The sequence below is a fragment of the Streptomyces sp. NPDC085931 genome, from assembly GCF_044540565.1.
Classification (GTDB): domain Bacteria; phylum Actinomycetota; class Actinomycetes; order Streptomycetales; family Streptomycetaceae; genus Streptomyces.
In genome coordinates, this window is sequence record NZ_JBITSK010000006.1 from 56,714 (window position 1) to 112,218 (window position 55,505).

At 73.0% G+C, this 55,505-nt stretch carries 54 protein-coding genes, 2 tRNA genes and 1 riboswitch (2 of these 57 running past the window's edge); of the genes, 34 read left to right on the plus strand and 22 right to left on the minus strand.

Going from position 1 to position 55,505, the window contains the following annotated elements; all coding sequences use genetic code 11:
* From ACIGAN_RS13795 to ACIGAN_RS13835, 9 genes are all read left to right on the plus strand, one after another.
* Positions 1-1,039, plus strand: partial view of a polyprenyl synthetase family protein gene (locus ACIGAN_RS13795; protein ID WP_365095429.1) — the 3' portion only. 29 nt of this gene lie to the left of the window's left edge; the window shows 1,039 of its 1,068 coding nt (coding positions 30-1,068); the start codon falls outside the window, past its left edge; the stop codon is at positions 1,037-1,039.
* A 122-nt stretch (positions 1,040-1,161) separates the two neighbouring features.
* Positions 1,162-3,153: a squalene--hopene cyclase gene (shc, locus tag ACIGAN_RS13800; RefSeq protein ID WP_399857307.1), complete on the plus strand. Its 1,992-nt coding sequence runs from the start codon at positions 1,162-1,164 to the stop codon at positions 3,151-3,153.
* On the plus strand, positions 3,153-3,794 hold the full coding sequence (locus ACIGAN_RS13805; RefSeq protein ID WP_399857309.1) for a phosphorylase family protein: 642 nt from the start codon (positions 3,153-3,155) through the stop codon (positions 3,792-3,794). The genes shc and ACIGAN_RS13805 overlap by 1 nt, the downstream gene beginning before the upstream one ends.
* Before the next feature lie 5 nt (positions 3,795-3,799).
* Positions 3,800-4,822 (plus strand): adenosyl-hopene transferase HpnH, encoded by a 1,023-nt coding sequence (gene hpnH, locus ACIGAN_RS13810; RefSeq protein WP_399857311.1) that lies wholly within the window; start codon positions 3,800-3,802, stop codon positions 4,820-4,822.
* Between the two features lie 4 nt (positions 4,823-4,826).
* Positions 4,827-5,984 (plus strand): flavodoxin-dependent (E)-4-hydroxy-3-methylbut-2-enyl-diphosphate synthase, encoded by a 1,158-nt coding sequence (gene ispG / locus ACIGAN_RS13815; protein WP_365740420.1) that lies wholly within the window; start codon positions 4,827-4,829, stop codon positions 5,982-5,984.
* Positions 5,985-6,013: 29 nt separating this feature from the next.
* The gene (dxs, locus tag ACIGAN_RS13820; RefSeq protein ID WP_399857313.1) at positions 6,014-7,909 is read left to right on the plus strand and encodes a 1-deoxy-D-xylulose-5-phosphate synthase; all 1,896 of its coding nucleotides are present in this window, start codon (positions 6,014-6,016) and stop codon (positions 7,907-7,909) included.
* Positions 7,906-9,321, plus strand: coding sequence for an aspartate aminotransferase family protein (locus tag ACIGAN_RS13825; protein ID WP_365095443.1), 1,416 nt, complete (start codon positions 7,906-7,908; stop codon positions 9,319-9,321). Before dxs ends, ACIGAN_RS13825 begins: the two co-directional genes overlap by 4 nt.
* A gap of 73 nt (positions 9,322-9,394) precedes the next feature.
* Complete coding sequence (locus tag ACIGAN_RS13830; protein ID WP_365740417.1) at positions 9,395-10,036, plus strand: helix-turn-helix domain-containing protein; 642 nt, start codon at positions 9,395-9,397, stop codon at positions 10,034-10,036.
* Positions 10,033-10,152, plus strand: a complete 120-nt coding sequence (locus tag ACIGAN_RS13835; protein ID WP_365095448.1) for a DUF6126 family protein — start codon at positions 10,033-10,035, stop codon at positions 10,150-10,152. The genes ACIGAN_RS13830 and ACIGAN_RS13835 overlap by 4 nt, the downstream gene beginning before the upstream one ends.
* Before the next feature lie 15 nt (positions 10,153-10,167).
* Here the strand turns inward: ACIGAN_RS13835 and ACIGAN_RS13840 are convergent, their stop codons facing one another.
* A complete protein-coding gene (locus ACIGAN_RS13840) occupies positions 10,168-10,965 on the minus strand; it encodes a tyrosine-protein phosphatase (protein WP_399857316.1) in 798 nt (265 codons plus the stop codon).
* 180 nt (positions 10,966-11,145) lie between these two features.
* On the opposite strand from ACIGAN_RS13840, the gene ACIGAN_RS13845 reads away from it, so the two are divergent.
* The 3 genes from ACIGAN_RS13845 to ACIGAN_RS13855 all read left to right on the plus strand — a co-directional run bounded on the left by ACIGAN_RS13845 (position 11,146) and on the right by ACIGAN_RS13855 (position 15,778).
* Positions 11,146-13,221, plus strand: a complete 2,076-nt coding sequence (locus ACIGAN_RS13845) for an alpha-galactosidase (protein WP_399857318.1) — start codon at positions 11,146-11,148, stop codon at positions 13,219-13,221.
* Between the two features lie 311 nt (positions 13,222-13,532).
* A riboswitch (cyclic di-AMP (ydaO/yuaA leader) is annotated at positions 13,533-13,694 on the plus strand.
* A 4-nt stretch (positions 13,695-13,698) separates the two neighbouring features.
* Positions 13,699-14,634, plus strand: coding sequence for a M23 family metallopeptidase (locus tag ACIGAN_RS13850; protein WP_399857320.1), 936 nt, complete (start codon positions 13,699-13,701; stop codon positions 14,632-14,634).
* Positions 14,635-14,992: 358 nt separating this feature from the next.
* A complete protein-coding gene (locus tag ACIGAN_RS13855) occupies positions 14,993-15,778 on the plus strand; it encodes an SGNH/GDSL hydrolase family protein (RefSeq protein ID WP_365095591.1) in 786 nt (261 codons plus the stop codon).
* A 215-nt stretch (positions 15,779-15,993) separates the two neighbouring features.
* On the opposite strand, the gene ACIGAN_RS13860 is transcribed toward ACIGAN_RS13855, so the two are convergent.
* Positions 15,994-16,611 carry a TetR/AcrR family transcriptional regulator gene (locus tag ACIGAN_RS13860; protein WP_399857322.1) on the minus strand — a complete coding sequence of 206 codons (618 nt, stop codon included), beginning with the start codon at positions 16,609-16,611 and terminating at the stop codon, positions 15,994-15,996.
* Positions 16,612-16,664: 53 nt separating this feature from the next.
* Complete coding sequence (locus ACIGAN_RS13865) at positions 16,665-17,846, minus strand: Glu/Leu/Phe/Val dehydrogenase dimerization domain-containing protein (RefSeq protein WP_399857324.1); 1,182 nt, start codon at positions 17,844-17,846, stop codon at positions 16,665-16,667.
* A gap of 126 nt (positions 17,847-17,972) precedes the next feature.
* Between ACIGAN_RS13865 and ACIGAN_RS13870 the strand changes: the two genes are divergently transcribed.
* The 12 genes from ACIGAN_RS13870 (at position 17,973) to ACIGAN_RS13925 (ending at position 29,298) form a co-directional block, all read left to right on the plus strand.
* Complete coding sequence (locus ACIGAN_RS13870) at positions 17,973-19,241, plus strand: MBL fold metallo-hydrolase (protein ID WP_399857326.1); 1,269 nt, start codon at positions 17,973-17,975, stop codon at positions 19,239-19,241.
* A gap of 736 nt (positions 19,242-19,977) precedes the next feature.
* A complete protein-coding gene (locus tag ACIGAN_RS13875; RefSeq protein WP_399857328.1) occupies positions 19,978-22,260 on the plus strand; it encodes a sensor histidine kinase in 2,283 nt (760 codons plus the stop codon).
* A 68-nt stretch (positions 22,261-22,328) separates the two neighbouring features.
* Positions 22,329-22,763 (plus strand): roadblock/LC7 domain-containing protein, encoded by a 435-nt coding sequence (locus ACIGAN_RS13880; protein ID WP_094055233.1) that lies wholly within the window; start codon positions 22,329-22,331, stop codon positions 22,761-22,763.
* 2 nt (positions 22,764-22,765) lie between these two features.
* Entirely contained in the window at positions 22,766-23,137 is a 372-nt protein-coding gene (locus ACIGAN_RS13885) for a DUF742 domain-containing protein (protein WP_399857898.1), read from the plus strand.
* Positions 23,115-23,744, plus strand: a complete 630-nt coding sequence (locus ACIGAN_RS13890) for a GTP-binding protein (protein ID WP_365740409.1) — start codon at positions 23,115-23,117, stop codon at positions 23,742-23,744. The genes ACIGAN_RS13885 and ACIGAN_RS13890 overlap by 23 nt, the downstream gene beginning before the upstream one ends.
* Positions 23,745-23,805: 61 nt before the next feature.
* Entirely contained in the window at positions 23,806-24,378 is a 573-nt protein-coding gene (locus ACIGAN_RS13895; RefSeq protein ID WP_399857330.1) for a GAF domain-containing protein, read from the plus strand.
* Between the two features lie 198 nt (positions 24,379-24,576).
* A complete protein-coding gene (gene tdh, locus ACIGAN_RS13900) occupies positions 24,577-25,605 on the plus strand; it encodes an L-threonine 3-dehydrogenase (protein WP_365740407.1) in 1,029 nt (342 codons plus the stop codon).
* A gap of 35 nt (positions 25,606-25,640) precedes the next feature.
* Complete coding sequence (locus tag ACIGAN_RS13905) at positions 25,641-26,834, plus strand: glycine C-acetyltransferase (RefSeq protein WP_399857332.1); 1,194 nt, start codon at positions 25,641-25,643, stop codon at positions 26,832-26,834.
* A gap of 31 nt (positions 26,835-26,865) precedes the next feature.
* A complete protein-coding gene (locus tag ACIGAN_RS13910) occupies positions 26,866-27,768 on the plus strand; it encodes a LysR family transcriptional regulator (protein ID WP_399857334.1) in 903 nt (300 codons plus the stop codon).
* Between the two features lie 61 nt (positions 27,769-27,829).
* Positions 27,830-28,387, plus strand: a complete 558-nt coding sequence (locus ACIGAN_RS13915; RefSeq protein WP_399857901.1) for a helix-turn-helix domain-containing protein — start codon at positions 27,830-27,832, stop codon at positions 28,385-28,387.
* Positions 28,384-28,911: a GNAT family N-acetyltransferase gene (locus ACIGAN_RS13920; RefSeq protein WP_399857336.1), complete on the plus strand. Its 528-nt coding sequence runs from the start codon at positions 28,384-28,386 to the stop codon at positions 28,909-28,911. The genes ACIGAN_RS13915 and ACIGAN_RS13920 overlap by 4 nt, the downstream gene beginning before the upstream one ends.
* A 30-nt stretch (positions 28,912-28,941) precedes the next feature.
* Positions 28,942-29,298, plus strand: a complete 357-nt coding sequence (locus ACIGAN_RS13925; protein ID WP_365095490.1) for an MmcQ/YjbR family DNA-binding protein — start codon at positions 28,942-28,944, stop codon at positions 29,296-29,298.
* A gap of 15 nt (positions 29,299-29,313) precedes the next feature.
* On the opposite strand, the gene ACIGAN_RS13930 is transcribed toward ACIGAN_RS13925, so the two are convergent.
* Together ACIGAN_RS13930 and ACIGAN_RS13935 are read right to left on the minus strand one after the other, a co-directional pair.
* Complete coding sequence (locus tag ACIGAN_RS13930) at positions 29,314-30,225, minus strand: transketolase family protein (RefSeq protein ID WP_365095493.1); 912 nt, start codon at positions 30,223-30,225, stop codon at positions 29,314-29,316.
* Between the two features lie 32 nt (positions 30,226-30,257).
* The gene (locus ACIGAN_RS13935; RefSeq protein ID WP_365095496.1) at positions 30,258-30,956 is read right to left on the minus strand and encodes a transketolase; all 699 of its coding nucleotides are present in this window, start codon (positions 30,954-30,956) and stop codon (positions 30,258-30,260) included.
* 136 nt (positions 30,957-31,092) lie between these two features.
* Here ACIGAN_RS13935 and ACIGAN_RS13940 point away from each other — a divergent pair.
* Positions 31,093-31,166, plus strand: a tRNA-Pro gene (locus ACIGAN_RS13940).
* Positions 31,167-31,272: 106 nt separating this feature from the next.
* Here the strand turns inward: ACIGAN_RS13940 and ACIGAN_RS13945 are convergent.
* The 7 genes from ACIGAN_RS13945 to ACIGAN_RS13975 form a co-directional block, all read right to left on the minus strand.
* A complete protein-coding gene (locus ACIGAN_RS13945) occupies positions 31,273-31,809 on the minus strand; it encodes an NUDIX hydrolase family protein (RefSeq protein WP_365095499.1) in 537 nt (178 codons plus the stop codon).
* A 104-nt stretch (positions 31,810-31,913) separates the two neighbouring features.
* Positions 31,914-32,726, minus strand: coding sequence for an SAM-dependent methyltransferase (locus ACIGAN_RS13950; RefSeq protein ID WP_365740403.1), 813 nt, complete (start codon positions 32,724-32,726; stop codon positions 31,914-31,916).
* A gap of 144 nt (positions 32,727-32,870) precedes the next feature.
* Complete coding sequence (locus ACIGAN_RS13955; RefSeq protein WP_365740402.1) at positions 32,871-33,695, minus strand: hypothetical protein; 825 nt, start codon at positions 33,693-33,695, stop codon at positions 32,871-32,873.
* A 235-nt stretch (positions 33,696-33,930) separates the two neighbouring features.
* On the minus strand, positions 33,931-34,578 hold the full coding sequence (locus tag ACIGAN_RS13960; protein ID WP_399857340.1) for an endonuclease: 648 nt from the start codon (positions 34,576-34,578) through the stop codon (positions 33,931-33,933).
* A 2-nt stretch (positions 34,579-34,580) separates the two neighbouring features.
* Positions 34,581-34,925, minus strand: coding sequence for a DUF3140 domain-containing protein (locus tag ACIGAN_RS13965; RefSeq protein ID WP_399857342.1), 345 nt, complete (start codon positions 34,923-34,925; stop codon positions 34,581-34,583).
* 53 nt (positions 34,926-34,978) lie between these two features.
* Entirely contained in the window at positions 34,979-35,461 is a 483-nt protein-coding gene (locus ACIGAN_RS13970) for a Dps family protein (protein ID WP_365095508.1), read from the minus strand.
* Positions 35,458-35,715, minus strand: a complete 258-nt coding sequence (locus tag ACIGAN_RS13975) for a WhiB family transcriptional regulator (RefSeq protein ID WP_365740400.1) — start codon at positions 35,713-35,715, stop codon at positions 35,458-35,460. Before ACIGAN_RS13975 ends, ACIGAN_RS13970 begins: the two co-directional genes overlap by 4 nt.
* 186 nt (positions 35,716-35,901) lie before the next feature.
* Between ACIGAN_RS13975 and ACIGAN_RS13980 the strand changes: the two genes are divergently transcribed.
* Both ACIGAN_RS13980 and ACIGAN_RS13985 read left to right on the plus strand, forming a co-directional pair.
* Entirely contained in the window at positions 35,902-37,089 is a 1,188-nt protein-coding gene (locus tag ACIGAN_RS13980; RefSeq protein WP_365740399.1) for a thiolase family protein, read from the plus strand.
* Between the two features lie 78 nt (positions 37,090-37,167).
* Entirely contained in the window at positions 37,168-37,941 is a 774-nt protein-coding gene (locus ACIGAN_RS13985) for a sulfite exporter TauE/SafE family protein (protein ID WP_365095516.1), read from the plus strand.
* Here ACIGAN_RS13985 and ACIGAN_RS13990 read toward each other — a convergent pair.
* On the minus strand, positions 37,927-38,727 hold the full coding sequence (locus tag ACIGAN_RS13990) for an HAD-IIA family hydrolase (RefSeq protein WP_399857346.1): 801 nt from the start codon (positions 38,725-38,727) through the stop codon (positions 37,927-37,929). The genes ACIGAN_RS13985 and ACIGAN_RS13990 overlap by 15 nt on opposite strands.
* 634 nt (positions 38,728-39,361) lie before the next feature.
* Here ACIGAN_RS13990 and ACIGAN_RS13995 point away from each other — a divergent pair.
* The gene (locus ACIGAN_RS13995) at positions 39,362-40,111 is read left to right on the plus strand and encodes a cobalt-precorrin-6A reductase (RefSeq protein WP_399857348.1); all 750 of its coding nucleotides are present in this window, start codon (positions 39,362-39,364) and stop codon (positions 40,109-40,111) included.
* Positions 40,112-40,154: 43 nt separating this feature from the next.
* Here the strand turns inward: ACIGAN_RS13995 and ACIGAN_RS14000 are convergent, their stop codons facing one another.
* The 3 genes from ACIGAN_RS14000 to ACIGAN_RS14010 form a co-directional block, all read right to left on the minus strand.
* Entirely contained in the window at positions 40,155-42,230 is a 2,076-nt protein-coding gene (locus tag ACIGAN_RS14000) for an MDR family MFS transporter (RefSeq protein WP_399857350.1), read from the minus strand.
* An 81-nt stretch (positions 42,231-42,311) separates the two neighbouring features.
* On the minus strand, positions 42,312-43,082 hold the full coding sequence (gene cobF, locus ACIGAN_RS14005; RefSeq protein ID WP_399857352.1) for a precorrin-6A synthase (deacetylating): 771 nt from the start codon (positions 43,080-43,082) through the stop codon (positions 42,312-42,314).
* Positions 43,083-43,207: 125 nt separating this feature from the next.
* Complete coding sequence (locus ACIGAN_RS14010) at positions 43,208-43,741, minus strand: DUF309 domain-containing protein (RefSeq protein ID WP_365740393.1); 534 nt, start codon at positions 43,739-43,741, stop codon at positions 43,208-43,210.
* Positions 43,742-43,839: 98 nt separating this feature from the next.
* Here ACIGAN_RS14010 and ACIGAN_RS14015 point away from each other — a divergent pair.
* From ACIGAN_RS14015 to ACIGAN_RS14025, 3 genes are all read left to right on the plus strand, one after another.
* A tRNA-Pro gene (locus tag ACIGAN_RS14015) sits at positions 43,840-43,913 on the plus strand.
* Between the two features lie 272 nt (positions 43,914-44,185).
* Positions 44,186-44,872: an NUDIX domain-containing protein gene (locus tag ACIGAN_RS14020; protein WP_399857354.1), complete on the plus strand. Its 687-nt coding sequence runs from the start codon at positions 44,186-44,188 to the stop codon at positions 44,870-44,872.
* Between the two features lie 103 nt (positions 44,873-44,975).
* Positions 44,976-45,959 (plus strand): aldo/keto reductase, encoded by a 984-nt coding sequence (locus tag ACIGAN_RS14025; protein WP_399857356.1) that lies wholly within the window; start codon positions 44,976-44,978, stop codon positions 45,957-45,959.
* A 54-nt stretch (positions 45,960-46,013) separates the two neighbouring features.
* Here the strand turns inward: ACIGAN_RS14025 and ACIGAN_RS14030 are convergent, their stop codons facing one another.
* From ACIGAN_RS14030 to iolC, 6 genes are read right to left on the minus strand one after another with little or no spacing between them, the layout of a single operon-like run.
* Positions 46,014-46,799 (minus strand): GntR family transcriptional regulator, encoded by a 786-nt coding sequence (locus ACIGAN_RS14030; protein ID WP_365095536.1) that lies wholly within the window; start codon positions 46,797-46,799, stop codon positions 46,014-46,016.
* 20 nt (positions 46,800-46,819) lie between these two features.
* The gene (locus ACIGAN_RS14035) at positions 46,820-48,313 is read right to left on the minus strand and encodes a CoA-acylating methylmalonate-semialdehyde dehydrogenase (RefSeq protein WP_399857359.1); all 1,494 of its coding nucleotides are present in this window, start codon (positions 48,311-48,313) and stop codon (positions 46,820-46,822) included.
* Between the two features lie 47 nt (positions 48,314-48,360).
* On the minus strand, positions 48,361-50,232 hold the full coding sequence (gene iolD / locus ACIGAN_RS14040; protein WP_399857361.1) for a 3D-(3,5/4)-trihydroxycyclohexane-1,2-dione acylhydrolase (decyclizing): 1,872 nt from the start codon (positions 50,230-50,232) through the stop codon (positions 48,361-48,363).
* Entirely contained in the window at positions 50,229-51,122 is an 894-nt protein-coding gene (iolB, locus tag ACIGAN_RS14045; RefSeq protein WP_399857362.1) for a 5-deoxy-glucuronate isomerase, read from the minus strand. Before iolB ends, iolD begins: the two co-directional genes overlap by 4 nt.
* A 14-nt stretch (positions 51,123-51,136) precedes the next feature.
* Positions 51,137-52,015, minus strand: a complete 879-nt coding sequence (locus tag ACIGAN_RS14050; RefSeq protein ID WP_365740388.1) for a Cgl0159 family (beta/alpha)8-fold protein — start codon at positions 52,013-52,015, stop codon at positions 51,137-51,139.
* Between the two features lie 13 nt (positions 52,016-52,028).
* On the minus strand, positions 52,029-53,006 hold the full coding sequence (gene iolC, locus ACIGAN_RS14055) for a 5-dehydro-2-deoxygluconokinase (RefSeq protein WP_399857364.1): 978 nt from the start codon (positions 53,004-53,006) through the stop codon (positions 52,029-52,031).
* Between the two features lie 322 nt (positions 53,007-53,328).
* Between iolC and ACIGAN_RS14060 the strand changes: the two genes are divergently transcribed.
* The 3 genes in view from ACIGAN_RS14060 to ACIGAN_RS14070 are tightly spaced (at most 5 nt apart) and all read left to right on the plus strand, a layout consistent with a single transcriptional unit that may run on beyond the window.
* Complete coding sequence (locus tag ACIGAN_RS14060; RefSeq protein ID WP_365095553.1) at positions 53,329-54,348, plus strand: sugar ABC transporter substrate-binding protein; 1,020 nt, start codon at positions 53,329-53,331, stop codon at positions 54,346-54,348.
* On the plus strand, positions 54,348-55,424 hold the full coding sequence (locus ACIGAN_RS14065) for an ABC transporter permease (RefSeq protein WP_365095556.1): 1,077 nt from the start codon (positions 54,348-54,350) through the stop codon (positions 55,422-55,424). The genes ACIGAN_RS14060 and ACIGAN_RS14065 overlap by 1 nt, the downstream gene beginning before the upstream one ends.
* Before the next feature lie 5 nt (positions 55,425-55,429).
* Positions 55,430-55,505, plus strand: the 5' end (the start) of a protein-coding gene (locus ACIGAN_RS14070; protein WP_365740386.1) for an ATP-binding cassette domain-containing protein. Its footprint extends 836 nt past the window's final position; the window shows 76 of its 912 coding nt (coding positions 1-76); its start codon is at positions 55,430-55,432; its stop codon lies off the right edge, out of view.

Genomic DNA, 55,505 nt, shown 5'->3' on the forward strand with positions numbered 1-55,505 from the left:
TGCCGAGGCGGTGGACGTGACCGCGCTGCTGGAGCGCGGCCGGACCCTGGCCACTCCGGTGCTGCGGGCGGCCGTCGACCGTCTGGCGCCTCCCATGGACACGGTCGCCGCCTACCACTTCGGCTGGATCGACGCCCAGGGCAGGCCCGCCGAGGGCGACGGCGGCAAGGCCGTGCGCCCCGCCCTCGCGGTGCTGTCCGCCGAGGTCGTGTCCGCCGCGCCCGAGACCGGCGTCCCGGGCGCCGTCGCCGTGGAGCTCGTCCACAACTTCTCCCTCCTCCACGACGACCTCATGGACGGCGACGAGCAGCGCCGCCACCGCGACACGGTGTGGAAGGTGCACGGCCCCGCCCAGGCCATCCTGGTCGGTGACGCCCTGTTCGCCCTCGCCAACGAGGTGCTCCTCGAACTCGGCACCGTCGAGGCCGGCCGCGCCACCCGCCGCCTGACCACCGCCACCCGCGCCCTGATCGACGGCCAGGCGCAGGACATCTCCTACGAGCACCGCGACCGCGTCAGCGTCGAGGAATGCCTGGAGATGGAGGGCAACAAGACCGGCGCCCTGCTCGCCTGCGCCAGCTCCATCGGGGCCGTCCTCGGCGGCGCCGACGACCGCACCGCCGACACGCTGGAGAAGTACGGCTACCACCTGGGCCTCGCCTTCCAGGCCGTCGACGACCTGCTCGGCATCTGGGGCGATCCGGTCTCCACCGGCAAGCAGACCTGGAGCGACCTGCGCCAGCGCAAGAAGTCCCTGCCGGTCGTCGCCGCGCTCGCGGCCGGCGGCCCCGCCTCGGAGCGGCTCGGCGAGATCCTCGCCGCCGACGCCAAGGCCAGCGACGTCGAGAACTTCTCCGAGGAGGAGTTCGCGGCCCGCGCCGCCCTCATCGAGGAGGCCGGCGGCCGCGAATGGACCGCCGACGAGGCACGCCGTCAGCACACCATCGCCATCGAGGCCCTCGACACCGTGGACATGCCCGACCGGGTGCGGGCACAGTTCACGGCACTCGCGGACTTCGTCGTCGTACGGAAGAGATGATCACTATCGGCCGAATAACCCTCGCGTAGTCGCCGGCCGGTGCCCCGAGCCAGCACGGAGCACCGGCCGACGGCGGACCCACAGCAGCTGCACACCTTGCACCACTGCACGAAGGGGAAGCCATGACAGCGACGACCGACGGAAGCACCGGGGCCACTTCGCCGCCCCGCGCCGCCGCGGCCAGCGACACCGAGACCCCCGGGGCGGCCGGGGTATCCGAAACCGCCGCCCGCGCCGTCCGGCGCGCCACCGACTTCCTGCTCTCCCTCCAGGACACCGAGGGCTGGTGGAAGGGCGACCTCGAGACCAACGTCACGATGGACGCCGAGGACCTGCTGCTCCGTCAGTTCCTCGGCATCCGCGACGACGGCACCACGCAGGCCGCCGCGCTCTTCATCCGCGGCGAGCAGCGCGAGGACGGCACCTGGGCCACGTTCCACGGCGGCCCCGGCGAACTCTCCACCACCATCGAGGCCTACGTCGCCCTCCGGCTGGCCGGGGACGACCCCGGCGCCCCGCACATGGCGAAGGCCGCCGAGTGGATCCGCGCACAGGGCGGCATCGCCGCCGCCCGGGTCTTCACCCGCATCTGGCTGGCCCTGTTCGGCTGGTGGAAGTGGGAGGACCTGCCCGAACTCCCGCCGGAGCTGATCTTCTTCCCGAAGTGGGTGCCGCTCAACATCTACGACTTCGGCTGCTGGGCCCGCCAGACCATCGTCCCGCTGACGGTCGTCTCCGCCAAGCGCCCCGTCCGCCCCGCGCCCTTCCCGCTGGACGAGCTGCACACCGACCCGGACCACCCGAACCCGGCCAGGCCCCTGGCCCCGCCGCTCAGTTGGGACGGCGCCTTCCAGCGCATGGACAAGGCCCTGCACGCCCTGCGGAAGATCGCCCCGCGCGGGCTCCGCAGGGCCGCCATGAACAGCGCCGCCCGCTGGATCATCGAACGGCAGGAGAACGACGGCTGCTGGGGCGGCATCCAGCCCCCGGCCGTCTACTCGATCATCGCCCTGCACCTGCTCGGCTACGACCTCCAGCACCCGGTGATGCGCGAAGGGCTCGCGTCGCTCGACCGGTTCGCCGTGTGGCGCGAGGACGGGGCCCGCATGATCGAGGCCTGCCAGTCGCCGGTATGGGACACCTGCCTCGCCGCGATCGCGCTGGCCGACGCCGGACTGCCCGCCGACCACCCGCAGTTGGTGAAGGCGGCGGACTGGATGCTGGGCGAGGAGATCGTCCGGCCCGGCGACTGGTCGGTCCGGCGGCCCGGACTCCCGCCCGGCGGCTGGGCGTTCGAGTTCCACAACGACAACTACCCGGACATCGACGACACCGCCGAAGTGATCCTCGCGCTGCGCCGGATCGCCCACCACGACCCGGAGCGGGTCGACCGGGCCATCGGGCGCGGCGTGCGCTGGACGCTCGGCATGCAGTCGAGGAACGGCGCGTGGGCCGCCTTCGACGTCGACAACACCAGCCCCTTCCCCAACCGGCTGCCGTTCTGCGACTTCGGCGAGGTCATCGACCCGCCCTCCGCCGACGTCACCGCGCACGTCGTGGAGATGCTCGCCGTCGAGGGCCTCGCGCACGACCCGCGCACCCGGCGCGGCATCGAGTGGCTGCTGGCCGAACAGGAGCCCGACGGCTCGTGGTTCGGACGCTGGGGCGTCAACTACGTCTACGGCACCGGCTCGGTCGTCCCCGCCCTGGTCGCCGCCGGCATCCCCGCCGCGCACCCGGCGATCCGGCGGGCGGTGGCCTGGCTGGAGTGCGTCCAGAACGACGACGGCGGCTGGGGCGAGGACCTGCGTTCCTACAAGCACGCCGCCGAGTGGAGCGGCCGGGGCGCCTCGACCGCCTCCCAGACGGCCTGGGCGCTGATGGCGCTGCTCGCGGCGGGCGAGCGGCACTCCAAGACCGTCGAACGCGGCGTCGAGTGGCTCGCCGCCACCCAGCGCGAGGACGGCTCCTGGGACGAGCCCTTCTTCACCGGCACCGGCTTCCCCTGGGACTTCTCGATCAACTACCACCTCTACCGCCAGGTGTTCCCGCTCACGGCGCTCGGCCGGTACCTCCACGGGGAGCCCTTCGCCGACCGCGTCAAGGGGGGCTGATGGGCACGCGGCCCGCCCCTCACCCGCTGCTGATCGCCTGCGCGCTCGGCATCGAGCAGTTCGCCCTGCGCGCGGGCGGGCGGAGCGGCGCCGGCGGACCGGTCACCGTCCTGCGCACGGGCATGGGCCCGGCGGCGGCCGAGCGGGCCGTGACCCGGGTGCTGGCCGACCCGGCCCTGCGCGACGCCCCCGTGCTGGCCACCGGCTTCTGCGCCGGGCTCGCGCCCGGCATGCACCCCGGGGACCTGGTCGTCGCCGAGGAGACCCGCGACCCCCGCTCCACGACCCCCTGCACCGGGACGGAGCTGCTGGTCGAGGAGCTGGGCCGGGCGGTGCCCGGGCGGACCGTGCACACCGGGCCGCTGACCGGCTCCGATCACGTCGTGCGCGGCCCCGAGCGGTCCGCCCTCCTCGCGACCGGCGCGATCGCCGTCGACATGGAGTCGGCGGCCACGCTCCTGAGCGCCGTGCGCGCGGGCGAGCGCCCGGTTGCGGCCGTCCGGGTGGTCGTGGACGCTCCTGAACATGAACTCGTCCGGATCGGCACGGTGCGCGGTGGAATATCAGCTTTCCGTGTTCTTCGCTCGGTCCTTCCCGCTTTCTTCGAATGGCACCGTTCCTTGCTGCTCCCCAGGAGGTGAGCCAGATGGCCATGCCGCTCCGACAGTCCATCAAGGTCGCTACGTACTTGGCCGAACAGAAGCTCCGGCGGCGGGACAAGTTCCCCCTGATCGTCGAGTTGGAGCCGCTGTTCGCCTGCAACCTCAAGTGCGAGGGGTGCGGCAAGATCCAGCATCCGGCCGGGGTCCTCAAGCAGCGGATGCCGGTCGCCCAGGCCGTGGGGGCGGTCATGGAGTCCGGTGCCCCGATGGTGTCCATCGCCGGCGGCGAGCCGCTGATGCACCCGCAGATCGACGAGATCGTGCGCCAGCTCGTGGCCAGGCGCAAATACGTCTTCCTCTGCACCAACGCCATGCTGCTGCGCAAGAAGATGGACAAGTTCACGCCGTCGCCCTACTTCGCCTTCGCCGTGCACATCGACGGGCTGCGCGAGCGGCACGACGAGTCGGTCGCCAAGGAGGGCGTGTTCGACGAGGCGGTGGAGGCGATCAAGGAGGCCAAGCGGCGCGGCTTCCGGGTCACCACCAACTCGACCTTCTTCAACACCGACACCCCGCAGACCATCATCGAGGTGCTGAACTTCCTCAACGACGACCTCGAGGTCGACGAGATGATGATCTCGCCCGCCTACGCCTACGAGAAGGCCCCCGACCAGGAGCACTTCCTCGGCGTGGAGCAGACCCGCGAGCTGTTCAAGAAGGCCTTCGCGGGCGGCAACCGGCGGCGCTGGCGGCTCAACCACTCCCCGCTCTTCCTGGACTTCCTGGAGGGCAAGGTCGACTTCCCGTGCACGGCGTGGGCGATCCCGAACTACTCGCTCTTCGGCTGGCAGCGCCCCTGCTACCTGATGAGCGACGGGTACGTGCCGACGTACCGGGAGCTGGTGGAGGAGACCGACTGGGACAAGTACGGCCGCGGCAAGGACCCGCGCTGCGCCAACTGCATGGCGCACTGCGGCTACGAGCCGACCGCCGTGCTCGCCACGATGGGGTCGCTGAAGGAGTCCCTGCGCGCGATGCGCGAGACGGTCTCCGGGAACCGGGAGTGATGTCGTGACCGCCATCGAGCTGGGCGTCCCCGAGGTGCCCCTCCGGCCGGTCGCCCAGCGGCGCCTCTCGCGGCGGATCCAGGTGGGTCCGGTGCCGGTCGGGGGCGGGGCCCCGGTGTCGGTGCAGTCCATGACGACGACACGCACCTCGGACGTCGGCGCCACGCTGCAGCAGATCGCCGAACTCACCGCGTCCGGCTGCCAGATCGTCCGCGTCGCCTGCCCCACGCAGGACGACGCGGACGCGCTGGCGACCATCGCCCGCAAGTCGCAGATCCCGGTGATCGCCGACATCCACTTCCAGCCCAAGTACGTCTTCGCGGCCATCGAGGCGGGCTGCGCGGCCGTGCGCGTCAACCCCGGCAACATCAAGCAGTTCGACGACCGGGTCAAGGAGATCGCCCGGGCGGCCAAGGACCACGGCACCCCGATCAGGATCGGCGTCAACGCCGGATCGCTGGACCGCCGCCTGCTGCGGAAGCACGGCAGGGCCACCCCGGAGGCGCTCGTGGAGAGCGCGCTGTGGGAGGCGTCCCTGTTCGAGGAGCACGACTTCCGCGACCTCAAGATCTCCGTCAAGCACAACGACCCGGTCGTGATGATCGAGGCCTACCGGCAGCTCGCCGAGCAGTGCGACTACCCGCTGCACCTCGGCGTGACCGAGGCCGGACCGGCGTTCCAGGGCACGGTCAAGTCGGCGGTGGCGTTCGGGGCGCTGCTGTCGCGGGGCATCGGCGACACCATCCGGGTGTCGCTGTCGGCCCCGCCGGTCGAGGAGGTCAAGGTCGGCATCCAGATCCTGCAGTCGCTGGGACTGAGGGAACGCCGGCTGGAGATCGTCTCCTGCCCCTCCTGCGGCCGGGCCCAGGTCGACGTGTACAAGCTGGCCGAGCAGGTGACGGCCGGCCTGGAGGGCATGGAGGTGCCCCTGCGCGTCGCCGTCATGGGCTGCGTGGTCAACGGGCCCGGCGAGGCGCGGGAAGCCGATCTGGGGGTGGCCTCCGGCAACGGCAAGGGGCAGATCTTCGTCAAGGGCGAGGTCGTCACGACCGTCCCCGAGTCGAGGATCGTCGAGACGCTGATCGACGAGGCGACGAAACTCGCCGCGCGCATGGAGCAGGACGGCGTGGGGCCGGGGGAGCCGGCCGTCACCGTGAGCTGAGCAGCACGGAATCCGAAGGGGGCCCGAGCGTGACGATTCTGGAGAGCATCCGGGGACCACGCGACCTGAAGGCGCTGTCCGAGGCCGAACTGGGGGAACTGTCCGGCGAGATCAGGGAGTTCCTGGTCCACGCGGTCGCCAGAACCGGCGGCCATCTGGGGCCCAACCTGGGCGTGGTCGAACTGACCGTCGCCCTGCACCGGGTCTTCGAGTCACCGGCCGACCGCATCCTGTGGGACACCGGCCACCAGAGCTACGTCCACAAACTGCTGACCGGGCGCCAGGACTTCTCCAAACTGCGCGGCAAGGGCGGCCTGTCCGGCTACCCCTCGCGCGAGGAGTCCGAGCACGACGTCATCGAGAACAGCCACGCCTCCACGGCGCTCGGCTGGGCCGACGGGCTCGCCAAGGCCCGCCAGGTGCTCGGGGAGAAGGGCCACGTCGTCGCGGTCATCGGCGACGGCGCCCTCACCGGCGGCATGGCCTGGGAGGCCCTGAACAACATCGCGGCCGCCAAGGACCGTCCGCTGATCATCGTCGTCAACGACAACGAACGCTCCTACGCGCCGACCATCGGCGGCCTCGCCGACCACCTCGCCACGCTGCGCACCACCGACGGCTACGAACGGGTCCTCGCCTGGGGCAAGGACGTGCTCCAGGCCACCCCGCTGGTCGGCACCCCCCTCTACGAGGCCCTGCACGGCGCCAAGAAGGGCTTCAAGGACGCGTTCGCCCCGCAGGGCCTCTTCGAGGACCTGGGCCTGAAGTACGTCGGCCCGATCGACGGGCACGACATCGGGGCCGTGGAGTCCGCGCTGCGGCGCGCCAAGCGCTTCCACGGGCCGGTCCTCGTGCACTGCCTCACCGAGAAGGGCCGCGGCTACGAACCCGCCCTCGCCCACGAGGAGGACCACTTCCACACCGTCGGAGTGATGGACCCGCTGACCTGCGCGCCCCTCGCGCCCGCCGGCGGCCCGTCCTGGACGTCCGTGTTCGGCGACGAGATGGTCCGGATCGGGGAGGAACGCGCGGACGTCGTGGCCATAACCGCCGCCATGCTGCACCCGGTGGGTCTCGGCCGGTTCGCCGAGCGGTTCCCCGACCGGGTGTGGGACGTCGGGATCGCCGAGCAGCACGCGGCCGTCTCCGCCGCCGGACTGGCGACCGGCGGCCTGCACCCGGTCGTCGCCGTCTACGCCACCTTCCTCAACCGCGCCTTCGACCAGCTCCTGATGGACGTGGCCCTGCACCGCTGCGGGGTGACCTTCGTCCTGGACCGGGCCGGCGTCACCGGCGTCGACGGGGCCTCCCACAACGGCATGTGGGACCTGTCGGTGCTGCAGGTGGTCCCCGGCCTGCGCATCGCCGCCCCGCGCGACGCCGCGCAGCTGCGCGCCCAGCTGCGCGAGGCGGTCGCCGTCGACGACGCGCCGACCCTGGTGCGCTTCCCGAAGGAGTCGGTGGGGCCGGAGATCCCCGCCGTCGACCGCGTGGGCGGACTGGACGTGCTGCACCGGGCTCCCGAGCCGCGGGTGCTGCTGGTGGCCGTGGGCGTGATGGCGTCCGTCTGCCTCCAGGCCGCCGAGCTGCTCGAAGCACGCGGCATCGGCTGCACCGTCGTCGACCCCCGCTGGGTCAAACCCGTCGACCCGGCGCTGCCCGCACTCGCCGCCGGGCACGGCATGGTCGCCGTCGTCGAGGACAACAGCCGGGCCGCCGGGGTCGGCTCGGCCGTGGCGCTGGCCCTCGGGGACGCCGAAGTCGACGTTCCGGTACGGCGGTTCGGCATCCCGGAGCAGTTCCTCGCGCACGCCAAGCGCGCCGAGGTGCTCGCCGACGTCGGCCTGACACCCGTCGAGATCGCCGGACGGATCAGCGCGAGCCTGACCGTCAAGGAAGAGCTGTCCAAGGAGCCACAGGAATGACAACCGCCGAATCCGCGCCGGAGTCCTCGCGGGCCGCAGAGTTCGACCTCGGCCGGCTGCTGGCCGAGCGCGGGGCCGAGCGCTACGAGCTGCACACCCGGTACCTCAACCACCAGCTCCCGCGCATGCTGCACACCATCGGCTTCGACAAGGTCTACGAGCGCGCCGAGGGCGCCTACTTCTACGACGCGGACGGCAACGACTACCTGGACATGCTCGCCGGGTTCGGGGTGATGGGGCTCGGCCGCCACCACCCCGTGATCCGCAAGGCGCTGCACGACGTGCTGGACGCCTCGCTCGCCGACCTCACCCGGTTCGACTGCCAGCCGCTGCCGGGCCTGCTGGCGGAGAAACTGCTCGCGCACAGCCCGCACCTGGACCGGGTGTTCTTCGGCAACAGCGGCACCGAGGCCGTCGAGGGGGCGCTGAAGTTCGCCCGGTTCGTCACCGGCCGGCCCAGGATCCTGTACTGCGCGCACGCCTTCCACGGCCTGACCACCGGCTCCCTCTCCGTCAACGGCGAGTCCGCCTTCCGGGACGGCTTCGCCCCGCTGCTGCCCGACACGGCCGTGCCGCTCGGCGACCTGGACGCGCTGGAGCGGGAGCTGAGGAAGGGCGATGTCGCCGCCCTGATCGTCGAGCCCATCCAGGGCAAGGGCGTGCTGGAGGCCCCGCCCGGGTATCTGCTCGCCGCCCAGGAACTGCTGCACCGGCACAAGGCGCTGCTCATCGCCGACGAGGTGCAGACGGGCCTCGGCCGCACCGGCGACTTCTACGGCTACCAGCACGAGGACGGGGTGGAACCCGACCTGGTCTGCGTGGCGAAGGCCCTGTCCGGCGGCTATGTGCCGGTCGGCGCCACGCTCGGCAAGGACTGGATCTTCAAGAAGGTCTACTCGTCCATGGACCGGGTGCTGGTCCACTCGGCGAGCTTCGGCTCCAACGCCCAGGCCATGGCGGCGGGTCTGGCCGTGCTGTCGGTGATGGAGAACGAGCAGATCGTCGCAGGCGTCCGGGCCACGGGGGAGCGGCTGAGGTCGCGGCTCGCGGCGCTGACGGACCGGTACGAGATGCTCGCCGACGTCCGCGGCCGGGGCCTGATGATCGGCATCGAGTTCGGCCGGCCCAAGTCGCTGAAACTGCGCAGCCGGTGGACCATGCTCCAGGCGGCGCGCAAGGGACTGTTCGCGCAGATGGTGGTCGTGCCGCTGCTGCAACGGCACCGGATCCTCACCCAGGTCTCCGGCGACCACCTGGAGGTGATCAAGCTGATTCCGCCGCTGATCATCGGCGAGCGGGAGGTGGACCGGTTCGTCGACGCCTTCACGGCCGTGATGGACGACGCGCACGACGGCGGACTGGTGTGGGACTTCGGGAAGACCCTGGTCAAGCAGGCCGTTGCCCACCGGTGAGGCAGCGCCCCACCCTCTTTGCCTGTGAGGCAAAAAATTTGCCGCTGAGGCAAGGGTCCGGCTGAATGGAGGCATGAGCTCCTCCGAGACCGAGCGGCCCCCCGGGGCCGGCTCGCCGGCCGGCCCGGCCGGTGCGCTGCCCGCGGTCGCGCCGCAGCTGCGGGCCCTGCGGCGCCAGGCCTCCCTGACCCTGGAGGCCGCGGCCCGCGCCGCCGGACTGTCGCCCGCCCACCTGTCCCGTCTGGAGACCGGGCAGCGCCAGCCCTCGCTGCCGATGCTGCTCACGCTCGCCCGCGTCTACGGTACGACCGTCTCCGAGCTGCTCGGCGAGACCGTCTCCGGCCGGGACGCCGTGGTGCGGGCGGCCGACATGGAACCCACCGCGGCGGGCGGCTGGACCTACTGGCAGGCCGGCGCCTCCGGCCGCGGGATGCAGGCCCTGCGGGTCCACGTCCCCCACGGCTCCCAGGGCGACATCGTGCGCGTCCATCCCGGCGAGGAGTGGCTGCACGTCCTGCGGGGCCGGCTGCGGCTGCGCCTCGGGGACACCACGCACCGCCTGGCGGCCGGCGACAGCGCCCACTTCGACTCGCTCACCCCGCACCGCATCGCCGCCGAGGACCACGACGGCGTCGACCTGCTCTTCGTCCACACCCTGCTGCAGAGCCCGACGGCCGCCCTGTGCCTGGGCCCGATCCCCGGAGACGCGCCATGAGCGACATCGAGGACAAGTTCCCCCGCGCCCTGTGGGTGCGGCTGTTCATCTACCTCATCCTGGGGCACGTCTTCGCCGCGTTCATCTACCTGCTGTTCGAGGTGGGCGCCAAGTAGCCGCCGGGCGGTTCCTCAGTCGAGCAGCCGCTCGCGCAGCCGCTCCCGGGTCCGCGGGTCGAGCTTCAGCCCCTTCTCCAGGTAGGGGTCGACGCCGCCCCAGGTCTCCTCGATGGTGTCGAACGCGGCCGTCAGGTACTCGGCGCGCGCGTCGAACAGCGGGCTGAGCAGCTCCATGACCTCGGGGGAGTAGGCCGAGGCCTGCGAGCTGCTGCGCTGCACCTTGTAGCGGCGGTGCCGGGCGTTCGACTTCAGGTAGTCCTCGACGATGGCGTCCCGCTCGACGCCCAGGGCGAGCAGCGTCACCGCGATGGACAGGCCCGCGCGGTCCTTGCCCGCCGCGCAGTGCATCAGCGCGGGGACGCTGTCCTCGGCGAGCGCGTGCAGCACCCGGGAGTGCTCCGCGGTGCGGTCCTTGATGATCATGCGGTAGGACGCGATCATCCGGTCCGCGCCCTTGCCGTCCGCGAGGATCGCGCGCAGCTGCTCCAGGTCCCCGTCGCGGACCATCCGCCAGAACTCGGCGCCGTCGGCCGGGTCGCTCAGCGGCAGGTTCACGTTGCGCACGCCCGGCAGCTCGACGTCCGGGCCCTCGAGCTTCTGGTCGGCGGCGTTGCGGAAGTCGAAGACCGTGTGCAGGCCCAGCGTGGCCAGGAAGGCGGCGTCCTCCGCGGTCGCGTGCGCCAGGTGGCCGCTGCGGAAGAGCACGCCCTGCCGCACGCGCCGCCCGTCCACGGTCGGCAGTCCGCCCACGTCGCGGAAGTTGCGCACTCCGGCCAGCTCGGGCTCGGTCGACGGGACCTGCTGTGTCACGTGGGCTCCTCCCCATCGGCGCCGCCGACGCGGGCTCGGCGGCGGGCACCACTCGACGATACGACATGCCTGCCAGGGGCAATGAGGTGTCCACAGGCGTTGCCCGATGCGCCCACCGGCCTCGATGATGTTGCTGATTGATCGTCCCTGGTCGTGCTTGTCCGAATCTGTGAGGTCTCGATGCTGGACATCTCGGAAGACGGTCGTACCTGGGTGCTCTCCGGCCCGGCCGGCAGCTACGCCCTCCATGTCACCGACCGGGACGAACTGCTGCATCTGCACTGGGGCCCCCGGATCACCCTCGCCGACGCCGAGGCCCTCGCCCTGCGCCCCCTGCCGGAGTACTGGCCTTTCGAGTCCCCGCTCGACGGCCGCGAGGAGTACCCGGTCGAGGGCGGCCCCCGTTTCGTCCGCCCCGCCCTGTCCGTGCGCACCGCCGGGCGGCGCGGCACCGCATGGGTCCACGAGGGGTACGAGACCGAGGACGGCGAGCTGCGTCTGCGCTTCCGGGACGACGGCCTGGCCATCACCCTGCACTACCGGATGCGCCCCTCCTCGGACGTCGTCGAGCGCTGGGCCACCCTGGACAACCAGGGGCCGGAGGTCGAGGTGCTGCGCGCCGACTCCGCGACCTGGACCCTGCCCGACCGCGACAGCTGGCGGCTGTCCCAGCTGCACGGCCGCTGGGGCGCCGAGTCCCGGCTGGTGCGCTCCGCGCTGACCTACGGCGAGAAGGTGATCGGCAGCCGGCGCGGTCACACCGGCCACCAGCACCTGCCCTGGGTCGCCCTCGACACCGACGCGACCGAGGAGCACGGCGAGGTCTACGGCTGCGCCCTGGGCTGGTCCGGCTCCTGGCGGATCTCCGTGGCGCAGCTCCCCGACGCGCGCGTGCAGATCACCGGCGGCGCCGGCCACGACGACTCGGGCCTGCTGACGCTGGGCACGGGGGAGTCGTACACGACCCCCGTCTTCGCCGGGCTGTGGAGCGGCGGCGGCTTCGGCGGGGCGAGCCGCGCCTGGCACGCGTACCAGCGGGCCTACGTGATCCCGGACGCCGGGCAGGACCGGCCGGTGCTGTTCAACTCCTGGGAGGCCACCGGGTTCGACATCTCCGAGGAGCAGCAGCGGGCGCTCGCCGAGCGGGCCGCGGCCCTGGGGGTCGAGCTGTTCGTCGTCGACGACGGCTGGTTCGGGGCGCGCACCGGCGACCGGGCCGGGCTCGGCGACTGGACGCCCAACCCCGAGCGCTTCCCCGGCGGGCTGAAGCCGCTCGCCGACCATGTGCACGGCCTCGGCATGCGGTTCGGCATCTGGGTCGAGCCGGAGATGGTGAACCCGGACAGCGACCTGTACCGCGCCCACCCGGACTGGGTGCAGTACCAACCGGGACGAAAGCGGACGGAGTTCCGCAATCAGCTCGTACTGAATCTGGCCCGGGAGGACGTCCAGGAGTACCTGTGGGGGCAGCTCGACGGGCTCCTGGCCGGCGCCCCGATCGACTACGTCAAGTGGGACTTCAACCGCTGCTTCACCGACGCCGGCTGGCCCGGTGACCGCTACCCGCAGCGGCTGTGGGTCGACCACGTCCGCGCCCTGTACGGCCTGCTCGACCGGCTGCGGGCCGCCCACCCGGGCGTGGCCTTCGAGTCCTGCTCGGGCGGCGGAGGCCGGATCGACCTGGGCGTGCTCAGCCGTACGGACCAGGTGTGGACCTCCGACAACACCGACCCGCTCGACCGGCTCGCCATCCAGCACGGTTTCAGCCAAATCCACCCCGCGCGCGTGATGGCCGCCTGGGTCACCGACAGTCCGAACGCCATGCTCAACCACCGGGCCAGTTCCCTGCGGTTCCGGTTCGTCAGCGCCATGGCCGGGGTCCTCGGGGTCGGCGGCGACCTCACGAAGTGGACGGAGGAGGAACTCGCCGAGGCGCGTCAGTGGGTGGCGCGCTACAAGGAGATCCGCCCCGTGGTGCAGCGCGGTGACCTCTACCGGCTGCGGCCCCCGGAGGGCGGGCCGAGCGCCGTGCAGTACGTCCTCGGCGACGAGACCGTCGTCCTCGCCTGGCTCCCGGCGCAGCGCTACGGCGACCCCGGGCCGGCGCTCCGGCTGCGCGGCCTCGATCCGGCGGCGACGTACGAATGCCTCGAAACGGGCGAACTGCACCGAGGGGCCGTCCTGCTGCACCACGGACTGCGGGTCGTGCTGCGCGGAGACCTGGACGCCACCGTGGTCCGCCTTAAGCGGAAGTAGTCATTCTTGTCCGAATAAGGCGCTTCGGCCGCTTCGCCATAACGTGCCCCGGTCGTAAAGGAGATGAGAACGGGGTGCGTGACCATCGTCATACTCGTGACGATGTGTTGTTGCCATGCGCACGTAATCAGGGCCCCATTCAGGGCGATTGAGGAAAGCCGGAGATCCGTAATCCACGCTCGGTGACGGGAAAATGTGCCGACGCGTCAAGAAAAACGCCTCCACGGGCAACCGCAAGCTTGTCCCGTCGCGTCCTGGTCGCTTACGTTCCACACCAATCCGGACGGACGCCTAATCCTGCCGCCGCCCGGAGCCCGCACACACTGACCCGACGTACGGCAGGAGCGGGGGACCCACAGGTAAGACGCCTGTTCCGGTTCCCGGAACGGGCTTGGGGTTAAGCCGCGCCCGCCGCGGCCGGGCATCTCCAGCCCGCACCCGACAGCTCACCTCGCAGGCGACGGAGAGGAATTCGTCATGCCCGCGAAGGGTAAGCACCGCCGCCCCAAGACCCAGCGTTTCACCCGCTCCATCGCCGTCGCCGGAACCGGCGGGGCCGCTCTCGCCCTTCCCCTCATGGGGGCCGCCGGCGCCCACGCCGCCACTCCGCAGGCGGCTGTGGAAAAGGCCGTCCAGGCCGCCCCGGCCGCCGAGAAGAAGGCCGCGGAGAAGGCCACCGGCACGCGCACCTACACGGTGAAGGCCGGCGACTATCTCGCGAAGATCGCCGACGACCAGAACGTCAGCGGCGGCTGGAAGAAGCTCTACTCCGGCAACCGGGACGCCGTCGGCGACGACCCGTCGCTGATCCACCCGGGCCTGAAGCTCTCCCTCGGCAAGAAGGCCGCCGCGAGCGCCCCCCGGGCGTCCGCGCCGTCCGCGCCCAAGGCATCGGCCGAGAAGGCGGAGAAGCCCGCGCAGAAGCCCGCGAAGAAGTCCTCGTCCGCCGGGACGCGGACCGCCGCGAAGCCGGCCGCCGCGCCGGCCGCCCAGAGCAACGCCGCCGGCTACAGCTCGCCGGTGGACGGTGCCACCGTCGGCACCCCGTACCGCATGTCCGGCAGCATGTGGTCCAGCGGCTACCACACCGGTGTCGACTTCGTCGTCCCGACCGGCACCTCCCTCAAGGCCGTCGGCGCGGGCACGGTCGTCTCCGCCGGATGGGGCGGCGCCTACGGCAACCAGGTCGTCATCAAGCTGAACGACGGCCACTACGCCCAGTACGCCCACCTGTCCCAGCTCTCCGTCTCGGCCGGCCAGACCGTGACGGCCGGGCAGCAGGTCGGCCTGTCCGGCGCCACCGGCAACGTCACCGGACCGCACCTGCACTTCGAGATCCGCACCGCCCCGGGCTACGGCTCGGACGTGGACCCGGTCGCCTTCCTGCGCTCCCACGGCGTCTCCGTCGGCTGACCCGTCGCGCGACCGGCTGCCCGGCCCGGGTCGGGTCCGGCTCGGTCGTCGCACCTGACACGCCGCCGAAGGCCGGTCCCCGATCCCCGGGGCCCGGCCTTCGGCGTGCGCGCCCCCGGCGCGGGCCACCGACCGGGGGCGCCGGGCGGGACTGCGGTGGCCACGTCCGGACCGGCGGCTTCCGGGTGCGGCGGTTCCCCCGCAACACCCCTGACGCGTCGGCTATTCCGGAATTGGCGAACACTTTGGGAGTGGCTTATCTCACCGCCCGTCAACCTTTTCTACGGTCGCGTAGGTCACATTCGAAGGTGAATCATGAGCGGCTGTGGCAGACGATTCGAAGAGTGACAGCAGAGCAGTGATCGGGTCGTACGTGGCGGTGGGGGACAGCTTCACCGAGGGTGTCGGTGATCCCGGCCCCGACGGGGCGTTCGTCGGCTGGGCCGACCGGCTCGCCGTCCTGCTCGCCGACCTCCGGCCCGAAGGCGACTTCCGGTACACCAACCTCGCCGTGCGCGGGAAGCTCCTCGACCAGATCGTGGCGGACCAGGTTCCGCGGGCCGTCGAGATGGCCCCGGACCTCGTCTCGTTCTGCGCCGGCGGCAACGACATCATCCGGCCCGGCACCGACCCGGACGAGGTGGCCGAGCGCTTCGAGCGGGCGCTGGCGCGGCTCACGGCGGTGGCCGGGACGGTGATGGTGACGACCGGGTTCGACACGCGTGGCGTGCCCGTGCTCAAGCACCTGCGGGGCAAGATCGCCACGTACAACGGACACGTCCGGGCCATCGCCGACCGGTACGGCTGCCCGGTGCTCGACCTGTGGTCGCTGCGCAGTGTGCAGGACCGCAGGGCCTGGGACGCCGACCGGCTGCACCTGTCGCCCGAGGGGCACACACGCGTGGCGCTGCGCGCGGGGCAGGTGCTGGGGCTGGACGTCCCGGCCGATCCCGAGCAGCCGTGGCCGCCGCTGCCGCCGCGGGGGACGCTGGAGGTGCGGCGGGACGACGTGCACTGGGCGCGGGAGTTCCTGGTGCCGTGGATCGGACGGCGGTTGCGGGGGGAGTCCTCCGGTGACCATGTGACGGCCAAGGGCGCGCTGTCGCCGGAGGACATCCGGATGCGGATCGCCGCGGTGGCGTGAGGGTGCGCGTGGGGGCGCGCGTCCTCGCCTGACGGCTGCGGTGCGGGTCGGGGCCGTGCGCCGAGTCCGGGTCGGGGCGGTGGCGGGGGCGCGGGTGGGTCGTGCCTCGAGTCGGGGTCGGGGGCGCGCCGGGGGTGCGGGTGCTGCGTCCACTTCATGGCGTGGCCCGGCTGCGGGCCGTCGTGTCGCCGGGGTGGCCCGGCCGTCCCCGGCGGCTACGCCGGGTCGCCCGACGGGGCGGATTCCAGGCGGAGTTCGCGGGCCAGGGCCTCCTCCGTCCACTGCTGGGCCCATGTCCTCGGCATCGCGCCGGGATAGGACGTCAGCTGGACGGCCAGACCGTCGAGGAAGGCGGTGAGGCGGAGGGCCGTGGCCCGCGGGTCGGGGCAGTGGAACTCGCCCGCCGCCACACCCTCCGCGATGACCTCCGCGAGGGCGGCCTTCCACTGGCGGTCGAGGTCCTGCGTGACCTCGCGCAGCGCCGGTTCGCGCAGGGCCGCCGCCCAGCCCTCGATCCACAGGCGCCAGCCCTTGGCCTGGCCGGTCGGGGCGTACCAGCGGACGGCCGAGCGCAGCCGCCGCAGCGCCGACGTGCGGCGGCCCAGCAGCTTGCGCAGCTGCGCCAGGTCGGCCTCGGCCGCGTGCCGGAACGCCGCCGCCACCAACTGCTCCTTGGACGCGAAGTGGTAGAGCACCAGCGCGTTGCTCACGCCGAGCGCGGAGGCCACGTCGGCGATCCTGACCGCGGCCACGCCCCGGGCCTCGATCTGCTCCACGGCGGCGCGCAGCAGTTCCCCACGCCGTTCCGCCACGCTCAACCGGACTCTCGTCACGCCGTCACCCTACCCACGCGTGCCGTCCCCCCGACGTGCGGATCCGGCCTGCCTCAGCGGTAGCAGCCGTACCGCCGCGCGATCACCGGCAGCCGGTCCGCGGCGATCGCGTGGGCCGCCGCGCGAGGTGTCGTCCCCTCGGCCCGCGCGCGGGTCAGCATCCGCTCGACCAGGGCCCGCATCGAGCGGCGCGTGTGGGCGAACGCCTCCTCGGCGTCGGCGCCGATGTCCCCGAACAGGGTCCACCACCACCAGGCGTTGGTCCCGGAGTTGACCACCACGTCCGGCAGCACGGTCACCCCGCGCCCGGCCAGCAGCGACTCCGCCTCCGGCCGTACCGGCATGTTGGCCGCCTCGACGATCCAGCGGGCCTTGACGTGCCGCTGGTTCTCGGCGTCGACGGCGTACGACACCGCCGCCGGCACCAGCACCTCCGCGTCGGCCGACAGCCAGGCGTCGCCGGGCAGTTCCAGGTCGCCCGGCCGCAACGCGGCGCGGTCCACCGTGCCGTGGGCGTCCCGCGCGGCGAGCAGCGCCTCCACGTCGAGCCCGGCCGGGTGGGCGATCGTGCCCTTGACGTCGGCGACCGCCACGATCCTGAGCCCCGCCCGCGCCAGGAAACGTGCGGTGGCGCCGCCCATGGTGCCCAGCCCCTGCAGGGCGACCCGGGTCCCCGCGTGCGGCACACCGGCCCGGTCCAGCGCCGTGAGGGCGGCCTCGGCGACGCCGCAGCCGCCGGCCAGTTCGCCGAGCCCGATGCCGTCCACCTCGACCGCGAACGCGTCCGCCAGCCGTCGGCGTGCCCCGGCCTCGTCGTCCAGCAGCGGATACACCGCCTGGATGGAGGAGACCAGCCCCGCCTCCGCCACGGCCCGGTCCACCGTGTCCTGGGAGAGCCCGAGGTCCTCTCCCGTCGTCCACATGTGCTCGACGTAGGGCCGCATCGCACGCAGGTAGCGCACCAGCAGCGGGTACGCCCCGGGGTCGCGCGGGTCGCAGTCGATACCGCCCTTGGCGCCGCCGAGCGGCACATAGCGGCTCGCCGGGTCGTAGTGCAGGGCCTCCTTCACGGTCATGCCGCGGGCCAGGCCGGCGACCTCGTCCATGGTGCAGCCCGGGCGCATCCGCAGTCCGCCGCTGGCGACGCCGCGCACCAGCCGGTCGACGACCAGGAAGCCCTGCCGGCCGGTGACGTGGTCGGTCCAGGTGAGGGACAGCAGGGGGCCGGCCGCCATGGCGATCTCCTTCGCGGGGTTACTGAATCAGCGGTCAGTATCGCGCCCGGAGGGACCCCTGAGCCCCGGTGGTGCCGGAGGGGCCGACCATAATGGAAAGCCTGACCGACTCCACCTGGAGGTACCGTGGCCGGTTTCCGTCCCCTGAGCTCCGGGCTCCGCACCCTGCGGCCCGAAGCGTTCGGCGCGGACCCGCGCGGTGAGCGCATGGCGCGCATCCGCAGATCGCCCCACTTCAAGGACGGGGTCTTTCAGAACCCCGGAGGTCCCGCGCGGACCCGGCCCTCGGGCTCGACCCTGGACTTCGCGAAGGTCTTCTTCGACAAGGACACCCGGCCCCGCCGCGCCCCGCGGGGCCCGGTGCCGGTGCACTCCACCACCCTCGCCGACATCTCCCGGCCCCCCGCCACCGGCCTCAGGCTGACCTGGATGGGGCACTCCAGTGTGCTCGCGGAGATCGACGGCCGGCGCGTGCTGTTCGACCCGGTGTGGGGGGAGCGCTGCTCCCCGTTCCCCTTCGCCGGTCCCAAGCGCCTGCACCCGGTACCCCTGTCGCTGGCCGCCCTCGGCCCGGTCGACGTCGTCGTCATCTCGCACGACCACTACGACCACCTGGACATGCCCAGCATCAAGGCCCTGGCCGGCACGGACACGCTGTTCGCCGTGCCGCTCGGCGTCGGGGCGCATCTGGAGCGCTGGGGCGTCCCCGCCGACCGGCTGCGCGAACTGGACTGGCACGAGTCGACCGAGGTCGCCGGCCTCACCCTCACCGCCACCCCGGCCCGGCACTTCTGCGGCCGGGGACTGCGCAACACCCAGCACACCCTGTGGGCCTCCTGGGTGGTCGCCGGCGGTGGGCACCGGATCTACCACAGCGGGGACACCGGCTACTTCGAGGGCTTCAAGGAGATCGGCGCAAAGCACGGGCCGTTCGACGCCACGATGATCCAGATCGGCGCCTACTCCGACTTCTGGCCCGACATCCACATGACCCCCGAGGAGGGCATGCGCGCCCATCTCGACCTCCAGGGCGGGCCGGAGGGCGGCCCGATGCTGCCGATCCACTGGGCCACCTTCAACCTGGCGACGCACCCCTGGGCGGAGCCGGGCGAGGGGACACGCTCGGCCGCCGCCGCGGTGGGCGCCCGGATCGCCCTGCCCCGCCCGGGCGAGCCCTTCGAGCCGACGGCCGGGACCGTTCCGTCCGAGCCGTGGTGGCGTGGGGTGGCGCGCGCACCGGCCGGCGGCACCGTCGCCGCCGGGCAGGCCGTCACCGACGCGGCGATCAGGTCCGCGTCGGACGCGGCAGCCGTGGCCCAGGCCGATACGCTCAGTGACGTCCGTCGGGATGCGGCCAAGGGCGCCGAAGGCTCCGAGGCGCTCCCGGCGGGCTGATCCGGGACGCACGCGAGACGACGGCGAGGGCCGGGGAGCGATACGCTCCCCGGCCCTCGCCGTCTGCGTGTGACCGCTGCTGACCAGGTCTGATCGAACTCTTGCTGTACTCGACGGGTTCAGTGGCGGGGTTATCGGTCTGTCGTACGAGACCTCATACCAGAGCGGGACGCTCAGCGTATGAGTTTGTCAACTGCCCACCGCACATGATGCGCTGGCGACTACTGTCAGTGGCCGTCGGAAGCAGGGCGGATCAGGGAGCGGGGGCCGGCACGTGCAGGCGCAAGGCGGACGAGGGAGCCGACGCGAGGGCGATCCCCGCTGCCCGCGCGCCACCGACGCCGGCCCGGGCACCGCCCCGGCGCCCGCCTCCCGGCAGCGGGCCGAACCGGGCCGGGGCAGCGCAGGGCTGCCGCGCGGGGAGTCCGGGCGGCAGCGCGGGGACTCGGGGCGACCGCCTGAGGACTCCGGGCGGTCGCGTGGGCGGTCCGGGCGGTCGGCGCGAGCGGACTCCGGACGGTCGACGGGAGCGGACTCCGGGCGATCGACGGGAGCGGACTCCGGGCGGGGGACGCGAGGGGACTCCGGGCGATCGACGCCGGGCACTTCCGGGCGGATGGCGCTCGGAGGGTCCGGGCGGCTGGACCGGGGCGCGCGCAAACGGCCGCGGGAGCCCGGACGCACCCCCGCAAGCCCCCCTGGCACCCAGGCCCGACGGACCCGTACGAGGACACCGATGTCTCATCTCCGCGCCCCGGCCGCACGAGCGGACCGCCGTGAGGGCGCGCGGCACGGGCGGCCCACCGCCCGCACCGCCCCCGCGCTGCCCGAGACCCACATACGGCCCCAGCTGCTGCGTCTCGCCGTCCTGCCGCCGGTCGCCGTCGCCCTGAGCGGCTGCGCCGCCGTCCTCTTCACGGTCCGCTCCACCGGAGCGCGGCCCGGACCGACCCTGTGGGCCGTGCTCGGCGGAGCCGTCTTCGTCACCCTGGTGGGCATCGCCGTCGCCGCGGTGGCCGCGGGCCGCGCCGCCCGCTCCGTGCACGACCGCGTCGGCGCGCTGCGCCGCGCCACCGCACGCCGCGAGGCCGACCTGCGCACCCTGGTCGAGACGCTGCGCCGGGGCGACGGGCCCCCGCAGCACACCCCCCACAGCCGGCGCGCCACCACCGACCAGGACGCCGACGACTTCGACCTCCTCGCGGGCGACCTGGCCCGGGCGCACGACGGTGCCGTCACCGCCGTCGTCCAGGCCTCGCAGCTCTCCAGTCAGGCGGGCAGCGAACAGAAGCTCGAGGTGTTCGTCAACCTCGCCCGGCGCCTGCAATCGCTGGTGCACCGCGAGATCTCCATCCTCGACGAGCTGGAGAACGAGATGGAGGACCCCGATCTGCTCAAGGGGCTCTTCCACGTCGACCACCTGGCCACGCGCATCCGCCGCCACGCCGAGAACCTCGCCGTGCTGGGGGGCGCCGTCTCCCGCCGCCAGTGGAGCAACCCCGTCTCCATGACCGAGGTGCTGCGCTCGGCCATCGCCGAGGTCGAGCAGTACTCGCGGGTCAAACTGGTCCCGCCGATCGACGGAACCCTGCGCGGTCACGCCGTCGCCGACGTCATCCACCTGCTGGCCGAACTCGTCGAGAACGCCACGGTGTTCTCCGCCCCGCACACCCAAGTGCTGCTCCGCGCCAACCTCGTCACCTCCGGGCTCGCCGTCGAGGTCGAGGACCGCGGGCTCGGCATGCCGCTGGAGGAGCAGACGCGGATGAACGCGCTGCTCGCCGATCCCGACCAGGTGAACGTCGCGCGGCTCCTCGCGGACGGCCGTATCGGCCTGTTCGTCGTCTCGCAGCTGGCCCGGCGGCACGGCATCACCGTCCGCCTGCAGAGCAACATCTACGGCGGAGTGCAGGCGGTGCTCGTCGTGCCGCAGGCGCTGCTGGGGGCGGAGGCCGGGGCGTCTCCGGCCGGTGGCGCGGGCGCGTCCGGCGCGCAGACTGCTGGTGCTGGTGCTGGTGCTGGTGCTGGTGCTGGTGCTGGTGGAGGTGCGGCTGGGGGTGCGGTGCCCGGTTTTCCGGTCGCTCCTTCGTCGGCTTCCGGGCTTCCGTCCGCCGCCTCGTCGGCCCCCGGACTCCCGTCCGCCGCCTCGTCGGCTTCCGGGTTCGCTCCGGAGACCGGCGGCCGGTCGGGCGCCGAGTCCGGCACCGGGGCCGTACCCGGCGCCGCACCCGGGGCACGGTCCTCGAGCAGGCCCTCGTCCGGCGCGCGGCCCCCGGCCCCGAACGGGGCCCACGGGGCACCGCGCGGCAGGCACCACGCGCCCGAACCCGGCACGGAAGGGGGCCGGGAGACCGGCCGGCCCGCGCCGCTGCCCGTGCGCGGGGCCCACCGTGAGCGGCCCACGCCCGCCGAGGCCCGGCCCGGCATCAGCGACGAGGAACGGCGCATTCTCGCGGAGAACGTCACCGCGATGCCCACTCCCCGCAACGGCGCCGTGCGCGGCACCATGGGCAAGCCCCAACTGCCTCGCCGCCGCGCCCAGGAGCACATCGCGCCCCAACTGCGCGACGGCCCGGTGCCACGCCAGGACCCCGAGGTTCTCGTCGGCCACGACCCCGGCTTGATGGCGGCCTTCCAGCGCGGCATCAGCCTCGCCGAGGCCCGGCAGCACATGGAGGCCGCGACCGGGGACACGGCACCCGTGGAGCGAGACCCCACGGTGACCGCACCCGACGCCGCCCACATGGACGCCGCCCACATGGACTCCGTGCACACGGATTCCCTGCACACGGATTCCGTGCACATGGACACCGCGCCCACGGCCTCCTGGCACGTGGGGCCGATGATGCACATGGAGCAGCCGCACGCAGAGCCGGTGCCCACACAGCCGGTCCCCGCAGACCCGGCGTCCGCAGAAGCCGCCCCCAGGGACCCGTTCCCCCTGCGGCCGGCCCACCGGGACGCGTCCCGCCCCGACCGCACCACCACCCGGCACGACGGGAGCGCACCCGCCGGATGACCATCCCCGTTTCTACCCCCACCCCCAGCGCTCCCGCAGACCTTCGTACCCCAAGGAGTCGATCCACCATGGCGAGCGATGCGCCGACCGCCCACGTTTCCGATCTCGACTGGCTGATGAGCGGCCTCGTGCAGCGCGTACCGCACACCAGTGCCGCGGTGCTGCTGTCCTGCGACGGGCTCGTGAAATCCGTGCACGGCCTCGACCCGGACAGCGCCGACCACATGGCCGCCCTGGCCTCCGGCCTGTACTCCCTCGGCCGCAGCGCCGGAGTCCGCTTCGGCGACGGCGGCGACGTGCGGCAGGTCGTCGTCGAACTCGACTCGACGCTGCTGTTCGTCACCACCGCCGGGTCCGGCACCTGCCTGGCCGTGCTCGCCGGCCGCGAGGCCGACGCCGCCGTGCTCGGCTACGAGATGGCGATGCTGGTCAAGAGCGTCCGGCCGTACCTGGTGACCGCACCCCGCCAGCAGTCCGTCGAATCCCCGGCGATGAGGGCTTGAGCGTGACGGCGGCCGGCGACGGGCCCTGGCTCGACGACGCGGCCGGGCGGCTGGTGCGGCCGTTCACGATCAGCAACGGCCGCACCCGTCCCACCGTCGCGCTGGACCTCATGTCGCAGGTGATGGCCACCGGGGCGACCCCCCTCGGCTATCTCGGCCCCGAACACGCGCAGGCGCTCGAACGGTGCCGCGTGCCCGTCGCGGTGGCCGAGGTCGCCGCCCATCTGAAACTGCCGGTGGCCGTCACCAAGGTGCTGCTGGCGGACCTCGTCGACTGCGGGGCGTTGACGACCAAGCCCCCCGCGTTCCACCACAACCCGACGGACCGGGCTCTTCTGGAGGCAGTGCTCGATGGACTACGACGACAGCTCTGACTACGCCGACCGCGCCGAACGCGGCGCCGACCCGTTCCCGACCGCGCTGAAGATCCTGGTGGCGGGCGGGTTCGGGGTGGGCAAGACGACCTTCGTCGGCGCGGTCAGCGAGATCGCGCCGCTCAGCACGGAGGAGCTGCTCACCACCGTCAGCGCCGCGACCGACAACCTCGACGGCATCGAGAACAAGGTCGAGACGACCGTGGCCATGGACTTCGGCCGCATCACGCTCGACGCGGAACACGTGCTGTACCTGTTCGGCACGCCCGGCCAGGAACGCTTCTGGTTCATGTGGGACGAGCTGTGCGAGGGCGCGCTCGGCGCGGTCATCCTCGCCGACACCCGCCGCCTGCAGGAGTGCTTCGCGGCCGTGGACTTCTTCGAGCAGCGCGGCCTCGAATTCATCATCGCCGTCAACGAGTTCGACGGCGCCTACCGCTACGACCCCGAGGAGGTGCGCGGTGCCCTCGACCTGCCCGACGACGTCCCCGTGGTGTGCTGCGACGCGCGGATCTCCAGCTCCGGGGTCCAGACCCTGCTGACCCTGGTGCGCCATCTGATCGCCCACACGCCGGCCACCCCGACGGGGTATGGCGCCCACATGTGACATCCCAACACCCATCAGGGAGAACCTGCATGACACCAGCCCACACTCCGGGAGCACGCCCATGAGCTACGACCCGCCGCGCCCGGCCGGTCGTCTGCTGCTCACACCCGAGGACAAGGAGGCCCCCGCCCGCGCCCGCCGACTGCGCGGGATGGGCCTGGGGGAGCGCCCCGAACCCGCCCTCGACGCCTTCGCCCAGCGCCTCGCCCAGCTCACCGGGGCGCCGTACGCCATGGTCAACTTCCCCGGCGAGCACGGGCAGTTCTACGCGGGGCTGTGCGTGCCGGCGGTGGCGCCGGTGGTGCGCAGCGACGGCACCGGTGCCCGCCTCGGCCGCGCCCTGCCCCGCGACCACGGCTTCTGCCCCCATGTGGTGGTGCGCCGCAAGGCCCTGGTCCTGGAGGACGTCGGCGACTATCCCCGGTTCGCCGGCAACCCCGTGGTCGACGAGTTCGGCATCCGCTCCTACCTCGGGGCACCGCTCATCGACGGCACGGGCCTGGTGCTCGGCACGGTGAGCGTCGCCGACGTCGGGCCGCGGCCGTGGGGGCGGACGGGCCTGACGGTGATCAAGGAACACGCCGCCGAACTCGTCGCACAGCTCGAGGGCGGAGGCGGGCTGCTGCCCTGGTGAGTGGCACCGGGCCCGGAACACCGCGGCTCCGGTCGCTCCCGCCGCAGGCGTGAAGGAAAGCTGAGGCGGCGCTTAAGAAATCCTCGATGGACCGGTGCGCCGTCGTGCGGCAGATTGCTGTGCGATCCCACTTGTCTCCCGGTCCAGGGGCTCCTTCGGCATGCCCGGAGCCGGGACTCACCCCCAGGAGCCGTAGCGGTGAAGGCGCTGGTCAAGCAGAAGGCGGAGCCCGGCCTGTGGCTCGCGGACGTCCCCGAGCCGGTCATCGGTCCCGGTGACGTCCTGATCAAGGTGCTGCGCACCGGAATCTGCGGCACGGACCTGCACATCAGGGCCTGGGACGGCTGGGCCCGGCAGGCGATCAGCACCCCGCTCGTGGTCGGGCACGAGTTCGTCGGCGAGGTCGTCGAGACCGGCCGGGACGTCACCGACGTCTCCGTGGGCGACCGGGTCAGCGGCGAGGGCCACCTGGTGTGCGGCAAGTGCCGCAACTGCCAGGCGGGCCGCCGGCACCTGTGCCGGGCCACCGTCGGGCTGGGCGTGGGCCGCGACGGCGCGTTCGCCGAGTACGTGGCGCTGCCCGCCGGCAACGTCTGGGTGCACCGGGTGCCCGTGGACCTCGACGTCGCCGCGATCTTCGACCCGTTCGGCAACGCCGTCCACACCGCGCTGTCCTTCCCGCTCGTCGGTGAGGACGTCCTGATCACCGGGGCCGGCCCCATCGGTCTGATGGCCGCCGCCGTGGCCCGGCACGCCGGCGCGCGCAACGTCGTGATCACCGACGTCAGCGAGGACCGGCTGGAACTGGCCCGCAAGATCGGCGTCAGCCTCGCGCTGAACGTCGCCTCCGCCACCATCGCCGACGGGCAGCGCGCGCTCGGACTGCGCGAGGGCTTCGACATCGGCCTGGAGATGTCCGGCCGCCCCGAGGCCCTGCGCGACATGATCGCCAACATGACGCACGGCGGCCGCATCGCCATGCTCGGCCTGCCCGCGCAGGAGTTCCCCGTCGACTGGGCGCGGATCGTCACCTCGATGATCACCATCAAGGGCATCTACGGCCGTGAGATGTTCGAGACCTGGTACGCGATGTCCGTGCTGCTGGAGGGCGGCCTCGACCTCGCCCCGGTGATCACCGGCCGCTACGGCTTCCATGACTTCGAGGCGGCGTTCGCCGACGCGGCGAGCGGCCGCGGCGGCAAGGTCATCCTCGACTGGACGGCGTGACCCCCCTCCTCCGCAAGCACCTTAGGAGCTTCCTGATGTTCGACTCCGTACGCGACGACCTGCGCGCCACCCTCGACGAGATCCGCGCCGCCGGACTGCACAAGCCCGAGCGCGTCATCGGCACCCCGCAGTCCGCCACCGTGAACGTCACCGCGGGCGGCCGCCCCGGCGAGGTCCTCAACTTCTGCGCCAACAACTACCTCGGCCTCGCCGACCACCCCGAGGTGATCGCCGCCGCCCACGAGGCCCTGGACCGCTGGGGCTACGGCATGGCCTCCGTGCGCTTCATCTGCGGCACCCAGGAGGTGCACAAGGAACTGGAGGCGCGGCTGTCGGCGTTCCTCGGCCAGGAGGACACGATCCTTTACTCCTCCTGCTTCGACGCCAACGGCGGCGTCTTCGAGACGCTGCTCGGCCCCGAGGACGCGGTGATCTCGGACGCCCTGAACCACGCGTCCATCATCGACGGCATCCGCCTCAGCAAGGCGAAGCGCTTCCGCTACGCCAACCGCGACATGGCCGACCTGGAGACGCAGCTCAAGGCCGCCGGAGACGCCCGGCGCAAGCTGATCGTCACCGACGGCGTCTTCTCCATGGACGGTTACGTCGCCCCGCTGCACGAGATCTGCGACCTCGCCGACCGCTACGACGCGATGGTCATGGTCGACGACTCGCACGCCGTCGGTTTCGTCGGCCCCGGCGGCCGCGGCACGCCCGAGCTGCACGGCGTCATGGACCGCGTCGACATCATCACCGGCACCCTCGGCAAGGCTCTCGGCGGCGCCTCCGGCGGCTACGTCGCCGCGCGCGCCGAGATCGTCGCCCTGCTGCGCCAGCGCTCCCGCCCGTACCTGTTCTCGAACACGCTGGCCCCGGTGATCGCGGCGGCCTCCCTGAAGGTCCTCGACCTGCTGGAGTCCGCGGACGACCTGCGCGTCCGGCTCGCCGAGAACACGGCCCTGTTCCGCGGCCGGATGACCGAGGAGGGCTTCGACGTCCTCCCCGGCGACCACGCCATCGCCCCCGTCATGATCGGCGACGCGGCGCAGGCCGGCCGCATGGCCGAACTGCTGCTGGAGCGCGGCGTGTACGTGATCGGCTTCTCCTACCCGGTCGTGCCGCAGGGCCAGGCCCGCATCCGCGTCCAGCTGTCGGCCGCGCACTCCACGGACGACGTGCACCGCGCCGTGGACGCCTTCGTCGCGGCGCGGGCGGAGCTGGAGGGCTGAAAACCGCCGGTGACCTGAGAGAATCGGTCACATGATCGAAGCGCGGCGGCTCCACATCCTCCGTGCGGTGGCGGACCACCGCACCGTGACGGCGGCTGCCGCCGCGCTGTACCTCACCCCGTCGGCCGTCTCCCAGCAGCTCGCCGCGCTGGAGCAGGAGACCGGCCACCGGCTCGTCGAGCGCGGCGCCAAGGGGGTGCGCCTCACCCCGGCCGGCGAGATCCTGCTCAACCACACCAACGCCGTCCTCGCCCAGCTGGAGCGGGCCGAGGCGGAGCTGGCCGCCTACGGCTCGGGCGCGGCCGGCACGGTCACGGTGGCCTCCTTCGCCACCGGGATCGCCCTGGTCGTGGCGCCCGCGGTGGCCCGCCTCGCCGAGTCGGCGCCCGGCATCCGCATCCGCGTCCAGGACGCCGAGGGCGACGCCAGCCTGCCGATGGTCCTGGACCGGCAGGTCGACGTCGCCGTCGCCGTCGAGTACCGGGGCGCCCCGCCCGCCGACGACCCCCGGCTGACCCACGTACCGCTGTACGCCGAGCCGTTCGACGCGGTCGTGCCCGTCAGCCACCGGCTGGCCGACGCGGCCGAGGTGCCCCTCGCGGAACTGGCCAAGGACCCCTGGATCGGCCCGTACCCGGGCAACCCCTGCCATGACGTGGTGGTCCTGGCCTGCGAGAGCGCCGGATTCCAGCCGCGTATGGAGCACTCCTCGGACGACTTCCGCGCGGTCGTGGCGCTGGCGTCGGCCGACGCCGGGGTGGCGCTGGTACCACGCTCGGCGCTGCGCGGCATGGACCTCGCCGGTGTGGTCGTCCGCCCGGTCGACGGCACGGCGCCCACCCGCCGGGTCTTCGCCGCCGTGCGCCGGGGAGCCGAGGAGCACCCCCTGATCCGGCCCGTGCTGGACGCGCTCGGCACCGCGGCCCGGGTGTGAGGACTCCGTAACCCGGTTGTCTCACATCCGGGATAGCGTCCCGGATGTGAGAAACGACGACATGGGCGCCGTCGACGCCCGGCTCGGGTCCCGACTGGCCCAGCTGCGGGCCGAACACGGCTGGTCCCTGGGCGAGTTGGCCGAACGCAGCGGAGTGAGCAGATCCACCCTCTCCCGGGCCGAACGGGCGGAGATCAGCCCCACGGCCGCCCTGCTGAACCGCCTCTGCGCCGTCTACGGCCGCACCATGTCCCAGCTGCTCAGCGAGGTCGAGGCCGCGCCCGCCCCCGTCGTGCGCGCCGACGCCCAGCCCGTGTGGCAGGACCGCCCCTCCGGCTTCGTCCGCCGGTCGATCTCCCCGCCGCACCCCGCCCTGCGCGGCGAACTCGTCGAGGCCCGCCTGGACGCCGGCGCCGACATCGCCTACGACCGCCCGCCCGTGGCCGGCCTGGAACAGCACCTCTGGGTGCTGGAGGGTGCCCTGGAGGTGACCGCGCAGGACACCGTGCACCGGCTCGGCAGCGGCGACTGCCTGCGTATGCGGGTGTGGGGGCCGACCCGCTTCCGGTGCGCCGCTGCCGAGGGCGTGCGGTACCTGCTGGCGGTGGTGCGGCCGTGATCCGCCTGGACGCGACCCGACTGCGCGGCCACGCCGGGGCGCTGGCCGACCTGCTGACCCGCACCGTGGACGCGGGTGCCTCGGTCGGCTTCCTCGCCCCGCTCGACCGTGCCGAGGCCCTCGCCTGGTGGCGGGAGCGGGCCGCCGAGGTGGCCGCGGGCCGGCTCGCCGTGTGGGCCGTGCCCGACGGCGACCGGGTGCTGGGCACCGTGAGCCTCGCGTTCCCCGGCAAGGCCAACAGCCGGCACCGCGCCGAGCTCGTCAAGCTCATGGTGCATCCGGACGCCCGCGGCCGCGGTCTGGGCCGCCGGCTGCTGGCCACCGCCGAGGACGCCGCCGCGGCCGCCGGCATCACCCTGCTGCACCTCGACACCGAGACGGACAGCCCCGCCGAGCGGCTGTACCGGTCCGCCGGCTGGACCCCGGTCGGCGCCATCCCCGACTACGCGGCCCGCCCCGACGGGGTGCTGCGCCCGACGACCCTCTACTACAAGCGCCTGCCGGCGACCGCTCCCACCAGGTGAATGTCAGTGCCGGGCGCTACGGTTCCTGCCATGCCGGACGCCGAAGACGTACGCCGTATCGCCCTGTCCCTGCCGGACACGACGGAGAAGATCGCCTGGAGCATGCCCACCTTCCGGGTCGCGGGGAAGATGTTCGCCACGCTGCCGGAGGACGAGACCTCCCTCGCCGTGCGCTGCCCCAAGGAGGAGCGGAACGAATTGGTGCTCGCCGAGCCGGGCAAGTTCTGGATCGCCGACCACGAGGCGCAGTTCGCCTGGGTCCGCGCCCGGCTCGGCGCGCTGGAGGACGAGGCCGAGCTGCGGGACATCCTGGCCGACTCCTGGCGCCAGGCGGCCCCGGCCCGGCTGCTGGAGGCCCATCCCCGGCTCGGTCTCCCGGCGGACTGACGCCCCCGGGCGGTCTCACGCGGGGGTCGCCGCCCCCAGGAAGCCGGTGATCCGCTCCCGCAGCGAGCGGGCGTCGAGACCGTGGGCGGCGACGTGCTCCTCCACCTGCCCGTAGCGGCGCAGTTCCCGGCGGCCCACGCCCAGCCCCAGGATCCGGTGCCCCACCTCCGCCAGGGCGTCGTTCGCCGCGGCCGTCGAGGTGCCCGCCAGATACGGCTCGACCAGGACGACGTCCGTCCCGGCCGCCTCGGTGGCCCGGCGCAGGGCGGCCCCGTCGAAGGGGCGGACGGTGGTCGCGTAGAGGACGGTGACGTCCAGGCCCTCGGTCGCGGCGAGCGTGGCGTCGAGCATGGGCCCGACGGCGACCACGACACCGGAGCGCCCCTCGCGGACGGTCCGGAACCGCTCCCCGTCGACGGGCAGTCCCTGCCGGTTGGACTGCAGGGACAGCCGGACGTACACCTTGTCGTCGCCGGCGGCGACCGCGTGCCGCAGCAGCGTCTCGGCCTCGTCCGGGTGGCCCGGGACGTGGACGGTCCAGCCGTCCAGGGTGTCGAGCAGCGCCACGTCGCCGGGCGCCATGTGGGTGTAGCCGCCCGCCGGCCAGTCGAAGGAGGCGGCCGCGCTCACCAGCACCGCGCCCGCGTCCTGGTGCCCGAGGTCCAGCTTGACCTGCTCGAAGGGCCGCTCGACGAGGAAGCTGGCGAAGGTGTGCACGACGGGCCGCAGCCCGGTCAGCGCCAGCCCCGCCGCCGCCCCGACCAGGAGCTGCTCGCGGATGCCGACGTTGACGACCCGGTCGGGATGGCGGCGGGCCGCCTCGGTGAAGCCGTCCGCGCCGATCTCGGCGAGGACGACCGCCACCCGGGGATCCTCGTCGAGCAGCCGGGTCACGACGGGGGCGAAACGGTCACGCATGGTGTCCATGGGGCTCGGATTCCTTTCCGGTCGTTCGCGGGTCAGGCGTGCTTCGGCTCGACCCGGGCCACCACCACGTGCGGGCGGCCCGGGTGCGGCGCGGTGAAGGCGGCGTACAGCGCCTCGTGGTCGCGGCCGTCGACGGTCAGCGCGGACCAGCCGGCCGCCTCGAACCGGGCGGCGATCCCGCCCGGCCGCGCGTGGCTCGCGGAGGAGTTGTCGACGACGACGGTGTGCAGCCGCTCCAGTCCGGTGGGCCCGGCGAAGGCGATCGCCTCGTGGTTGCTGCCCTCGTCCAGCTCGGCGTCCCCGATCAGCGTCCACACCCGCGGCTCGTGCAGCCCCTGGGCGCGCAGCCCGAGCGCCGTGCCGACGGCGATGGGCAGCCCGTGCCCCAGCGAGCCGCTGCCGATCTCGGCCCCGGGGACGAGCGTGCGGTCGGGGTGGTGACCGAGCGGGGAGTCGTAGGAGCCGAAGCCGGGCAGCCACTCCACCGGCACGAAGCCCTTGGCGGCCAGGACGGCGTAGTACGCCATCGGCCCGTGCCCCTTCGACAGCAGGAACCGGTCCCGCTCCGGGTCGGTCATCCGCTCCGGGCCGACCCGGAGCACCCGGTCGTAGAGCACCCAGAGCACGTCCAGCGTGGACGTGGCGGCCGGGCCGTGTTTCTCGTCGCCGGTCATCAGGCCCATGAGTTCCGGCAGGTCGGCGTAGGTGTACGTGCGTGTCGTGGTGGTCATGCAGAAGAGCGTGCAACCTCAACCTTAGTCGAGGTCAAGCGGTGAGCCCGGGAAACGGATGCGCGATCACCGGCACGAGTGCGGTATTGTTTCCCTGCGCGTTCGGCCGGGGGAAACCCCCAGGTCAGACGGGCAACGGGACGTGGCGCAGCTTGGTAGCGCACTTGACTGGGGGTCAAGGGGTCGCAGGTTCAAATCCTGTCGTCCCGACAGACGGATCGAACAGCGGGCCCGCCGGCATCGGCGGGCCCGCTGTTCGCTGTGCGGGCGCCCTCGGGCGGCCGGTGGCCCCCCGGGGGGCACCGCCCTGGGCCCGTCAGATCGCGCAGCCCGCGTGCGCCAGCGCCTGCTTCAGCAGCACCCCGTGCCCGCCCGGCATCTCGCTCTGCACCGCCGCCGAGACCGCCTCCTGCGGACTGAACCACACGAGGTCGAGCGCGTCCTGCCGGGGCCGGCAGTCGCCCGTCACCGGCACGATGTAGGCGAGGGACACCGCGTGCTGGCGCGGGTCGTGGTACGGCGTGATGCCCTGCGTGGGGAAGTACTCCGCGACCGTGAACGGCTGGAGCGACGCCGGCACCCGGGGCAGCGCGACCGGGCCGAGGTCCTTCTCCAGATGGCGCAGCAGGGCGTCCCGGACGCGTTCGTGGTGCAGTACGCGGCCGGAGACCAGCGTCCGGCTGACCGTGCCGTCCGGCCCGATGCGCAGCAGCAGGCCGACACTGGTGACTTCGCCGCTGTCGTCGACGCGGACCGGGACGGCCTCGACGTACAGGATCGGCATGCGGGCGCGTGTCGACTCCAGTTCGTCGGAGGACAGCCAGCCGGGCGTGGTTTCGGTCATGTCAGACATCGCTTGATCATACTTTCAGCCGTTCGGACTTCCTGGACAGCCGCTCCGCTAGAACTGTGACCGCCCCCACGCCCGTTCAACCGTCCTCGCGCGATCGGCGTGCGTCAGGGCTTCACCGCGACCGCGCCGTACTGGGGCACCAGGACCGCCGAGCCGGGCGCGGCGCGCCACTGGCCGCACGACACCAGGCCGGGTTCGAGCAGTTCGAGACCGTCGAAGAACTCCGCGATGTCCGCGCCGCTGCGGGCGGTGATCGGGGGAGTGGCGTTCTCGTTCCAGAACTCCATCGCCGGGATCTGGCCCGCTCCGCCCAGCGCGTCGTCGAAGGTCGGGTGGGTGAGGACCAGGTAGCTGCCGGAGGGGACCGCGGCCATCACGCGGTGCGCGATGTCCCGGGCCTTGGCGGTGTCCAGGACGAAGTTGAGGATGCCCAGCATCATCACGGCGACCGGCTCGGTGAAATCCAGGGTGCCCGCGGCCCGTTCCAGGATGGCGTCCGGGTCGTGCACGTCGGCGTCGATGTAGGCGGTGACGCCGTCCTGGGTGCCGGTCAGCAGCGTCCGGGCGTGCACCAGGACGATCGGGTCGTTGTCGACGTAGACGATGCGCGACTCGGGCGCGATCCGCTGGGCGATCTCATGGGTGTTGTCCGCCGTCGGCAGCCCCGTGCCGATGTCGAGGAACTGCCGCACTCCGCGCTCGCCGGCCAGGAACGACACAGCACGGCCCAGGAAGTCCCGGTCCGCCCGGGCGATGTCCCGGATGATCGGGAACATGCCGGCGACGTGCTCGCCGACCTGCTGGTCGACCTCGTAGTTGTCCTTGCCGCCGATCCAGTAGTTCCACACGCGCGCGTTGTGCGCCACACCGGTGTTCAGCCTCGCCGAGCCGCTCGGCGGGGTGTGGCTCTCACTCACGTCTCTTCCTCTCCTCGCCCGTACGGCCGCGACCGGCCGTCGCCGCCATTGTGCCGCCCCGTTGATCACGTTGTCCCGGGAATCGGCGGGCCGAATGCGGCCGGTGGAGCGGCGCAGAGCGCAGGGGGAGGGGAGCGGGGTGCCTTACTCGACCTCGCCGGGGGCGGGCGCGGGCGTCCGGCCGGCCAGGACGTCCTTCAGACGCTGGGTGCCGAGCTTCGCCGCCTGCTCGACGGAGTCGTCCTCGCCGCCGTCGAGCCCGCCCGCCGTGACGGTGATCGCGTCGTCGCCGACGCGTACGGCGGCGACGTCCAGGGTCAGCGTGGCGGCCGTGCCGTCCGCCGAGCCGTCCACGGTCACGCGCACGGCCTCGCGGGCGTCGCCCACGGCGGGCAGCGAGGCGTCGACCACCTCGACCGTGCGCCGCTCGCCCCCGTCGGTCACGGTGAACCGGTCGCACTCCTGCGGCAGGGTCGCCAGCCAGGCCAGGGAGTCCTGCGGGTCGGTCCGGTCGTAGGATGCCACCTGGTACAGCAGGCGCGAGTCGCCCTGCTCGAACCCGCGCAGGACGGACGCGCCGGAGGGCCTGCCCAGCAGGTCGTCGTCGAAGAGGGAGTCCAGCAACCGCCGGCAGTCGGCGGCCTGGGCCTTGGCGGTGAGGAAGTCGGAGACGTCGACCTTGCCGATGAGCAGGCTGTCGTGCCAGTCCTGGGCCTCGGTGTCCTTGACCTGGGTCCAGGCGTCCTCGATGTCCGCCTCGGTGATCAGCGCGGTCCGCGCGGTGTCGGTGGAGAGGGTGGCGGCGGGAGAGGGGGTCTGCTTCTTCCCGGCGACCTGCGACGCCCGGACACCCGAGACGCGCGCACCGTCCGTGCCGCCGCCGTCCGAGCAGGCGGCGGTGGCCAGCAGCGTGCCCGCCGCGAGGGCACAGGGCAGGACACGGGCAAGGCGCAGCGGGCGACGGGTCATCGGGAGTGCCTCCTGGGAGCGTGGCGCGTGCCCCCAGCGCACCACCGGGGCCGTGGCCCCACCACCGGCACGGGACCGATCGGGTGAGCCGGTGCCGGTTCCCGGCGCTCGTCCGGCGGCCGGGCCGGGACGCCTCGGCGAAGGAGCGGACGGAGTGGTCCGGCCGGCCGTGGACGGCCCGTGGCCGCCGGGTGGGCCGGGGCCGGCGCGGTGGGCCGGGGCCGGTGCGCGGAGGTCAGGCGGCGCGGCGCAGGGTGTCCTCGGCCACCTTGCCGTCGACCGCCGCGCGCACCAGCGCGGCGGCGAGCACGGCCGTGCCGCTGTTCCCGGCCAGTTCGGCGAGCCGCTCCGGATCCCCCGGCAGGTTCAGCCGCTCGGCGCCCTGCAGGGCCTTGGCGTCCAGGTAGGGGGCCGTCTCCGGCCAGACCTCCTGCGCCTCGCGCAGGAAGATGTCGGCACCGGCGGGTCCGATGCCAGGGAACTCCCGCAGCAGACGCCGCAGTTCGGGCAGCTCGCCCGCCGCCTCCCGGCGCAGGCGCCGCAGATCGCCGCCCCACCGCTCGTTCAGCAGCGCGGCGGCGTCCCCGAGTTGGGTGGCGGTGCGTTCGTCGTAGCGCCGGTAGCCACCGCGGCCGAGCGCCGCCACCCGCTCCCGCCGGGGCGAGCCGGCCATGCGGCGCGGATCGCGCAGCCCCGCCTCGTGCAGGGCACGGGCGGTGGCCAGCGCGATCGCACCGCGGATGCGGGCACTGAGCAGCTGGGACAGCACCAGCAGCCGGTACAGGGGCTGCGGTGCGTCCTCGAGCCGGATGCCCGCCTCGTCCGCGAAGGTCCTGCCGTGCGCGTCGAGGAGCGCGTGCACGACGCGCTCCCGGCGGTCCACGCTCAACCCTTCAGCGGGTCGTGGCCGAGCGTCATCAGCCGGTGCCGGCGGCGGGTGTCCCCGGCCGTGGCCCCGGTCACCGGCTCGTTCTCCGGGTCGGCCCGTTCCGTGACCGTGTCCACGACCTCGCGCATCACGCGCAGGTCGTCCCCGGTCAGGTCCGTGCGCCGTTTGCGCAGGATCGCCAGGACGCGCTGACCGGTGGCGGTCCCCGCCTGCTCCGGCAGCGGTTCCGTCGCCTCCTCGGCGTCCCGCACCCGCAGCCAGGCCGCGAGCTCCTGGGAGGTCATGTTCACCACGCGGTGGAAGTCCTCCCACAGCGCGTCGAGTTCGAGGGCGTCGGTCATCGCCTGCCCCTTCCGTCCGTACGTCGGGTGCTCCGCGCCTTGATCCGCGAAGGTCAGCTCTCGCGGGGGAAGTTCTCGGCGTCGAACATCCAGCGCTGCTTCTCCAGCTCCGCCGTGACGGCGATCAGCAGGTCCTGGGTGACCGGGTCGGCCGTCTCGGTCGCCTCGATGCGCCCGCGCAGCCGGCCGATCGCCTCCTGCAGCGCCTCCACCATCACCTGCACGGCGTCCTCGTCGCGGACCCAGCCCTCCTTCGGGGCGGGCAGCGTGAAGGCCTTGGCGACGGTCTCCGGGCGGCCGTCCGGCGGCACGCCGAGCGCGGCGGAGCGCTCCGCGACCGTGTCGGCGAAGGTCCGCGCGGCCGCGACCACCTCGTCCAGCTGCAGGTGGATGGACCGGAACCGCGGTCCGACGACGTTCCAGTGCGCCTGCTTGCCCGTGAGCGAGAGTCCGAGCAGATCGACCAGGGTGTCCTGGAGTGCCTCGCAGGCGACCTTGCGGGCGTCGTCGGGCAGGGTGCTCCTCACAGCCGTCATAGGGCGCTTCTCCTTCTCGCGTCGTTGCTCGTGGTCCGGAGCAGTGCGTGGCGCTCCTCCTCGCAGGTGCCGCCCCACACGCCCGATGCCTGACCACTGCCGAGCGCGAAGCTCAGGCAGTCGTCGGTCACCGGGCAGCGCGCGCAGATCCGCTTGGCGGCCGTCACGTCGCGCAGGGCGGGGCCCGCGGTGCCCACGGGGAAGAACAACTCGGGGTCCTCGTCCACGCAGGCGGCGCTCCGCAACCACTCCATGAACGCGCGGGTGCCCAGGGCCCACGGGTGCAAACGCGGCGTGATGCGCCGGACGACGCCGCCCCCGCCTGCGGGAACGCAGGCCGGGGCACCCTTCCGGCCACCGAAATCTTCCCAGTGGGCGGTGAAGGGGCTATCATCCGAAACTAGCAGTGCTAATTAACTGGCGGTGTGAGGAGCCCTCTCGTGCGTCCCGTCCACTTCGCGGCCGCCCGCCGCACCCCCATCGGCAAACTGCGGGGATCCCTCTCCTCGGTGCGGCCCGACGACCTCGCCGCGACCGTCGTCCGCGCCCTGATCGCCGACGTGCCCGCGCTGGACCCGGCCCGCGTCGACGATGTGTACTGGGGCGCCGCCAACCAGGCGGGCGAGGACAACCGCAACGTCGCCCGCATGGCCGCCCTGCTCGCCGGCCTGCCCGAGTCCGTCCCCGGTGCCACCGTCAACCGCCTGTGCGCCTCCGGCCTGGAGGCCGTGACCACGGCCGCCCGCACCATCGCCGCCGGTGAGGCGGACGTCGTCGTGGCGGGCGGCTCCGAGTCGATGAGCCGCGCCCCCTTCGTACTGCCCCGCCCCGACGAGGCGCTGCCGCACCGCATCGAGACCGTCGACACCCGCCTGGGCTGGCGCCTGGTCAACCCGGCGATGAAGGACCTGCACGGCCTGCTGTCCATGGGCGAGACCGCCGAGGAGGTCGCCGCCCGGTACGGCATCCCGCGCGAGCGCCAGGACGAGTTCGCCCTGCGCAGCCACCAGCGCGCCGCCGAGGCCCGCAAGAACGGCCACTTCGACGACGAACTGCTGCCCGTCGAGCGCCCCGACGGCGTCGTCGTCGACACCGACGAGTGCGTTCGCGAGGACACCTCCTACGAGAAGCTGGCCCGGCTCAAGCCGGTCTTCCGGCAGGGCGGCACGGTCACCGCGGGCAACGCCTCCCCGATGAACGACGGCGCCGCCGGACTGCTTCTGGTCAGCGAGGAGGCTCTGAACGACCTGGGCCTGGAGTCCCTGGGCCGCTACGTCGCCGGCGGCTCCGCCGGTGTCCACCCCGACGTGATGGGCATCGGCCCGGTCCCCGCCACCCGCAAGGTCCTGGCCCGGGCCGGCTGGGACGTCGCCGACCTGCAGGAGGCCGAGTTCAACGAGGCGTTCGCCGCCCAGGCCCTGGCCTGCGTCGACCAGCTCGGCATCGACCCCGACCTGGTCAACCCCAGCGGCGGCGCCATCGCCCTCGGCCACCCCCTGGGCTGCTCCGGCGCCCGTATCCTCACCACCTTGCTGCACCGCATGCGGCGCACGGGGGCCGCCCGGGGACTGGCCACGATGTGCGTCGGCGTCGGGCAGGGCAGCGCGGTGCTGGTCGAACGGTCCTGAGCCGCACCGCACCGGCGGGCCCGGCAGGCGAGACGGCACTCACCGCACCGATTCGTCGCACATAGCATCGGTGTTCGCATGAACACCATGACGCTCTGGCACATCACCGGCTGGGAGTTCGCCGCCCTGGCCTTCGCCGCTCTGCTCGTCGGCTTCTCGAAGACCGCCGTCAGCGGCGCCAACACCGTCAGCCTCGCCGTCTTCGCCGCGGTGCTGCCCGCCCGCGCCTCGACCGGCGTGCTGCTGCCCATCCTGATCGCCGGGGACCTGCTCGCCGTCGCCACCTACCGGCGGCACGCGCACTGGCCCACGCTGTGGCGGCTGTTCCCCGCGGTCGCCGCCGGCGTGGTCGTCGGCACGGTGTTCCTGCTGTGGGCGGACGACGCGGTCGTACGGACCTCCATCGGCGCGATCCTGCTGCTGATGGCGGCCGTGACCGTGTACCGCAGGCGCACGGCGGACGCGGAGGAGGAACCGGAGTCGGTCACCACCCGGCCGGGCCGCCTCAAGGCCCGCTCCTACGGCGTGCTGGGCGGCTTCACCACCATGGTCGCCAACGCGGGCGGCCCGGTGATGTCGATGTACCTGCTGTCGGCCGGCTTCCGCAAACTCGGCTTCCTCGGCACCTCGGCGTTCTTCTTCCTGATCGTCAACGTCTCCAAGCTGCCCTTCAGCGCCGGCCTCGGCCTGATCGACGGCCGCTCCCTCCTGCTCGACCTGGCGCTCGTGGTGTTCGTCGTGCCCGGCGCGCTGCTCGGCAAGTGGGCCGTCGACAGGATCAACCAGCGGCTGTTCGAGCAGCTGGTCATCGCGGCGACCGTGCTGGGCGGACTCCAGCTACTGCTGCGCTGAACCGCGCAGCAGGGCGGGGAGGTCCGCGAACGCGTCGATCACGTGGTCGGGCGTCCCGCCGGCGGCGTCGAGCGTCTCCTGCCGGAACTTGCCGGTCCGGACCAGCACCCCGGTGATCCCGGCCCGCTGGGCCCCCAGGACGTCGGACTCGACGTCGTCCCCGACCATCACGGCCTCGTCAGCGGCGACGCCCAGCCGGGCGAGCGCCGCCGCGAAGAACGCCCGGGCCGGTTTGCCCGTGATCTCGGCCTCCACACGCGCCGCCCGCTCCAGGCCCGCCAGGAAGGCGCCCGAGTCCAGCCGCAGCCCTTCGGCCGTACGCCAGTACAGGTTGCGGTGCATCGCCACCAGGCGCGCCCCGCGCTGCAGCTGCCCGAAGGCCCGGTCGAGCGCCTCGTAGCCGAACTCGGGTCCGGCCCCGCCGACCAGCACCACGTCGGGCACGGCATCGCCGTCCGCGGGGTCGACCAGCGTCACCCCTTCCAGGTCCGCCGCGATGTCACCGCTGTTCAGCAGGGCACACCGGGCACCGGGGGCGTGCTCGGCGAAATGCGCGGCGGTCGCCGCGGGCGCGGTCAGGACGTCCTCGGCCGACACCGGGAACCCCGCGTCCGCCAGCGTCCCGGCGATCGACGCCCGCGTCCGGGACGTCGTGTTCGTCACCAGCAGGACCGCGAACCCGGCCGCCCGGATCTCCCGCAACGCCTCCACGGCACCGGGCAGCGGCCGCCACGAGACGGTCAGCACCCCGTCGATGTCCACGAGCACGGCACGCACGGACTCCATGCCAGGACCATAACCATCCTGGGCGGTACCTGCCGGTGGGCGGCCGCCGGCGGGCGTCTGCCAGCGGTCCGGTGGGCGTTTGTCGGTTCGGGTCTGCCGGTGGGCGTTTGTCGGTCTGGGCCTGCCGGTTCGGGCCTGCGGGTTCGGGCCCGCCGGTTCGGGTCTGCGGGTCGGCGCCTGCCGGTGGGCGTTTGTCGGTGTGGGCCTGCCGGTTCGGGTCTGCGGATCCGCGCTTGCCGGTGGGTAGCCGCCGCTCGGCAGCCGCAGGTGGGTATCGCCGGTTCGAGCCTGCCGGTGGGCATCCTCCGGTCCGTGCACGCAGGCCGGCATCCGCCGGTCCGCGCCCGCCGGTGAACGCTCGCGGGTCCGCCCGCCGGTGAGTGTCCGCCGGTCCGGCCCGCGGGCCCGCGCCCGCCGGTCCGGCCCGCAGGCCAGCGCCCGCCGGTCCGGGCTCGCGGATCCGCGTCTGCCGGTGGACGCCACGTGGATCCGCGCCAGCCGGTGGACGCCACGCGGGTCCGCGCCCGTCGTGGGCATCCGAGGGCCGCGCCCGCCGGACCGCGCCAGTCGGTAGGCATCCGCCGGGCGCACCCGCCCCGCCGTCCGTCGCACGGAACCTCGTACGCTCGACGCCGTGTCCCCTCATGTCCTGATCCTCGGCGGTACGGCCGAGGCCCGTGTCCTGGCCACCGTGCTGTCCGCCCGTGCCGGCGTCCGCGTCACCACGTCCCTGGCGGGGCGCGTGGCGCGGCCGGGGGCGGTGGACGGTGAGGTGCGCGTCGGAGGCTTCGGCGGGGCCGAGGGGCTTGCCGGGTGGCTGCGGCGGGAAGGGGTGACCGCGCTGGTCGACGCCACGCATCCGTTCGCCGAGTCGATCACGGCCAACGCGGCGCGGGCCGCGGCCGCGACCGGGGTGCCCGTGGTGGTGCTGCGCCGCCCGGGTTGGCGGCCCGGCCCGGGCGACCGCTGGCACCCCGTCCCCTCACTGGACGCGGCCGCGGACCTGCTGCCCGGGCTCGGCCGCCGGGTGTTCCTGACCACCGGGCGCCTCGGCCTCGCCACGTTCGCGCACCTGGCCGAACTCCACTTCCTGGTGCGGTCGGTGGATCCCCCCGAGCCGCCGCTGCCGCCCGACACGCACGTGCTGCTGGCCCGGGGTCCCTTCACGGTGCCCGGCGAGACGGCCCTGCTGCGCGAGCACCGCGTCGATGTCCTGGTGACCAAGGACAGCGGGGGAGCGGCCACGGCGGCCAAGCTGACCGCGGCCCGGGATCTGGGGCTGCCGGTGGTGGTGGTCGGCCGGCCACCCCTGCCGGACGGCGTCACGGCGGTCCCCGACGTGCGAAGCGTGCTGGAGCGACTCGGGTACGGCGCGGAAGTCTGAGGGCCGTGTGACGGACCGTGCGACGTCGGCCCTGCCCGGGACGTCAGACCGTGCTGGTCGTCAGGGTCTTCGGGGGTCCGGCCGGCAGGCCGTGGCTCAAGTCCTCCACCAGCAGCCGTTTCGCGATCGCGTCGACCGCGACGCGCAGGTCGGCGTCCGAGGGGCGCCCGATGTCCCGTCCCAGCCGGTCCTCCAGCCACGCCGCCCAGGCCCTGGTGATGACCGCGGCCTCCCGGGCGCCCGCCTCCGTGTGGGAGAACAGCGAGCCGCTGCGCGTGAGGAACCCCTCCTGCACCATCCGCTCGAAGACCGGCACCAGCACCTCCGGCGGCATCCGGCGCCGCGCGGCGATCAGCCCGAGGCCGGCGTGGCCGACCATCCGCGTGAACAGTTCCACCTGCATCACGGCCCACGCCCCGGCCACGTCCAGCCGCGTGTCGGACTCCAGCACGATCCGGCGCGTGGTGTCCAGGTCCGTACTGCCGATGATCTTCCCGACGGCGGCCTCCAGCACCCGGCGGGAGTCCGCGCCGTGCGGCGAGGCGAACCCCTCGCCCAGGTCGGTCGACCCCGTCCGCGCGGTGTCGCGCAGCCGGACCTGCTTGAGGAACAGGGCGACGAGGAAGCCCAGGACGGCGACCGGCACGGTCCACAGGAACACGGTCTGCAGCGTGTCCGCGTAGGCGCCGACGATCGGGGCGGCCGTGGCCGACGGCAACTCGTGCACGCCCTCCGGGCTGGTGACGGCCCGGCCGAGAGTGGCCGGGTCCACCTCACCGGCCCGCGCCGCACTCGCGACGCCCTCGCGCAGGTTGGGCGCCAGCGCGTTGGTGTAGATCGTGCCGAACACGGCCGTGCCGAACGAACTGCCCAGCGTACGGAAGAAGGTGACGCCGGAGGTCGCCGTCCCGAGGTCCGCGTAGTCGACGGTGTTCTGCACCGCGATCGTCAGCACCTGCATGCTCAGCCCGATGCCGGTGCCCAGCACGAACATGTACAACGACTCCAGCGCCGCTCCCGTGCCCGGCCCCATCAAGGACATCAGGTACAGGCCCACGCCCATCACCAGCGAGCCGACGATCGGGAAGAGCCGGTAGCGGCCGGTCCTGCTCACCACCGTGCCGCTGAACACCGACGCGATGAGCAGCCCCGCCACCATCGGCAGCGTCCGCACGCCGGACACCGTGGCCGAGTCGCCGTCGACGTACTGCAGATAGGTCGGCAGGTACGTCAGCGCGCCCAGCATCGCGAAGCCGACGATGAAGCTCAGCACCGAGCAGACCGTGAACACCGGGTTGGCGAACAGCCGCATGGGCAGCATCGGTTCGCGCGCCCGCGTCTCCACCCGGCAGAACAGCCCCAGCGCGATCACACCGCCGACGAACAGCCCGATGATCACGCCCGAGCCCCAGGCGTACTCGTTGCCGCCCCAACTCGTCGCCAGGATCAGCGCGCCGGCACCGACCGCGACCAGCGTGATGCCCAGGTAGTCGATGACGGGCCGGGCCACCGCCTTGACCACCGGAATGGTCCGGGCCGCCGCCGCGACGACCACGATCGCGATGGGCACGTTGACGTAGAACGCCCAGCGCCAGGTCAGATGGTCGGTGAACAGCCCGCCCAGCAGCGGCCCGACGACGGTGGCGACCCCGAACACCGCGCCGATCGCGCCCTGGTACTTGCCGCGCTCCCGCAGCGGGATCACATCCGCGATCAGCGCCATGGACGTGACCATCAGCCCGCCCGCGCCGATGCCCTGCATCGCCCGCCAGGCGATCAGCAGCGGCATGTTCGTGGCCAGACCGCACAGGAACGAGCCCGTGATGAACACGATCGCCGACACCTGGAAGACCAGCTTGCGGCCGAACAGATCGCCGAACTTGCCGACCAGCACGGTCGCGACGGTCTCCGCGAGGAGGTACGAGGTGACCACCCACGACATGTGCTCCGCGCCGCCGAGATCCGACACGATGGTGGGCAGGGCGGTGCCGACGATGGTCTGGTCGAGCGCCGCCAGCAGCATGCCCAGCATGATCGTCACGAAGACGACGTTGCGGCGCCGGGTGTCCAGCACCGGCGGCTGGGAGGCGGACGGGGCGGTTTCCTCCACGACGGTCACGTCGTCACCTTCACACCTGTGGGCTACGTGCGCATGCCAGAACGTCCGCACGGGTGCCCGGCGTCGTGCGCCCCGGTCGGGTCAGTCGCGGGTGCGGCGGCGCAGCAGGTAGGTGTCCATGATCCAGCCCTTGCGCTCGCGGGCCTCGGCGCGCAGTCGCTCGATACGGGGAGCGGCCTCGGCGATCGGGCCGGAGACCAGGATCTCGTCCGGGGTGCCGATGTAGGCGCCCCAGTAGATGTCGACGTCCTCGTCCGCGTACCGGCGGAACGCCTGGTGGGCGTCGAGCATCACCACGACGTCGTCCACGCCCTCCGGGAAACCCTCCGCGAGCCGCCGGCCCGTGGTGATCTGCACCGGGCGCGCGACACGGTTGAGGCCCGTGCGGTGCCGGGCCACGAGTGCCGAGACACTGCTGATCCCGGGCACGACGTCGTAGGCGAACGCGACGGTGCCGCGCTCCAGCACCTCCTCCAGGATCGCCAGGGTGCTGTCGTACAGCGAGGGGTCGCCCCACACCAGGAACGCGCCGGTCTGGTCCTCGCCGAGCTCCTCGGCGATCAGCCGCTCGTAGATGTCGGCCCGGGCGCTGCGCCAGTCCCCGACGGCGGGGGAGTAGGCGGCGCCGCCGGCGCGCCGGTCCCGCTCCGGGTCGCGCGCCTCGACGACCCGGTACGTGCCGTCCGGGACGTGCGTGTCGAGCATGTCCCGCCGCAGGTCGGTGAGGTCCGCCTTCGCCTCGCCCTTGTCGAGGATGAAGAACACGTCCGTGCTCCGCATCGCCCTGACCGCCTGGAGGGTGAGCTGGTCGGGGTCGCCCGCGCCGATACCGATGACATGAATCTTTCGCACGCCCCGAGTCTGCCGCACGGGCCCGGGCGCCCTGCCACCGCGTCCACGGGCGGTACTTCACCGGGTCCCGAGGCGGTCCGCAATCGGGTCCCGGAGTGGTCCGGGATCGGGCCTCGACCGTCGGCTCAGCCGGCCGTCCCGCGCAGGCGCGGCGCCCGCGCTGCCGCGTCCACGGTCCGGGCCTCCCGTTCGATCTCCCCGGCCAGTTCCCGCGCCCAGGCGGCGACGGCCTCGACGTCGATGCCGTGCGGCCGGGCCCGCCCGGAGTCCGACACCCACGCCTCGGCCGCGCCCGCACCGCGCCGCAGCAGCCGGGCGCCGCCCGTGAGGTTGCCGCGGGCGGCGTGCGTCAGCCCCACGGCGAGCTGCGCCAGGCCGCGCCACAGCTCCCGTTCCTCCTCGGGACCCGACTTCCACGCGTCCTCGAAGACCTCGTGCGCGTGGAACGGTTTCCCCTCGTCCAGCAGCCGCTGCGCCTCGGCGACGGTCTCCCCGGGCGTGCGGACCACGCCCTCCGGCTGCCGGGGCACGCCGTCCGCGTCGTACGGCAGGGGCCGGCCGAGGCCGTCCCGCGGCCGGGCGTTGCGGGCCCGGCCCTCCGCGTCGCGGTCCCGCGCGCCGCCCGGCCGGTCCGAGTACGTCTCTCCTGTGCTGCCCATAGGCCGATTGTCCCGCCCGGGCCGCTTTCGGCGCGGCCAGGGGTGTGGGGTAAAGTGCTGTTCGCGCGATCACGCGGCTCACCGCGGGTGGCGCGCACCGGGACGTGGCGCAGCTTGGTAGCGCACTTGACTGGGGGTCAAGGGGTCGCAGGTTCAAATCCTGTCGTCCCGACGGTGCCGAAGGTCCTCGCGGGCGGATGCCCGCGGGGACCTTTTCCGTCGACCGCAAACTCACCCCGGGCCCGTCGCGCGCGGAGCGCGGTCGCCGTGCCGGGACGTACTCCCACAGCGCCTGCGGCACCTCCCCGGTGCGAGCGCGCCGACGGCCAGGACGACCGGGACACCCGCGGCCGCCGGGAAACGCGCGGCGCCCGACCGCCCCCGGATGGTAGAAGCGGGCATGACCCTTTCGATCTTCCCGCCCCGCCGTACGGCCGGTGCCCGATGACCGCCGGCATCGACACGCCCGACCGCCGGGGCCGCACCGGACTCGACCGCACCGGCCTGGACCTCACCGGCAACCCCCGCGTCAGGATCCGCGACGTGCGGCTGCTGTCCAGCCACTGGTACGTCGAGCGGACCACGACCTTCGACTTCCGGCGCGCCGACGGCACCTGGAGCACCCAGGAGCGCGAGACGCACGACCGGGGCAACGGGGCCACCATGCTGCTCTACGACACCGAGCGCGAAACCGTCCTGCTCACCCGCCAGTTCCGCTTCCCCGCGTACGTCAACGGGCACCCCGACGGCATGCTCGTGGAGACGCCGGGCGGCCTGCTCGACGACGAGGACGAGCACCCGGAGATCGCGGTCCGGCGCGAGGTCGTGGAGGAGACCGGCCACACCATCGGCGAGGTCCGGCACCTCTTCGACGTCTACATGAGCCCCGGATCGGTCACCGAACGCGTCAGCTTCTACGCCGCCGCCTACGGCCCGTCGACCCGCACCCACGCAGGCGGCGGCCTCGGCGAGGAGGGCGAGGACATCGAGGTCCTGGAACTGCCGTTCCGCAGGGCACTGGAGATGATCCGCACCGGTGAGATCGCCGACGCCAAGACGATCATGCTGCTGCAGTGGGCGGCACTGGAAGGACCGTTCGCCCCCGACGCCCCTCGCCCTCGACCTTTCTGACGCTCGCCGGCCCTTCCTCGACTCGTCTTGACTTGGAGCGCTCTTCAACAGGAAGACTCCCGTGCGTGCCCCGAGGCCCGGGGCGCGCACGGGAGGAGCAGCCATGAAGTACCGCACCATCGGCACGGACCCGCGCACCCGCCGGGAGGTGAGCGTGCTCGCGCTCGGCGCCATGCTGTTCGGCTCGGTGACGGACGAGGCGACGTCGTTCGCCCTGCTCGACCGCTACGTCGAGGCCGGCGGCACCTTCATCGACACGTCCGACAACTACGCCTTCTGGACCGACGGCGGCCAGGGCGGCCAGAGTGAGGAACTCCTCGGGCGCTGGCGGCGCAGCCGCGGCATCGGCGACGAGATCGTCATCGCGACCAAACTCGGCGCCCGCCCCCTGGCCCCCGGCACCAGCTACACCGACAACCCCGAGGGCCTGTCGGCGAAGGTGATCCGCGAGTCGGCGGAGCGCAGCCGCGAGCGGCTCGGCACGGAGCGGCTGCCCCTGCTCTACGCGCACATCGAGGACCGCACCGTCCCGCTGCAGGAGACCGTCGAGGCGTTCGGCGCGCTGGTCGCCGAGGGCACGGTGGGACTGCTGGGCGTCAGCAACCACGCCACCTGGCGTGTCGAGCGGGCCCGGGCCCTGGCCGCGGCGGCCGGACTGCCCGGGTACGAGGTGCTCCAGTACGCGCACACGCACTTGCGCCCCCGCACCGACGTGCCCGACGGCCTGTTCCCGGACGGCAGCCTCGGACACGCCGGTCCCGACCTGCTGAGCTATCTGCGCGCCGAACCCGGTCTGACCCTGGTCGCCTACTCGCCCCTGCTGCGGGGCGCCTACACCCGGCCCGAGCGCCTGCCCGCGGACTTCGACCACCCCGGCACCCCGCCCCGCCTGGCGGTCCTGCGGGACGTGGCCCGCGAGACCGGCGCGACGGTCAACCAGGTCGTCCTCGCCTGGCAGATCGGCGGCGACCTGCCGATCGTCCCGCTCGCCGGGGTCTCCACGCCGGCCCAGCTGGAGGAGAACCTGGCCGCCGTGGACCTGGAGCTGAGCGAGGAGCAGCGGGCCAGGCTCGACACGGCCCACTGAGAGCCGTGGGACCGCGGAGGGGAACGGACTCCCGCACCCCGTCCGCGGGTCCGGTCAGGCCCGGACCAGCAACTGGAAGTCGAACGTGTACCGCGACGCCGGATAGATGTGGGTTCCGTGCTCCACCGCCCGTCCGCTGGCGTCGAACGCCGTCCGTTCCATGGTGAGCAGTGCCGCCCCCACCCGCTCCTCCAGGCGCGTCGCCTCCTTCGGTGTCGCCGCGCGGGCGCCGACCGTCTGGTGGGCGCTGTGCAGGGTGATGCCCGCCGAGCGCATCATCCGGTACAGGCCCGTCGACTCCAGGCGGGCGGTGTCGAGCGGGAGCAGGGACGGCGGGAGGTGGTTGCGGAGCAGGGCCACCGGGCGGCCGTGGGTGCGGCGCAGGCGTTCCAGGACCGCGACCTCGCTGCCCTCGGGCACGCCGAGCGCCGCCGCCACCTCGCAGGACGCCGGGACGACCTCGTTGCGCAGGACCTGGGTGGCCGGATTCTGCCCGGCCGCCTCCAGGTCGTCGTAGAGGCTGCTCAGTTCCAGGGGGCGCCGGACCCGGCTGTGCACCACCTGGGTGCCCACCCCGCGCCGCCGGACCAGCAGCCCCTTGTCGACGAGGGACTGGATGGCCTGGCGGACGGTGGGGCGGGACAGGCCGAGGCGGACCGAGAGGTCCACCTCGTTGCCCAGGAGGTCGCCCGGGGCGAGGGCGCCGCGCTCGATCGCCGCCTCCAGCTGCTGGGCGAGCTGGTGGTACAGCGGCACGGGAGTGGACCGGTCCAGGGCGAAGTCCAGCGCGGTGAGCGCCGGAGCGGCCGCCGCCCGGGTCCGGGCACCCGTCTTCGCCATGGACGTGTCCCCCTCGGGTGTCAGGAGTTGCTCGGGAAGCCGAGGTTGATGCCGCCGTCGGACGGGTCCGGCCAGCGCGTGGTGACGACCTTGCCCTGGGTGTAGAAGGCGATGCCGTCGTTGCCGTAGATGTGCAGGTCCCCGAAGAGGGAGTCCTTCCAGCCGCCGAAGGAGTGGTAGCCGACGGGGACCGGGATGGGCACGTTGACGCCGACCATGCCGGCCTTGACCTCCAGCTGGAAGCGGCGGGCCGCGCCGCCGTCCCGGGTGAAGATCGCGGTGCCGTTGCCCCAGCGGGAGGCGTTGATCAGCCGGATGGCGTCGTCGTAGGTGTCGGCGCGGACCACGCAGAGCACCGGGCCGAAGATCTCGTCCCGGTAGGCGTCCGCCGTCAGCGGCACCCGGTCCAGCAGGGAGACGCCGAGGAAGAAACCGTTCTCGTGGCCCTCCACGGTCAGGCCCGTGCCGTCGACGACGACCTCGGCGCCCTGCTCGGCGGCCGACGCCACGTACGAGGCCACCTTGTCGCGGTGCTCGCGGGTGATCAGCGGGCCCATCTCGGACGCCGGGTCGGTGCCCGGGCCGATCCGCAGGGCCCTGGCCCGTTCGGCGATCTTCGCCACCAGCTCGTCGCCCGTGTCGCCGACGGCGACCACCACCGACACGGCCATGCAGCGCTCGCCCGCCGAGCCGTACGCCGCGTTGATCGCCTGGTCGGCGGCGAGGTCCAGGTCGGCGTCGGGCAGCACCAGCATGTGGTTCTTGGCGCCGCCGAGCGCCTGGACGCGCTTGCCGTGCTCGACGGCCTTGAGCTGGATGTACTTCGCGATCGGGGTCGAGCCGACGAAGGAGACCGCCTCGACGTCCGGGTGCTCCAGGATGCGGTCCACGGCCGTCTTGTCGCCCTGCACGACGTTCAGGACGCCCTCCGGCAGGCCCGCCTCGGCGGCCAGTTCGGCGAGCCGGAAGGAGGCCGACGGGTCCTTCTCCGACGGCTTCAGCACGAACGTGTTGCCGCACGCGATGGCGATGGGGAACATCCACATCGGCACCATCGCCGGGAAGTTGAACGGCGTGATGCCCGCGACGACGCCCAGCGGCTGGCGGATCGAGGCGACGTCGACCCGGGAGGACACCTGGGTGGACAGCTCGCCCTTCAGCTGGACGGAGATGCCGCAGGCCAGTTCCACGATCTCCATGCCGCGCGCGACCTCGCCGAGCGCGTCGGAGTGCACCTTGCCGTGCTCGGCGGTGATCAGCGCGGCGATCTCGTCGCGGTGGGCGTCCAGCAGCTCGCGGTACTTGAACAGGATCGCCGTGCGCCTGGCCAGGGACGACTGGCCCCAGCTGGCGAAGGCGGCCTTGGCGGAGGCGACCGCGGCGTCCACCTCCTCGACGGTGGCGAAGGCGACCTGCTTCTCCTGGGCGCCGGTGGCCGGGTCGTAGACGGGGCCGAAGCGGCCGGAGGTGGACTCGACGGGCTTGCCGTCGATCCAGTGGGTGATGGTCTGCATGGTGCGCGGGGGCCTTTCGGGGAGCCGGGGGAGCAGGAGAGAGGGGGTCAGAGGTGGCGGCGGCGGTCCGCCACCTGGCGCTCGTAGCGCTCGCGGGCCTCGACGGCGGCCTCGCGGGAGGCGGTCTCGGCGACCGGCACGTCCCACCAGGCCTCGGCCGGGGGAGCGGTCGGGGCCGGGTCGGTCTCGACGTACACGCAGGTCGGCCGGCCGCAGGCGCGGGCCGCGGCGAGGGCCTCGTGCAGCTCGCGCACGGTCTTGGCGCGCAGGACGTCCATGCCGAGGCTGGCGGCGTTGGCGGCCAGGTCGACGGGGAGCGGGGCGCCGGTGAAGGTGCCGTCGGCGGCCCGGAAGCGGTAGGCGGTGCCGAAGCGCTCCCCGCCGGTCTCCTGGGACAGGCCGCCGATGGAGGCGTAGCCGTGGTTCTGGATCAGGACGACGTTGAGCGGCAGGCCCTCCTGGACGGCCGTGACGATCTCCGTCGGCATCATCAGGTAGGTGCCGTCGCCGACCAGCGCCCACACGGGGGTGCCGGGGGCGGCCTGCTGGACGCCGATGGCGGCCGGGATCTCGTAGCCCATGCAGGAGTAGCCGTACTCCAGGTGGTACTGGCGCGGGCTGCGCGAGCGCCACAGCTTGTGCAGGTCGCCGGGGAGCGAACCGGCCGCGTTGATCACCACGTCGTCGTCGCCGACGATCGCGTCCAGCGCGCCGAGCACCTGCGTCTGGGTCGGGACGGCGTTGTCGTCGGCGGCCCGGTAGGCGGCCTCGACGACCTCGTCCCAGCGGTCCTTGCCGGCGCGGTACTCGGCCACGTACTCCTCGCGCACGCGGTGGCCGGACAGCGCCTCCCGCAGCAGGTCGAGGCCCGTGCGCGCGTCGCAGACCAGCGTGCGCGCCGCCAGCTTGTGCGCGTCGAAGCCGGTGATGTTGAGGTTCAGGAAGCGCACGTCCGGGTGCTGGAAGAGCGTGCCGGAGGCCGTGGTGAAGTCGGTGTAGCGGGTGCCGACGCCGATCACCAGGTCGGCGGTGCGGGCGAGGTCGTCGCTGACGGCCGTGCCCGTGTGGCCGATGCCGCCGAGGTCGGCCGGGTGGTCGTGGCGCAGCGAGCCCTTGCCCGCCTGGGTGGAGGCGACCGGGATGCCGGTGGCGTCCACGAACGCCTGCAGGGCCTGCTCGGCCTCGCTGTGGTGGACGCCCCCGCCCGCGATGACCAGCGGACGTTCGGCGGACCTGACGGCCTCCACGGCCGCGGCCAGTTCCACCGGGTCCGGCGCGGGACGCCGTACGTGCCAGACGCGCTCGGCGAAGAACTCCTCCGGCCAGTCGTACGCCTCCGCCTGCACGTCCTGGGGCAGGGCCAGCGTCACCGCTCCCGTCTCGGCCGGGTCGGCCAGCACGCGCATCGCGTTCAGCGCCGAGGGGATCAGCGCCTCCGGGCGGGTGATCCGGTCGAAGTAGCGGGAGACCGGGCGCAGGGTGTCGTTGACCGACACGTCCGCCTCGACCGGGTGCTCCAGCTGCTGGAGCAGCGGGTCGGCCGCGTGCGAGGCGAAGTAGTCGCCGGGCAGCAGCAGCACCGGCAGGCGGTTGATCGTCGCGAGCGCGGCGCCGGTGACCAGGTTGGTGGCGCCGGGGCCGATGGAGGTCGTCACCGCCTGCGCGGACAGGCGGTTGAGCTGGCGGGCGTGGCCGACCGCCGCGTGCACCATGGACTGCTCGTTGCGGCCCTGGTGGAACGGCATCACGTCGGCGTGCTCGACCAGCGCCTGGCCGAGGCCGGCGACGTTGCCGTGGCCGAAGATGCCCCAGGTCCCGGCGATCAGGCGGCGGCGCACGCCGTCGCGCTCGGTGTACTGGGCGGACAGGAACCGCACCAGGGCCTGGGCGGTGGTCAGTCGGCGGGTGCGGGCGCTCATCGGGACGTCTCCGGGGCGGTGTAGAGGGGGAGGCGGGGGTCGGCCGACTGGTCCGGCCAGGTGTCGCGGACCCAGGCGTGGTCGGGGTGGTCGCAGATCAGCCAGGCGCGCTCGGCCTCCGGGCCCGCCATGACGTTGAGGTAGTACATGTGGTGGCCGGGCGTGGCCATCGACGGGCCGTGCCAGCCGTCCGGGACGAGGACGACGTCGCCGTCGCGGACCTCGGCCAGCACCTCGGTGCCGCGGCCGGAGCCGGAGGGCGTCACGCGCTGGTAGCCGAGGCCGGGGACGCCGTCGTGGCCGGCGAACTCGAAGTAGTAGATCTCCTCCAGCACGGACTCCTCGCCGGGCCGGTGCTCGTCGTGCTTGTGCGGCGGGAACGACGACCAGTTGCCGCCCGGGGTGATCACCTCGACCGCGATCAGCTTGTCGCACTCGAAGACCCCGGCCGCGCCGAAGTTGTTGACCTGCCGCGAGCAGCTGCCGGTGCCGCGCAGCTCGACGGGGACCTCGGAGGCCGGGCCGTAGCGGGCGGGCAGGCGGCGGGTGCAGCGCGCGCCGGTCAGCGCGAACCGGCCGCCGGCGGCGGAGGTCACGGTCGCGCGGGCGTCGCGCGGCACGTAGGCGAAGTCGCTGACCGCGCTGAACACGTCGGGGCGGCCGTGCAGCTCGAAGGTGTCCCGGCCGAGGTCGTCGGCGGACGCGACCGTGCAGGCACCGCTCAGCGGGACGACGATCCACTCGCTGTCGCCGGTGCCGAAGCTGTGGGAGCCGCCCGGCGGCAGCTCCAGCACGCGCAGGGAGGAATGGCCCCAGCCGGCCTTCTCGGGTGTGACGTCGACGGTGTAGGGGCCGCCGCGCGCCTGGCCGGCGGGAAGGTGGTAGGTCATGGCATCCTCCGCGATCACAGCAGGCCGACGGCGGTGTCCACCGCTTGCTCCACGCTGCCCTCGGCCGGGTAGAGCAGCGACCTCCCGACGACCATGCCCTGGACCGTGGGCAGGCGCAGGGCCTTGCGCCAGCGTTCGTAGGCGCCCTCCTGGTCGTCGCCGACCTCGCCGCCGAGCAGGACGACCGGCAGCGTGGAGGTCTCCAGGACCTCGGCCATGTCCTCCGGGTCGTCGGTGACGGGCAGTTTCAGCCAGGTGTAGGCGGAGGTGCCGCCCAGGCCCGAGGCGATGGCGATCGACGTGGTGACGGCCTCGGCGGACAGGTCGTTGCGGACCCGGCCGTCGACCCGGCGGGAGAGGAACGGCTCGACGAACAGCGGCAGGCGCAGGGCGGCCATGGCGTCGATCGCCCGGGCGGTGGACTCCAGCGTGGTGAGCGAGCCCGGGTCGTCGTAGTCGATGCGGACCAGCAGCTTGCCCGCGTCGAAGCGGAGCCGGGCGATGTCCTCGGCGCGGTGGCCGGTGAAGCGGTCGTCCATCTCGAAGGCTGCCCCGGCGAGGCCGCCGCGGTTCATCGAGCCCATGACGACCTTGTGCTCCAGCACGCCGAGCAGGAGCAGGTCCTCCAGGATGTCGGCGGTGGCGAGGACCCCGTCGACGCCGGGCCGCGACAGCGCGGTGCACAGGCGCTCCAGCAGGTCGGCGCGGTTGGCCATGGCCAGGCGCCGGCCGCCCACCCCCAGGGCGCCGCGCGCCGGGTGGTCGGCGGCCACGATCATCAGCCGGCCGCTGTCGCCGATCAGCGGGCGGCGTGCCCGGCGGGCGGCCGCCTCGGCGACGGCCTCGGGGTGCCGGGCTCGCACCGTGGCGAGGTCGGGGATGCCGATGTTCAAGGAAGACTCCGTTTCAGTGGCTCGGGCTCGGCGCCGGCACCCCGGCGAGGAGGTCGCGGACCTCGGCCTCGGTGGGCATCGCCGAGGAGCAGGCGAGGCGGGAGGCGACGAGCGCCCCGGCGGCGTTGGCGTGGCGCATGATCCGCTCCAGGTCCCAGCCGGCGAGGAGCCCGTGGCAGAGGGAGCCGCCGAAGGCGTCGCCCGCTCCCAGCCCGTTCACGACCTCGACCGGCACCGGCGGCACCTCGGCCCGGGTGCCGTCGCGGTGCACGGCCAGCACGCCCTCGGGGCCCTGTTTGACGACGGCCAGCTCCACGCCGGCCTCCAGCAGGGCGTCCGCGCAGGCCTGCGGCTCGCGCACGCCGGTGGCGACCTCGCACTCGTCGAGATTGCCGACCGCCACCGTCGCGTGGCGCAGGGCCTCGCGGTAGAAGGGGCGGGCCTGTTCCGGATCGCGCCAGAACATCGGGCGCCAGTCCAGGTCGAAGACGGTGGTGCCGGCCTTGTCGCGGGCCTGGAGGGCGGCGAGCGTGGCGGAGCGGCTCGGCTCCTCGCTCAGGCCGGTGCCGGTGATCCAGAAGATCCGGGTGCCGCGGATCGCGGGGAGATCCAGTTCGTCGGCGCGGATCTCCAGGTCCGGGGCCTTGGGGCGGCGGTAGAAGTACAGCGGGAAGTCGTCCGGCGGGAAGATCTCGCAGAAGGTGACCGGCGTCGGACGGGCGGCGACCGGGGTGACCCAGCGGTCGTCGACGCCGAAGGCCCTCAGCTCCTGGTGCAGGTACGTGCCGAAGGGGTCGTCGCCGGTGCGCGTGACGACCGCCGTGCGGCGTCCGAGCCGGGCGGCGGCGACCGCCACGTTGGCCGCCGAACCTCCGAGGAATTTTCCGAACGTCTCCACGTCGGCCAGCGGGACGCCGGTCTGCAGCGGATAGAGGTCGACGCCGATGCGGCCCATCGTGATGACATCGAAACACTGTGCCGGCCCGGCCATGCGCGACCTCCTGGGGAAGCTGGGGATGCGGGTCCCGGGACGCCCTGACACGGTGGGGGCGTGGCGGAACGGGACCTGACGCCTCCCAGGTGTAGGTCCCGGAGGGCGGCACTGTCAATACTTTGTACTTACATTCGGACCTGCTTGTGAAATGATGTCTTAACAAAGTATTGACAGCGGGCGCGGCAGGGACTTGTATCCCGTGCCATCGCAACAGTCGGTTTGCGGCATCATGATCCGGACTCCGTAAGGCTCCGGGACCACGGATCCCTTCGTGATCCCTTCCTTTCCCCCGCAGTAGCACAGTGAGGTGCCAGGAAAGATGGACCGCTCTTCTCACCCCCGCTCTCGCAGGTTCGCGCCCGTCGTCGCCGTCGCCGCGGCAGCGGCCCTGACCCTCGCCGGCTGCTCCAGCAGTTCGGGGGGCAAGAAGTCCGAGGAAGGCGGCGCGAACGCCTCGGCCGGCAAGGCCACCACGCCGCGCATGACCGTCGCCCTGGTCACCCACCAGGCGCCCGGCGACACCTTCTGGGACACCGTCCGCAAGGGCGCCGAGGCCGCGGCCGCCAAGGACAACATCAAGCTCATCTACTCCGCCGACCCCAACGCCGGCAACCAGGCCAACCTGGTGCAGAACGCCATCGACCAGAAGGTCGACGGCATCGCGGTCACCCTGGCCAAGCCGGACGCGCTCAAGGGCGTCGTCGGCAAGGCGGAGAAGGCCGGCATACCCGTGGTCGGCCTCAACTCCGGCCTGAGCGACTGGAAGGACCTCAACCTGCTGGAGTTCTTCGGCCAGGACGAGTCCGTCGCGGGCGAGGCCTTCGGCAAGAAGCTGAACGAGGTCGGCGCCAAGAAGGTCCTGTGCGTCATGCAGGAGCAGGGCAACGTCGGCCTGACGCAGCGCTGCGACGGTGTGGCCAAGACCTTCGAGGGCAAGGTCGACCCGCAGAACGTCAACGGCACCGACATGCCGTCGGTGAAGTCGACGATCACCGCCAAGCTCAAGCAGGACCCGTCGATCGACTACGTCGTCACCCTCGGCGCCCCCTTCGCGCTGACCGCGGTGCAGTCGGTCTCCGACGCGGGCAGCAAGGCCAAGGTCGCCACCTTCGACCTCAACAAGGACCTGATCAAGTCCATCAAGGCCGGCGACATCCAGTTCGCTGTCGACCAGCAGCCCTACCTCCAGGGCTACCTGGCCGTCGACGGCCTGTGGCTCTACAAGAACAACGGCAACTACAGCGGCGGCGGCGAGCAGCCCGTGCTGACCGGCCCGGCCTTCGTCGACAAGTCCAACGTCGACCGGATCGGGGAGTTCGCCGCGAAGGGCACCCGGTGATGAGCATGACCCAGCAGGCCACGCCGGCGGTGGACACACCGCCGGCCCCCGGCCCCAAGCAGTCCGACGGCCGGACCCGGCAGCGCCCGCTGGCGCTGCGGCTGCTCGCCCGGCCCGAGGTCGGCGTCTTCCTCGGCGCCGTCGCCGTGCTCGTGTTCTTCCTGTTCGCCGCGCCGCCGGTGCGCGACGGAAGCTCGATGGCGAACATCCTGTACCAGTCGTCGACCATCGGGATCATGGCGCTGCCCGTGGCCCTGCTGATGATCGGCGGCGAGTTCGACCTGTCGGCCGGTGTCGCCGTGATCACCTCGGCGCTCACCGCGTCGATGCTCAGCTACCAGCTCACCATGAACGTCTGGGTCGGCGTGATCGTCGCCCTGCTCGTCTCGCTGGCGATCGGCGCCTTCAACGGCTGGCTGCTGGTCAAGACCGGACTGCCGAGCTTCCTGGTCACCCTGGGCACCTTCCTGATCCTCCAGGGTGTGAACCTGGCGATCACCAAGCTCGTCACGGGCAACGTCGCCACCGACGACATCAGCGACATGGACGGCTTCGCCCAGGCGCAGAAGATCTTCGCCTCGACGTTCGAGGTCGGCGGCGTCAACGTCAAGATCACCGTCGTGTGGTGGCTGGTCTTCGCCGCGCTGGCCACCTGGGTGCTGCTGCGCACCAGGTACGGCAACTGGATCTTCGCCGTCGGCGGCAACAAGGACTCCGCGCGGGCCGTCGGCGTCCCCGTCACCTTCACCAAGATTTCCCTGTTCATGCTGGTCGGCTTCGGCGCCTGGTTCGTCGGCATGCACCAGCTGTTCTCCTTCAACACCGTCCAGTCCGGCGAGGGCGTGGGCCAGGAGCTCATCTACATCGCCGCGGCCGTCATCGGCGGCTGCCTGCTCACCGGCGGCTACGGCTCCGCGATCGGCCCGGTCTTCGGCGCCTTCATGTTCGGCATGGTGCAGCAGGGCATCGTCTACGCCGGCTGGAACCCCGACTGGTTCAAGGCCTTCCTCGGCGTGATGCTCCTCGGCGCCGTCCTCATCAATCTGTGGGTCCAGCGCACGGCGACCCGGAGGTGACCGCGATGACCAGCAACGAAACCGGCACCCACGGTGCCGTCCTGAAGGACACCCCGGCCGACGGCGACCGCCCCCTGGTCG

Coding starts and splice junctions, on each gene's coding strand:
- shc (WP_399857307.1), top strand. CDS start 1,162: ATGACAGCGACGACCGACGGAAGCACCGGGGCCACTTCGCCGCCCCGC.
- ACIGAN_RS13805 (WP_399857309.1), top strand. CDS start 3,153: ATGGGCACGCGGCCCGCCCCTCACCCGCTGCTGATCGCCTGCGCGCTC.
- hpnH (WP_399857311.1), top strand. CDS start 3,800: ATGGCCATGCCGCTCCGACAGTCCATCAAGGTCGCTACGTACTTGGCC.
- ACIGAN_RS13825 (WP_365095443.1), top strand. CDS start 7,906: ATGACAACCGCCGAATCCGCGCCGGAGTCCTCGCGGGCCGCAGAGTTC.
- ACIGAN_RS13830 (WP_365740417.1), top strand. CDS start 9,395: ATGAGCTCCTCCGAGACCGAGCGGCCCCCCGGGGCCGGCTCGCCGGCC.
- ACIGAN_RS13835 (WP_365095448.1), top strand. CDS start 10,033: ATGAGCGACATCGAGGACAAGTTCCCCCGCGCCCTGTGGGTGCGGCTG.
- ACIGAN_RS13845 (WP_399857318.1), top strand. CDS start 11,146: ATGCTGGACATCTCGGAAGACGGTCGTACCTGGGTGCTCTCCGGCCCG.
- ACIGAN_RS13850 (WP_399857320.1), top strand. CDS start 13,699: ATGCCCGCGAAGGGTAAGCACCGCCGCCCCAAGACCCAGCGTTTCACC.
- ACIGAN_RS13865 (WP_399857324.1), bottom strand. CDS start 17,846: ATGGCGGCCGGCCCCCTGCTGTCCCTCACCTGGACCGACCACGTCACC.
- ACIGAN_RS13875 (WP_399857328.1), top strand. CDS start 19,978: ATGTCTCATCTCCGCGCCCCGGCCGCACGAGCGGACCGCCGTGAGGGC.
- ACIGAN_RS13880 (WP_094055233.1), top strand. CDS start 22,329: ATGGCGAGCGATGCGCCGACCGCCCACGTTTCCGATCTCGACTGGCTG.
- ACIGAN_RS13890 (WP_365740409.1), top strand. CDS start 23,115: ATGGACTACGACGACAGCTCTGACTACGCCGACCGCGCCGAACGCGGC.
- ACIGAN_RS13895 (WP_399857330.1), top strand. CDS start 23,806: ATGAGCTACGACCCGCCGCGCCCGGCCGGTCGTCTGCTGCTCACACCC.
- ACIGAN_RS13905 (WP_399857332.1), top strand. CDS start 25,641: ATGTTCGACTCCGTACGCGACGACCTGCGCGCCACCCTCGACGAGATC.
- ACIGAN_RS13910 (WP_399857334.1), top strand. CDS start 26,866: ATGATCGAAGCGCGGCGGCTCCACATCCTCCGTGCGGTGGCGGACCAC.
- ACIGAN_RS13915 (WP_399857901.1), top strand. CDS start 27,830: ATGGGCGCCGTCGACGCCCGGCTCGGGTCCCGACTGGCCCAGCTGCGG.
- ACIGAN_RS13925 (WP_365095490.1), top strand. CDS start 28,942: ATGCCGGACGCCGAAGACGTACGCCGTATCGCCCTGTCCCTGCCGGAC.
- ACIGAN_RS13930 (WP_365095493.1), bottom strand. CDS start 30,225: ATGGACACCATGCGTGACCGTTTCGCCCCCGTCGTGACCCGGCTGCTC.
- ACIGAN_RS13935 (WP_365095496.1), bottom strand. CDS start 30,956: ATGACCACCACGACACGCACGTACACCTACGCCGACCTGCCGGAACTC.
- ACIGAN_RS13945 (WP_365095499.1), bottom strand. CDS start 31,809: ATGTCTGACATGACCGAAACCACGCCCGGCTGGCTGTCCTCCGACGAA.
- ACIGAN_RS13955 (WP_365740402.1), bottom strand. CDS start 33,695: ATGACCCGTCGCCCGCTGCGCCTTGCCCGTGTCCTGCCCTGTGCCCTC.
- ACIGAN_RS13965 (WP_399857342.1), bottom strand. CDS start 34,925: ATGACCGACGCCCTCGAACTCGACGCGCTGTGGGAGGACTTCCACCGC.
- ACIGAN_RS13970 (WP_365095508.1), bottom strand. CDS start 35,461: ATGACGGCTGTGAGGAGCACCCTGCCCGACGACGCCCGCAAGGTCGCC.
- ACIGAN_RS13975 (WP_365740400.1), bottom strand. CDS start 35,715: ATGGAGTGGTTGCGGAGCGCCGCCTGCGTGGACGAGGACCCCGAGTTG.
- ACIGAN_RS13985 (WP_365095516.1), top strand. CDS start 37,168: ATGAACACCATGACGCTCTGGCACATCACCGGCTGGGAGTTCGCCGCC.
- ACIGAN_RS13990 (WP_399857346.1), bottom strand. CDS start 38,727: ATGGAGTCCGTGCGTGCCGTGCTCGTGGACATCGACGGGGTGCTGACC.
- ACIGAN_RS14010 (WP_365740393.1), bottom strand. CDS start 43,741: ATGGGCAGCACAGGAGAGACGTACTCGGACCGGCCGGGCGGCGCGCGG.
- ACIGAN_RS14020 (WP_399857354.1), top strand. CDS start 44,186: ATGACCGCCGGCATCGACACGCCCGACCGCCGGGGCCGCACCGGACTC.
- ACIGAN_RS14025 (WP_399857356.1), top strand. CDS start 44,976: ATGAAGTACCGCACCATCGGCACGGACCCGCGCACCCGCCGGGAGGTG.
- ACIGAN_RS14030 (WP_365095536.1), bottom strand. CDS start 46,799: ATGGCGAAGACGGGTGCCCGGACCCGGGCGGCGGCCGCTCCGGCGCTC.
- ACIGAN_RS14035 (WP_399857359.1), bottom strand. CDS start 48,313: ATGCAGACCATCACCCACTGGATCGACGGCAAGCCCGTCGAGTCCACC.
- iolD (WP_399857361.1), bottom strand. CDS start 50,232: ATGAGCGCCCGCACCCGCCGACTGACCACCGCCCAGGCCCTGGTGCGG.
- iolB (WP_399857362.1), bottom strand. CDS start 51,122: ATGACCTACCACCTTCCCGCCGGCCAGGCGCGCGGCGGCCCCTACACC.
- iolC (WP_399857364.1), bottom strand. CDS start 53,006: ATGGCCGGGCCGGCACAGTGTTTCGATGTCATCACGATGGGCCGCATC.
- ACIGAN_RS14060 (WP_365095553.1), top strand. CDS start 53,329: ATGGACCGCTCTTCTCACCCCCGCTCTCGCAGGTTCGCGCCCGTCGTC.
- ACIGAN_RS14065 (WP_365095556.1), top strand. CDS start 54,348: ATGAGCATGACCCAGCAGGCCACGCCGGCGGTGGACACACCGCCGGCC.